55 protein-coding genes and 2 tRNA genes (2 of these 57 only partly in view) are annotated in these 55,183 nt (G+C 64.2%); 33 read left to right on the forward strand and 24 right to left on the reverse strand.

The window, feature by feature from the left end:
- The 3 genes in view from LZ536_RS06715 to LZ536_RS06725 are tightly spaced (at most 18 nt apart) and all read left to right on the forward strand, a layout consistent with a single transcriptional unit that may run on beyond the window.
- Nucleotides 1-610 carry the 3' portion of an ABC transporter ATP-binding protein gene (locus LZ536_RS06715; RefSeq protein ID WP_249847640.1) on the forward strand. The gene continues 197 nt to the left of window position 1, outside the view, so 610 of the gene's 807 nt are visible here — the last part of the coding sequence; the start codon falls outside the window, past its left edge; the stop codon is at nt 608-610.
- A gap of 18 nt (nt 611-628) precedes the next feature.
- Nucleotides 629-1,582 carry an MlaD family protein gene (locus tag LZ536_RS06720; RefSeq protein ID WP_249847642.1) on the forward strand — a complete coding sequence of 318 codons (954 nt, stop codon included), beginning with the start codon at nt 629-631 and terminating at the stop codon, nt 1,580-1,582.
- Nucleotides 1,579-2,175 carry an ABC-type transport auxiliary lipoprotein family protein gene (locus tag LZ536_RS06725; protein WP_249847643.1) on the forward strand — a complete coding sequence of 199 codons (597 nt, stop codon included), beginning with the start codon at nt 1,579-1,581 and terminating at the stop codon, nt 2,173-2,175. Before LZ536_RS06720 ends, LZ536_RS06725 begins: the two co-directional genes overlap by 4 nt.
- On the opposite strand, the gene pepN is transcribed toward LZ536_RS06725, so the two are convergent.
- Nucleotides 2,172-4,763, reverse strand: a complete 2,592-nt coding sequence (gene pepN, locus LZ536_RS06730) for an aminopeptidase N (RefSeq protein ID WP_249847644.1) — start codon at nt 4,761-4,763, stop codon at nt 2,172-2,174. The two genes, LZ536_RS06725 and pepN, sit on opposite strands and share 4 nt — an antisense overlap.
- A gap of 104 nt (nt 4,764-4,867) precedes the next feature.
- Here pepN and LZ536_RS06735 point away from each other — a divergent pair, with 104 nt between their 5' ends.
- Nucleotides 4,868-6,130 (forward strand): M48 family metallopeptidase, encoded by a 1,263-nt coding sequence (locus tag LZ536_RS06735; protein ID WP_249847645.1) that lies wholly within the window; start codon nt 4,868-4,870, stop codon nt 6,128-6,130.
- Here LZ536_RS06735 and LZ536_RS06740 read toward each other — a convergent pair.
- The 6 genes from LZ536_RS06740 to LZ536_RS06765 form a co-directional block, all read right to left on the reverse strand.
- Nucleotides 6,127-7,065: a DMT family transporter gene (locus LZ536_RS06740; protein WP_249847646.1), complete on the reverse strand. Its 939-nt coding sequence runs from the start codon at nt 7,063-7,065 to the stop codon at nt 6,127-6,129. The genes LZ536_RS06735 and LZ536_RS06740 overlap by 4 nt on opposite strands.
- Nucleotides 7,066-7,075: 10 nt before the next feature.
- On the reverse strand, nt 7,076-8,080 hold the full coding sequence (locus tag LZ536_RS06745; protein WP_249847647.1) for a threonine aldolase family protein: 1,005 nt from the start codon (nt 8,078-8,080) through the stop codon (nt 7,076-7,078).
- Between the two features lie 102 nt (nt 8,081-8,182).
- On the reverse strand, nt 8,183-8,344 hold the full coding sequence (locus LZ536_RS06750) for a Flp family type IVb pilin (protein ID WP_249847648.1): 162 nt from the start codon (nt 8,342-8,344) through the stop codon (nt 8,183-8,185).
- 177 nt (nt 8,345-8,521) lie between these two features.
- Nucleotides 8,522-8,596 (reverse strand) — tRNA-Thr (locus LZ536_RS06755).
- Nucleotides 8,597-8,779: 183 nt separating this feature from the next.
- On the reverse strand, nt 8,780-8,938 hold the full coding sequence (locus LZ536_RS06760) for a hypothetical protein (RefSeq protein ID WP_249847649.1): 159 nt from the start codon (nt 8,936-8,938) through the stop codon (nt 8,780-8,782).
- Nucleotides 8,902-10,701 (reverse strand): aminopeptidase P family protein, encoded by a 1,800-nt coding sequence (locus tag LZ536_RS06765; RefSeq protein WP_249847650.1) that lies wholly within the window; start codon nt 10,699-10,701, stop codon nt 8,902-8,904. The genes LZ536_RS06760 and LZ536_RS06765 overlap by 37 nt, the downstream gene beginning before the upstream one ends.
- A gap of 68 nt (nt 10,702-10,769) precedes the next feature.
- Here LZ536_RS06765 and LZ536_RS06770 point away from each other — a divergent pair, with 68 nt between their 5' ends.
- The 6 genes from LZ536_RS06770 (at nt 10,770) to lldD (ending at nt 17,307) form a co-directional block, all read left to right on the forward strand.
- The gene (locus LZ536_RS06770; protein ID WP_249847652.1) at nt 10,770-12,851 is read left to right on the forward strand and encodes a S9 family peptidase; all 2,082 of its coding nucleotides are present in this window, start codon (nt 10,770-10,772) and stop codon (nt 12,849-12,851) included.
- Nucleotides 12,848-14,221: a hypothetical protein gene (locus LZ536_RS06775; protein WP_249847654.1), complete on the forward strand. Its 1,374-nt coding sequence runs from the start codon at nt 12,848-12,850 to the stop codon at nt 14,219-14,221. Before LZ536_RS06770 ends, LZ536_RS06775 begins: the two co-directional genes overlap by 4 nt.
- A 14-nt stretch (nt 14,222-14,235) precedes the next feature.
- Nucleotides 14,236-14,613 (forward strand): acyl-CoA thioesterase, encoded by a 378-nt coding sequence (locus LZ536_RS06780; protein ID WP_249848575.1) that lies wholly within the window; start codon nt 14,236-14,238, stop codon nt 14,611-14,613.
- 81 nt (nt 14,614-14,694) lie between these two features.
- The gene (gene maiA, locus LZ536_RS06785; protein ID WP_249847655.1) at nt 14,695-15,345 is read left to right on the forward strand and encodes a maleylacetoacetate isomerase; all 651 of its coding nucleotides are present in this window, start codon (nt 14,695-14,697) and stop codon (nt 15,343-15,345) included.
- Between the two features lie 26 nt (nt 15,346-15,371).
- A complete protein-coding gene (locus tag LZ536_RS06790) occupies nt 15,372-16,157 on the forward strand; it encodes a class II aldolase/adducin family protein (protein ID WP_249848576.1) in 786 nt (261 codons plus the stop codon).
- A gap of 1 nt (nt 16,158) precedes the next feature.
- Nucleotides 16,159-17,307 carry an FMN-dependent L-lactate dehydrogenase LldD gene (gene lldD / locus LZ536_RS06795; protein WP_249847657.1) on the forward strand — a complete coding sequence of 383 codons (1,149 nt, stop codon included), beginning with the start codon at nt 16,159-16,161 and terminating at the stop codon, nt 17,305-17,307.
- Between the two features lies 1 nt (nt 17,308).
- Here the strand turns inward: lldD and LZ536_RS06800 are convergent.
- The 3 genes from LZ536_RS06800 to LZ536_RS06810 all read right to left on the reverse strand — a co-directional run bounded on the left by LZ536_RS06800 (nt 17,309) and on the right by LZ536_RS06810 (nt 19,164).
- A tRNA-Pro gene (locus LZ536_RS06800) sits at nt 17,309-17,385 on the reverse strand.
- An 89-nt stretch (nt 17,386-17,474) separates the two neighbouring features.
- Nucleotides 17,475-18,791, reverse strand: a complete 1,317-nt coding sequence (locus tag LZ536_RS06805; RefSeq protein ID WP_249847658.1) for an FAD-dependent oxidoreductase — start codon at nt 18,789-18,791, stop codon at nt 17,475-17,477.
- Between the two features lie 55 nt (nt 18,792-18,846).
- Nucleotides 18,847-19,164, reverse strand: a complete 318-nt coding sequence (locus LZ536_RS06810) for a polyhydroxyalkanoic acid system family protein (protein WP_249847659.1) — start codon at nt 19,162-19,164, stop codon at nt 18,847-18,849.
- A 62-nt stretch (nt 19,165-19,226) separates the two neighbouring features.
- Between LZ536_RS06810 and LZ536_RS06815 the strand changes: the two genes are divergently transcribed.
- The 6 genes from LZ536_RS06815 (at nt 19,227) to LZ536_RS06840 (ending at nt 27,447) form a co-directional block, all read left to right on the forward strand.
- Nucleotides 19,227-19,925 (forward strand): D-Ala-D-Ala carboxypeptidase family metallohydrolase, encoded by a 699-nt coding sequence (locus LZ536_RS06815; protein WP_249847660.1) that lies wholly within the window; start codon nt 19,227-19,229, stop codon nt 19,923-19,925.
- A gap of 61 nt (nt 19,926-19,986) precedes the next feature.
- Nucleotides 19,987-21,591, forward strand: a complete 1,605-nt coding sequence (locus LZ536_RS06820) for a M28 family metallopeptidase (RefSeq protein ID WP_249847661.1) — start codon at nt 19,987-19,989, stop codon at nt 21,589-21,591.
- Between the two features lie 53 nt (nt 21,592-21,644).
- Complete coding sequence (gene clpB, locus LZ536_RS06825; protein WP_249847662.1) at nt 21,645-24,224, forward strand: ATP-dependent chaperone ClpB; 2,580 nt, start codon at nt 21,645-21,647, stop codon at nt 24,222-24,224.
- 76 nt (nt 24,225-24,300) lie between these two features.
- A complete protein-coding gene (locus LZ536_RS06830; protein WP_249847663.1) occupies nt 24,301-24,837 on the forward strand; it encodes a hypothetical protein in 537 nt (178 codons plus the stop codon).
- 18 nt (nt 24,838-24,855) lie between these two features.
- Nucleotides 24,856-26,673: a putative 2OG-Fe(II) oxygenase gene (locus LZ536_RS06835; protein WP_249847664.1), complete on the forward strand. Its 1,818-nt coding sequence runs from the start codon at nt 24,856-24,858 to the stop codon at nt 26,671-26,673.
- 45 nt (nt 26,674-26,718) lie between these two features.
- Complete coding sequence (locus tag LZ536_RS06840) at nt 26,719-27,447, forward strand: 2OG-Fe(II) oxygenase (protein ID WP_249847665.1); 729 nt, start codon at nt 26,719-26,721, stop codon at nt 27,445-27,447.
- A 104-nt stretch (nt 27,448-27,551) separates the two neighbouring features.
- Here LZ536_RS06840 and LZ536_RS06845 read toward each other — a convergent pair whose 3' ends face one another.
- From LZ536_RS06845 to xseA, 3 genes are all read right to left on the reverse strand, one after another.
- A complete protein-coding gene (locus LZ536_RS06845; RefSeq protein ID WP_249847667.1) occupies nt 27,552-30,599 on the reverse strand; it encodes a TonB-dependent receptor plug domain-containing protein in 3,048 nt (1,015 codons plus the stop codon).
- A 186-nt stretch (nt 30,600-30,785) separates the two neighbouring features.
- Nucleotides 30,786-30,998: a DUF2093 domain-containing protein gene (locus LZ536_RS06850; protein ID WP_249847668.1), complete on the reverse strand. Its 213-nt coding sequence runs from the start codon at nt 30,996-30,998 to the stop codon at nt 30,786-30,788.
- Between the two features lie 13 nt (nt 30,999-31,011).
- The gene (gene xseA / locus LZ536_RS06855) at nt 31,012-32,418 is read right to left on the reverse strand and encodes an exodeoxyribonuclease VII large subunit (RefSeq protein WP_249847669.1); all 1,407 of its coding nucleotides are present in this window, start codon (nt 32,416-32,418) and stop codon (nt 31,012-31,014) included.
- Here xseA and purD point away from each other — a divergent pair.
- From purD to LZ536_RS06870, 3 genes are all read left to right on the forward strand, one after another.
- Nucleotides 32,417-33,667: a phosphoribosylamine--glycine ligase gene (gene purD / locus LZ536_RS06860; protein ID WP_249848577.1), complete on the forward strand. Its 1,251-nt coding sequence runs from the start codon at nt 32,417-32,419 to the stop codon at nt 33,665-33,667. The two genes, xseA and purD, sit on opposite strands and share 2 nt — an antisense overlap.
- Nucleotides 33,664-33,978: a hypothetical protein gene (locus LZ536_RS06865; RefSeq protein ID WP_249847670.1), complete on the forward strand. Its 315-nt coding sequence runs from the start codon at nt 33,664-33,666 to the stop codon at nt 33,976-33,978. The genes purD and LZ536_RS06865 overlap by 4 nt, the downstream gene beginning before the upstream one ends.
- A 110-nt stretch (nt 33,979-34,088) precedes the next feature.
- Nucleotides 34,089-34,553, forward strand: a complete 465-nt coding sequence (locus LZ536_RS06870; protein WP_249847671.1) for a hypothetical protein — start codon at nt 34,089-34,091, stop codon at nt 34,551-34,553.
- On the opposite strand, the gene LZ536_RS06875 is transcribed toward LZ536_RS06870, so the two are convergent.
- The 6 genes from LZ536_RS06875 to LZ536_RS06905 all read right to left on the reverse strand — a co-directional run bounded on the left by LZ536_RS06875 (nt 34,550) and on the right by LZ536_RS06905 (nt 38,814).
- Entirely contained in the window at nt 34,550-35,098 is a 549-nt protein-coding gene (locus LZ536_RS06875) for a L,D-transpeptidase family protein (RefSeq protein WP_249847672.1), read from the reverse strand. The two genes, LZ536_RS06870 and LZ536_RS06875, sit on opposite strands and share 4 nt — an antisense overlap.
- A 119-nt stretch (nt 35,099-35,217) precedes the next feature.
- Nucleotides 35,218-35,397 carry a hypothetical protein gene (locus tag LZ536_RS06880; protein ID WP_249847673.1) on the reverse strand — a complete coding sequence of 60 codons (180 nt, stop codon included), beginning with the start codon at nt 35,395-35,397 and terminating at the stop codon, nt 35,218-35,220.
- A gap of 226 nt (nt 35,398-35,623) precedes the next feature.
- Nucleotides 35,624-36,490, reverse strand: coding sequence for an outer membrane protein (locus LZ536_RS06890; RefSeq protein WP_283938392.1), 867 nt, complete (start codon nt 36,488-36,490; stop codon nt 35,624-35,626).
- Between the two features lie 135 nt (nt 36,491-36,625).
- Entirely contained in the window at nt 36,626-37,969 is a 1,344-nt protein-coding gene (locus tag LZ536_RS06895; protein ID WP_249847674.1) for a hemolysin family protein, read from the reverse strand.
- Between the two features lie 57 nt (nt 37,970-38,026).
- A complete protein-coding gene (locus LZ536_RS06900) occupies nt 38,027-38,455 on the reverse strand; it encodes a nucleoside deaminase (RefSeq protein WP_249847675.1) in 429 nt (142 codons plus the stop codon).
- 74 nt (nt 38,456-38,529) lie between these two features.
- Nucleotides 38,530-38,814 carry a hypothetical protein gene (locus LZ536_RS06905; protein WP_249847676.1) on the reverse strand — a complete coding sequence of 95 codons (285 nt, stop codon included), beginning with the start codon at nt 38,812-38,814 and terminating at the stop codon, nt 38,530-38,532.
- A gap of 159 nt (nt 38,815-38,973) precedes the next feature.
- On the opposite strand from LZ536_RS06905, the gene rpmB reads away from it, so the two are divergent.
- Nucleotides 38,974-39,267: a 50S ribosomal protein L28 gene (gene rpmB, locus LZ536_RS06910; protein WP_249847677.1), complete on the forward strand. Its 294-nt coding sequence runs from the start codon at nt 38,974-38,976 to the stop codon at nt 39,265-39,267.
- A gap of 39 nt (nt 39,268-39,306) precedes the next feature.
- Here rpmB and LZ536_RS06915 read toward each other — a convergent pair whose 3' ends face one another.
- The 4 genes from LZ536_RS06915 to LZ536_RS06930 all read right to left on the reverse strand — a co-directional run bounded on the left by LZ536_RS06915 (nt 39,307) and on the right by LZ536_RS06930 (nt 44,056).
- Nucleotides 39,307-40,143: an esterase-like activity of phytase family protein gene (locus tag LZ536_RS06915; RefSeq protein ID WP_249847678.1), complete on the reverse strand. Its 837-nt coding sequence runs from the start codon at nt 40,141-40,143 to the stop codon at nt 39,307-39,309.
- A gap of 285 nt (nt 40,144-40,428) precedes the next feature.
- Entirely contained in the window at nt 40,429-42,243 is a 1,815-nt protein-coding gene (cobT, locus tag LZ536_RS06920) for a cobaltochelatase subunit CobT (protein WP_249847679.1), read from the reverse strand.
- A gap of 126 nt (nt 42,244-42,369) precedes the next feature.
- Complete coding sequence (cobS, locus tag LZ536_RS06925) at nt 42,370-43,374, reverse strand: cobaltochelatase subunit CobS (RefSeq protein ID WP_249847680.1); 1,005 nt, start codon at nt 43,372-43,374, stop codon at nt 42,370-42,372.
- A 10-nt stretch (nt 43,375-43,384) separates the two neighbouring features.
- On the reverse strand, nt 43,385-44,056 hold the full coding sequence (locus LZ536_RS06930; protein ID WP_249847681.1) for a winged helix-turn-helix transcriptional regulator: 672 nt from the start codon (nt 44,054-44,056) through the stop codon (nt 43,385-43,387).
- 87 nt (nt 44,057-44,143) lie between these two features.
- Between LZ536_RS06930 and LZ536_RS06935 the strand changes: the two genes are divergently transcribed.
- The 7 genes from LZ536_RS06935 to LZ536_RS06965 are packed head-to-tail and all read left to right on the forward strand — an operon-like array spanning nt 44,144 to nt 48,754.
- The gene (locus tag LZ536_RS06935; protein ID WP_249847682.1) at nt 44,144-44,590 is read left to right on the forward strand and encodes a VOC family protein; all 447 of its coding nucleotides are present in this window, start codon (nt 44,144-44,146) and stop codon (nt 44,588-44,590) included.
- A 3-nt stretch (nt 44,591-44,593) separates the two neighbouring features.
- Nucleotides 44,594-45,274 (forward strand): glutathione S-transferase family protein, encoded by a 681-nt coding sequence (locus LZ536_RS06940; RefSeq protein ID WP_249847683.1) that lies wholly within the window; start codon nt 44,594-44,596, stop codon nt 45,272-45,274.
- Between the two features lie 28 nt (nt 45,275-45,302).
- Nucleotides 45,303-46,067 (forward strand): DUF1428 domain-containing protein, encoded by a 765-nt coding sequence (locus LZ536_RS06945; protein ID WP_249847684.1) that lies wholly within the window; start codon nt 45,303-45,305, stop codon nt 46,065-46,067.
- A 36-nt stretch (nt 46,068-46,103) separates the two neighbouring features.
- Nucleotides 46,104-46,940, forward strand: coding sequence for a VOC family protein (locus LZ536_RS06950; protein ID WP_249847685.1), 837 nt, complete (start codon nt 46,104-46,106; stop codon nt 46,938-46,940).
- A gap of 11 nt (nt 46,941-46,951) precedes the next feature.
- Nucleotides 46,952-47,452, forward strand: coding sequence for a VOC family protein (locus LZ536_RS06955; protein WP_249847686.1), 501 nt, complete (start codon nt 46,952-46,954; stop codon nt 47,450-47,452).
- The gene (locus tag LZ536_RS06960) at nt 47,445-48,110 is read left to right on the forward strand and encodes a dihydrofolate reductase family protein (RefSeq protein WP_249847687.1); all 666 of its coding nucleotides are present in this window, start codon (nt 47,445-47,447) and stop codon (nt 48,108-48,110) included. The genes LZ536_RS06955 and LZ536_RS06960 overlap by 8 nt, the downstream gene beginning before the upstream one ends.
- Nucleotides 48,107-48,754 carry a glutathione S-transferase family protein gene (locus LZ536_RS06965; protein ID WP_249847688.1) on the forward strand — a complete coding sequence of 216 codons (648 nt, stop codon included), beginning with the start codon at nt 48,107-48,109 and terminating at the stop codon, nt 48,752-48,754. The genes LZ536_RS06960 and LZ536_RS06965 overlap by 4 nt, the downstream gene beginning before the upstream one ends.
- Here LZ536_RS06965 and LZ536_RS06970 read toward each other — a convergent pair.
- Nucleotides 48,751-49,329, reverse strand: coding sequence for a J domain-containing protein (locus tag LZ536_RS06970; protein WP_249847689.1), 579 nt, complete (start codon nt 49,327-49,329; stop codon nt 48,751-48,753). The genes LZ536_RS06965 and LZ536_RS06970 overlap by 4 nt on opposite strands.
- Before the next feature lie 22 nt (nt 49,330-49,351).
- On the opposite strand from LZ536_RS06970, the gene LZ536_RS06975 reads away from it, so the two are divergent.
- From LZ536_RS06975 to LZ536_RS07000, 6 genes are all read left to right on the forward strand, one after another.
- The gene (locus LZ536_RS06975; protein WP_249848578.1) at nt 49,352-49,636 is read left to right on the forward strand and encodes a BolA family protein; all 285 of its coding nucleotides are present in this window, start codon (nt 49,352-49,354) and stop codon (nt 49,634-49,636) included.
- Nucleotides 49,633-50,520, forward strand: coding sequence for a pirin family protein (locus LZ536_RS06980; protein WP_249847690.1), 888 nt, complete (start codon nt 49,633-49,635; stop codon nt 50,518-50,520). The genes LZ536_RS06975 and LZ536_RS06980 overlap by 4 nt, the downstream gene beginning before the upstream one ends.
- Nucleotides 50,517-51,416 carry an alpha/beta fold hydrolase gene (locus LZ536_RS06985; protein WP_249847691.1) on the forward strand — a complete coding sequence of 300 codons (900 nt, stop codon included), beginning with the start codon at nt 50,517-50,519 and terminating at the stop codon, nt 51,414-51,416. Before LZ536_RS06980 ends, LZ536_RS06985 begins: the two co-directional genes overlap by 4 nt.
- 11 nt (nt 51,417-51,427) lie before the next feature.
- A complete protein-coding gene (nusB, locus tag LZ536_RS06990; RefSeq protein ID WP_249847692.1) occupies nt 51,428-51,877 on the forward strand; it encodes a transcription antitermination factor NusB in 450 nt (149 codons plus the stop codon).
- Between the two features lie 100 nt (nt 51,878-51,977).
- On the forward strand, nt 51,978-52,907 hold the full coding sequence (gene thiL / locus LZ536_RS06995; RefSeq protein WP_249847693.1) for a thiamine-phosphate kinase: 930 nt from the start codon (nt 51,978-51,980) through the stop codon (nt 52,905-52,907).
- Between the two features lie 187 nt (nt 52,908-53,094).
- A protein-coding gene (locus LZ536_RS07000; protein WP_249847694.1) for a sodium-translocating pyrophosphatase crosses the window boundary here: on the forward strand, nt 53,095-55,183 show its 5' portion. Its footprint extends 44 nt past the window's final position; the window shows 2,089 of its 2,133 coding nt (coding positions 1-2,089); the start codon lies at nt 53,095-53,097; its stop codon lies off the right edge, out of view.

Here is a 55,183-nt window from a genome sequence, read left to right on the forward strand (position 1 = left end):
CATCGGCCTGCAAACGCCGGAGGACGGCGAGATCGAGGTCCTTGGCGAGAATATGATTGGCCGCGAAGAGGACGAGGCGAAGAATATCCGCCGCCGTTGGGGCATCCTCTTTCAGAACGGTGCTCTGTTCTCGACGCTGACCGTCGCCGAAAATGTCGAAGTGCCCTTGCGCGAATATTTCCACTTGAGCCCGACGCTGATGGACGAAATCGCGGGCTACAAGATCGCCATGGCCGGGCTTCCGGCCGACGCGGCCCCCAAATTCCCGTCGGAACTGTCGGGCGGCATGGTGAAGCGCGCCGGCCTCGCCCGGGCGCTTGCGCTCGACCCGGAACTTCTGTTCCTCGACGAGCCGACCGCCGGCCTCGACCCGATCGCGGCGCAGAATTTCGACGAGCTCATCCTCTCGCTCCGCGACAAGCTCGACCTCACCGTTTTCCTCATCACCCACGACCTCGATACGCTCTATGCGATCTGCGACCGCGTCGCGGTGCTGGCCGACAAGAAAGTGGTCGCGGTGGGAACGATTGAACAATTGCTGGCTTTGGACCATCCTTGGATTCAAGAATATTTTAACGGACCGCGCGGGCGCGCGGCCGCGGCGGCGTAAGGGGGCCCAGGACAAGATATGGAAACCCGGTCCAACTATGTGCTGGTCGGCTCCGTCACGCTGGCCCTCTTGGCCGGCCTGGCGTTGTTCATCGTCTGGATCGCGGGCCTGAACGGCGAGAAGCGCCGGTGCTTCGACATCTATTTCGCGCAAGGCGTCGGCGGCCTCAACAAGGGCACCGGCGTCACCTTCTCCGGCGTGCCGGTCGGCCAGATCACGGAAATCTCGCTGCTCCCGGAGCGACCGGAATTCGTCTGGGTCCGCATCGAGGTCGACCAGGACACGCCGGTGCTCCAGGGCACGACCGCGCAGATCAAGGGCGTCGGCTTCACCGGCGTCTCGGAAATCCAGCTCGATGGCGCCGTCCGCGGCGCCCGGCCGCTGACCCAAATCGGCCCGCAAGGCTGCCCGGTTATCCCGGCTTCACAGGGCGGCCTTGGCGCGCTGCTCAATTCGGCGCCGGAGCTGATCGACCGCATCCAGCGCCTGACCGAGCGGCTGACGGAGCTGCTGAGCGACCGGAACCAGGATGCCGTCGCCGATATCCTCGGGAATATCGATCGCACGACCAAGGTGCTGGCCGACCGTGCGCCGGACCTTGCCGACGCCATCGGAGACGCCCGGATCGCCGCCCGCAATGCCGGCATCGCCGCCCAGCATGTCGGCGAGCTGGCCGACAGCACCAACAAGCTGGTCAACGATCAGGGCAAGCCCGCCGCGGAAGAACTCCGCAAGGCACTTGCCGGGGTGCAGCACGCAGCCGACAACCTCGATTCGATGATTTCTGATGCTCGACCTGGCGTACAGAATTTCTCGAAGAACACGCTTCCGGAAGCGAACCGCATGGTCCGCGACCTGCGCGACCTGTCTGAATCGCTGAAGTCGCTGACCGACAAGGTCGACCAGGGCGGCGTCGGCAGCGCGCTCGGGCCGCCCAAGCTTCCCGACTACAAGCCGAGGAACGGCAAATGAGGATGATGTTGCGAGTATCACTTGCCGCGGCCATGGCCATGTCCCTGGGCGGTTGCGCCCTACTCGGCGGAGGCCCCAAGCCGCCGCCCTGGCTGCTTACCCTGACGCCCAGCGCGCCGGCGCCGACGTCCGTCGTCCGCTCTGCCAATGCCGGCGAAGCCGTCACCATCGACGTGCCCGTCATCCCCAAGGAACTGCGCTCGGTCCGCGTGCCGGCGCAGGTCGGAGAAACGGCCATCGCCTATATCAAGGACCTGCAGTGGGTCGACACGCCCGACCACCTCTTCCAGGACCTGCTTCAGGAAACGGTGTTGCGGACGACCAACCGCGTCGTCATCGATCCCAAGCAGTCGACGCTCGATCCCGGCCTTGTCGTCACCGGCCAGCTCCTGAGCTTCGGCTATGAAGCCGGCCAGGGCACGGTTCTGGTCCGCTACGACGCCGCGCTATCGGCAGCCGGCGGCACCCGCGTAGAGACCCGCCGGTTCGAAGCACGCGCCCCCGCCGATGGCACCGCCGCGACGGTCGGCCCGGCCCTCAACACCGCCGCCAACCAGGTTGCTAACGACGTCGCCAAGTGGATCGGCGGCTAGGCGAGACTCTTCGAGGCCTGCTCGTAGACGTCCTTCGACAGGCCCGGCGCCTTTAAGATTCGCTCGAGTTCGCCGCGCATCAGGCTGGCGCGATCTTCGTGGAAGCGGCGCCAGCGGCCGAGCGGTGGGATGAGCCTCGCCGCAACCTGTGGGTTGATGGCGTCGATCGCCAGGATCATGTCGGCGAGGAAAGCATAGCCCTCGCCACCTGACCGGTGGAACGCCCACTGGTTGCCGGCGAAGGCGCCGATCAGCGAGCGCGCGCGGTTCGGGTTGGCAAGCGTGAAGTCGGCGTGCTCGGTCAGCGCGCGGACGGTCGCCAGCGTCTCGTCCCGCTGCGCCACTGCCTGCAGCGCAAACCATTTGTCGACGACCAAAGTATCGTCGCGGTAGCGCAGGTAGAAATCGTCGAACGCCTGCTGGCGCTCCGCCGCATCCAGAGACGAGAGAATGCCGAGCGCGCCCTGTCGGTCGGTCATATTGTCCGCCGCATCATATTGCGCCTTGGCCAGCGGTGCCGTTCCGGCCGGATCACCCGCCGCAAGCAAAGCCAGCGACACCGTCTTCAGCCGCCGCATGCCCTTGGCGTCCGGGCTGAGGTCGCTGCCCGGTGCCCCAGCCCGCTGCGCCTCGCCAAGCTCGCGCGCCAGCGACCGTCCAACCGCCGCGCGCAGGCCCTCACGAGCCGCGTGGATCGCATCAGGATCGACCTTCTCCATCCGATCGCCGATGAGCGCTTCCGACGGCATGACCAATGCCTCGCCCTTGAAGGCGGGATCGAGCGCATTGGAGGTCAAAGTGTCGCGCATGGCCGCGATCACCGGGTCCGGATCGACTGCCTCGCCATTGGCGCCCCCGATCAGCACGCGCAGCATCAGTTCCTGGATTGCCTCGTAACGGGCGAAGGGATCACCATCGCTTTGCGCCAGTCGCTCCAGCTCGCCCGGCCGCCGTTCCGCCTCGACGATGATCGGCGCCGAAAAGCCGCGGTTGATCGACAGCAACGGCGGTTCGTCCACGCCGTCGAACGTGATCCTATCCTCTGACTTATCGAGGATGATGAGCCGCTCCGTGCCAATCTCCGCGCCGCTGTTGGCACCGATGAGCGCGGTCTGGAGCGGCAGCGGCATCGGCATCTTCGTCGGCTGCTCCGGCGTCGGCGGCACCGTCTGGGTCAGCGCCAGCGTCGCCGTCCGCGCTTCGGCGTCATGTTCCAGTTTCGCCGTCACCTTCGGCGTGCCCGCCTGCTCATACCAGAGGCGGAAATGCTTCAAATCGATGCCGCTGGCATCCTCCATCGCCCTGACGAAATCCTCGCAGGTCACCGCCTGCCCGTCGTGCCGCTGGAAATAGAGATCGGTCCCGGCGCGGAATTTCTCCGGCCCCAGGATCGTCTTCATCATCCGGATGAGCTCGGCGCCCTTGTTGTAGACGGTCGCCGTGTAGAAGTTGGTGATCTCCATATAGCTGTCGGGCCGCACCGGATGCGCCAGCGGGCCGCTGTCCTCCGGGAATTGCGCGGCGCGGAGCAGGCGGACGTCGTCGATGCGCTTCACCGCTTCCGAGCCCATGTCGCCCGAGAAGCTCTGGTCGCGGAAGACGGTGAAGCCTTCCTTCAGGCTGAGCTGGAACCAGTCGCGGCAGGTGACGCGATTGCCCGACCAATTGTGAAAATATTCGTGCGCGACAACGCCAGCAACGGCATCGATGTCGGCGTCGGTCGCCGTCTCCGTGTCCGCCAGCACGTAGCGCGAGTTGAAGATGTTGAGGCCCTTGTTCTCCATCGCGCCGAAGTTGAAGTCGTCGACGGCGACGATGTTGAAGACGTCGAGGTCATATTCGCGGCCATATTGCTTTTCGTCCCAGGCCATGGCCGCCTTCAGGCTCTCCATCGCATGGGCCGTCTTCGGCAAATCCTTCTCGCGGACCCAGATGCCGAGGTCGACCTTACGGCCGCTAGCGGTGGTGAAATGGTCGCGATTGGGCTGCAAATCGCCCGCGACCATCGCGAACAAATAGCTCGGCTTGGGAAACGGATCCTCCCACTCGGCCCAGTGCGTGCCGCCTTCGCCTTCGCCCTTGGTCACTTCATTGCCATTGGCGAGCAGCACCGGATAGCGACCCTTGTCGCCGCTCATCCGCACGCGGTAGCGCGACAGGACGTCCGGGCGGTCGGGGTGGAAAGTGATGCGGCGGAAGCCCTCGCTCTCGCATTGCGTGCAGAGGATGCCGCCCGAGGCATAAAGCCCCATCAGCTTGCTGTTGGCATTGGGAGCGATTGCGACCTCGGTCTCGACGGTCGCGCTGTCGCCACCAATCGCGACAACCAGTGTCGTGCCATCCATGTGCCACTCGCCGCCGCTGACCTTCAGCAGCTCGAGATCGTCGCCAGCCAGCCGCAGTGGCCGGTCATGGTCGCCGTTGCGCTCGACTTTGAGCGTCGCCCTGACGACCGTCCGCTCGGGATCCAGCACAACGTCCAGCGCGACCTCCGGCACCAGCCAGTCGGGCGGGCGATAATCCTTGCGGAGGACGGCGACATGCTCCGGCGTGGGCGGAGCTTCGGGGTTCAAGCGGGCGTCTGACATGACCGCGACTTAGGGGGCCGCCACGCGACCGGCAAGCGAAGCGGGCTTGCGGCGTGGCGAACGCGCGCTAGGCTGCGCCCAGAGAACAGGAGGGGGGTCTTCCAATGTCTTTGATGCTGGCCGCGGCGAGTGCTGCGCAGGGATTCGACGTCGAGGCGGCGACGCGCGCCTATCTGGACACGCTGCAGGGCGCGGCGCGCGCCAAGTCCGACGCCTATTTCGAAGGCGGCTACTGGCTGCCGCTGTGGGGTGCGCTGGTTGGCATCATTAGCTACTGGATCATGCTGCGCTTCCGCTGGTCGGCAAAATGGAGCGGCTGGGCCGATCGCGTCACCAAGCGCAAATGGCTTCAGCCGATGCTCTACGCGCTGCCTTTCACCCTCATCGGCGCGCTGCTCACCTTGCCCTGGTCGCTCTACACGGATTATTTCCGCGAGCATCAATACGGCATGTCGAACCAGAACCTTGCCGAGTGGTTCAAGGAATTCGGCATCATGCTCGGCGTCGGGATCGTCACCACCGCCATCTTCCTCGCCATCATCTATGCCGTAATCCGCAAGAGCCCGAAGCGCTGGTGGTTGTGGGGAACGGTCGCAACCGCCGTGCTCAGCGCCATCATGATCCTGGTCGCGCCCGTGTTCATCGAGCCGCTGCTCAACAAATATACGCCGATGCAGGCAGGCCCGGTGCGCGACGAGATCCTGCGCATCGCCCATGAACAGAAGATCCCGACCAACGACGTCTATGTCGTCGATGCCTCGAAACAGACGAAGCGCATCTCCGCCAATGTCGCCGGCATCGGGCCGACGATCCGCATCGCGCTCAACGACAATCTCCTGAACCGCTCGAACCTTGCCGGGATCAAGGCGGTGATGGGGCATGAGATGGGTCACTACAAACTCCATCACATCCAGAAGCTGCTGGCCTACCTCACCATCCTGTCGTTGATCGGCTTCCTCATCACTTATTGGGTAGTCCCCAAGTTGCTTGCCCGTCATGGCGAACAATGGGGCGTCCGCGAGGTCTCCGACCCCGGTTCGGCGCCGGTGTTCATGATTGTGCTTGCGATCCTCGGCGTTCCGGGCGGCATCCTGTTCAACAGCGTCATTCGCCATCACGAGAGCGAGGCCGACGCCTTCGGCCTCGAAGCCGCGCGCGAGCCGGACGGCTTCGCCATGACCGCCATGCAATTGAGCGAATATCGCAAAATCGAGCCGGCGGCCTGGGAAGAGCTGCTCTTCTACGATCATCCCTCCGGCCGCACCCGCGTCCACATGGCGATGGAGTGGAAGGCGAAGCACCTCGACGAGCTGCCGCCGGAACAGCGCAAGATCATGGTGATGACGCCGGAGATGAAGGCGAACTAGGCTGCGTCGGGCGCGGGAATGACCTTCCTGCGCCCGCCCAGCGCCACCAGCATGCCGCCGAGCGCCAGCACCGCGCCGCCGCCGGCGAGCAGGCTCCAGCGATAGCCTTCGAAGACGGTCGACAGGGCCATGGCGATGATCGGCACCAGCACGCTCGAATAGGCCGCGCGCGCCGGGCCGATCTTGCGGACGACAGGGAAATAGAGGCTGAAGGCCAGGCAGGACGCAGCCAGCGCCAAATAGAGCAGGCCGAAGATGTAACCGGGGCGCGGGTCGAAGGTCGGCGGTCCAGCCATCAGCGATGCGACGGTCGCATCCAGCGCCGCGCCGATGGCCATCGACCAGAAGAGCAAGGGGCTCAACGGAAAGCGGCGGACCCTCTCAACGGCCTGGTAGACGTTGGAGGTCGATGCGCCGAACATACCGACCAGGGTCAGGGTCAGGCCGACGGTGAGGTCCACAGCGCTCGCCCGGCCCAGCTTGAACTCATGCGCGAACAGCAGTCCGATGCCGACGGTCGCGATGGCCGAGCCGACGACGAACCGCCGGTCCACCTTCTGGCCCAGGAAGAAATAAGCGAGGATGGCGTTGGGGATCAGCAGCAGCGCGAAAAAGGTCGCCACCAGTCCCGAAGTGATGTGCCGTTCGGCCAAATAGACGCTGTTGAAGTTCAGGCAGAACTGGGTGAGACCGATGATCGCCGCCGGCACGAGCCCCTTGCGGCCGAGCCATAATTTGTCGCCGCGAACCTTGGTAATGATCGCCATCCCGGCGGCGGCAAGGATGAAGCGGTAGGTAACCGACCAATGGGGTGAGACGCTGGCGCCGTCGCCGATCTGGTCGCGGATGACGATCCAGGTCGATCCCCAGATAAGCGTGAAGATCGTGAAAGGGATTGCGACGGCCGGGTCGAGCGCCCGGAAGTGTTGCCTCATGGCACGCGTATCATAGGGTTCGGATCGCGGCGGCGAGCCGCGCTACGGCGTCCATGTCCTGGTCCCAGCTGGTGACCAGCCGGATTTCGCCGGGACCCCAGTCATAAAAGTCGTAACCTTGCGAGCGCAGCGCAGCAGCCTCCGCCGCGGTCATGCGCACGAACAATTCATTGGCCTGTACCGGATAGACCAGCCGCTCCGAGCCGCAGGCCTCGGCCAGCGTCCGGGCGGCGGCATTGGCGGCGCGGGCATTGGCGAGCCAGAGGTCGCCTTCCAGCATCGCCAGGATTTGCGCGGCGGAGAAGCGGCCCTTGGACGACAAATGCCCGGCCCGCTTTTTCAGGACCAGGGCCTCGTCGGCCAATTCCTGCTTGAAGAAGATCAGGGCCTCGGCGTTCATCCCGCCGTTCTTGATGAAGCCGAAGCTCATCACCTCGACCCCGGCGCGCCAGGTCAAATCGGCCGGATGAGCGCCGGTCGAAGCGACCGCATTGGCGAAGCGGGCGCCATCGAGCTGGAAACCGAGCCCGTGGCTGCGGGCGAATTCACCCAGCGCCGCCACTTCGTCCGGCGAATAGGTCATTCCATATTCGGTGGCATTGGTGATCGACAGCGCCTTGGGCTGCACTTGGTGGACATCGGCGCGGATGCGCGCCCGCGCCTCGGCGGCGGCCTCGACCGTGACCTTGGCGCCCGGCCCGTCGAGCAGGATCAGCTTGCCGCCATGCGTGTAGAAGCCGGGCGCACCCGCTTCGTCGACCTCGATATGCGCGTCGCGGTGGCAGATGATGCCGCCATAGGGCGGGCAGAGCGTCGCGAGGCCTATGCAATTGGCCGCGGTTCCGGTCGTCACCCAGAGCGCCCGCACCTGCGTCCCGAACAGATCGGAAAAGGCGCCGTCGAGCCGCAGGCTCCATTCGTCGCCGTCATAGGCGGTGTCGAGCCGGTTGGCCTCCGCCAGGGCATCGAGCACCGCCGGGCAGCAGGGTGCGGCATTGTCCGAAAAAAAACGCATCGCGTCGGCGGCATGACGCGCCCGCGCGCCACGGTCAATTGTGCATAAGAAAAGGGCCCCGCCGACGCCGGCGAGGCCCGATCCTTACGCTTGCGGCAAACCTTAGCTCAGGTCAGACGAAACGTTGTTGAAGGTGTCGCCGAGCTTCGAGCCAACGCTCGTCATGGCGGCAATAGCGGCAACGGCGATAAGAGCGGCAATCAGGCCGTATTCGATCGCGGTCGCACCCTTGTTGTTGCGAATCAGCTTAAGAAACTTGGTCATGGTCGTACCCCTTTGAATTCGACAGGCGGAAACTGCCCTCGAAAGGTAAACAAAGGGTTTCGGATGCGGACTGACCCGATGGGCACAGGATTTGGGTGGGTTTTTGTCCCGCGTGGGGACCTCAGGCCCTTCTGATTTTCATGCTCGCCAGTCCCCCGGACTGGCTGTGCGTGAAAATGGTGCTGCCGGTGAGGATTGAACTCACGACCTCAGCCTTACCAAGGATGCGCTCTACCACTGAGCTACGGCAGCATGTCGGAAGGACGCGCGCCTATGGCCGGAGCCCCGCGCAACTGTCAACCCGCTTGGCCGGAGAAATGCCGTCAATTAAACGGGCTGCATGGCAAGACAGGACAAGGACAAGGCCGAACGCCTCGCCGCCGCGCTCCGCGAGAACCTGCGCCGGCGCAAGGCGCAAGCCCGGGTCGCGTCGGATCAGCCGAAGAAGGACCCGACCCAGCCGGCCAGCGAATAGCCGAGGTCGAGGCCGCGATTGATCGCGATCCGCGGGCCCAGGATGTAGAGTGACGCCAGCACCCAGCCGAGGGCGACCAGCCCTAGCGGCTTAGCGGCGCGCATTGCCTTTCCAGCCATGCCTTGTCCTCCCCTTCGAGCTGCGGCCCGATCAGCGCCAGCACCTCGGCATGATAATCGTTGAGCCACTTGAGCTCGCGGTCCGACAGCATCTTCGCATCGATCAGCCGCTTGTCGATCGGCACAAAGGTCAATGTCTCGAAACCGAGCGTTTCCTTGTCGGCGCCTGGCACCGGCTTCTCAACCACCAGCACCAGATTCTCGATGCGGATGCCGTATTCGTCCTGCTTGTAATAGCCGGGCTCGTTGGAAATGATCATGCCGGCCTGCAGCGGCTCGTCACCGCCCGCCTGCGAGCTTCCCACCGGCGAAATCCTCTGCGGGCCCTCATGCACCGCCAGGAAAGCGCCGACGCCATGGCCAGTGCCATGGGCGAAGTCGCATCCCGCTTCCCACAGCGGCCGCCGCGCGAAGCTATCGAGCTGCGATCCGCGTGTGCCCTTCGGGAAGATCGCCGTGGCGATGCCGATATGGCCCTGAAGCACGCGCGTGTTGCGGTCGATCATCTCCGCGGTCGGCTCGCCGATCGGCACCGTGCGGGTGATGTCGGTCGTACCGTCCTGATACTGGCCGCCGGAATCGACGAGGTAGAGCGTGCCCGTCCGAAACTGGAGGTTGGATTCCGCCGTGCCCTTGTAGTGCGGCAGCGCGCCGTTCGGCCCGAAGGCCGAGATGGTGTCGAAGCTCAAATCCTTGAGACCGCCCAGCGCCTCGCGGAAGCCAAGCAATTTGTCCTGGGCGATCATTTCGTCGATCTCGCCCTTGGGCCCTTCATCCTCGATCCATTTCAGGAACCGCGACACCGCCGCGCCGTCACGCGCCTGCGCCGCCTTGTGGCCGGCGACTTCCGCCGCATTCTTGATCGCCTTGGGCAAGACCGAGGGGTCGCGGCGGCTGAGGATACGCGCCCCGCCCGCCTCCAGCGCCTGCGTGATTGCCGCCACCGACCGCTCCGGATCGACCGCGATGAGCTTGTCCTTGAGGCCCTTGAGATAGGGTTCGAACTCATAGCGTTCATGCAGGCGGACACCGTTGCCGAGATGGGCGCGGACGTCGTCGCCGACCTTCTCGCCCGCGACGAACAGGTCCGCGGTGCCGTCGGCATTGACCAGCGCAAACGCCAGCCCAACCGGCGTATGGGTTACGTCCGTGCCGCGCACATTGAAGGTCCATGCAATCGAATCGAGCGCCGCCAAAACCGCCGCGTCGGCGCCTTCCTTGACGAGCCAGTCGGCCATGTCGTGGCGCTTCTCGGCCGATCCCTTGCCGGCGAACTCGTCCGACTGGACGGAAAGGTGCGCCTTGCTCGGCTGCGGCTGGTCGGCCCAGACCGCGTCGATCGGGTTACGCTTCACCGCCACCAGCTCGGCGCCCTTCGCGGCCAGCGAGCGTGTCGCCTGCTTCACCCAATCCGACGTATGCAGCCAGGGATCGTAGCCGATCCGCGCTCCGTTCGGCGCATTCTCCTGCAGCCATTTGGCGACGCTGGTTTCCGGCACCGACTGGTAGCTCCACTCGGTCGGGCTCACCTGCTGGCGAACCTGGATCGTGTAGCGTCCGTCGGTGAAGATCGCCGCTTCCTCCGGCAAGACCACCGCGGAACCCGCCGAGCCCTTGAAGCCCGTCAACCACTCAAGCCGCTGGGCGTAGCTGCCGACATATTCGCTCATATGCTCGTCGGTCAGGGGCACGACGAACCCGTCGAGCTTATCGGCCTTCAGCTGTTCACGCAGCGCGGCAAGGCGGTCGGCATAGGAAGACATGGCAAACTCTCGTTTCGACGCTAGAGAATGGCGGCGATACCCCTCTTTGCTTCTAGCAGGAAGACTTGATGTCCTTGGTTCAGCCCCCGGTCGCAGAACGCCGGGACCATAGCTTCACCCACCATGGCGTGACGATCCACGACCCTTACGCCTGGCTCCGCGACGCCGGTTACCCGAATGTCACCGACGAGGAGGTGTTGGGCTACCTCAAGGCCGAGAACGCTTTTTTCGAAGCCGCTTTCGAAGAGCCGAACAAGGCGCTGATCGACACTGTGTTCGAGGAGATGAAGGGCCGCATCAAGGAGGACCTGTCGAGCGTCCCCATGGCCAATGGACCCTATGAATATTGGTGGGCCTTCCAGCCCGGCGCGCAATACCGCCAGTGGTTCCGCCGCAAGCTTGTCCTGAGCCAAGCCGAAGGGCTCGACGGCACGGGCGAAGAACTGATCTTCGACGAGGTCGCGGCCGCCGCCGGCCTCGACTATTTCCGCTTGGGGGCGATCGTCGCTTCGCCCGACCACAAATTGCTCGCCACCCTAGTCGATGACGACGGCTCGGAGCGCTTCAAGCTCCGCATCCGCGACATCGCGACGGCCAAGGACATCGAGACCGTGACGGAGGTCGGCATCGGCTCGCCCGTCTGGACCAGCGACAGCAAGGCCATCGTCTTCACCGAGGTTAACGAGCATTGGCGCAGCGACAAGGCCAAGCTCCACCGCCTCGGCGACGATCCGGCGAAGGCGCAAATTCTCTACGAAGAGCATGAGGACAAGGGCTTCTCGGTCGGCGTCGACCGCTCGCACGACAAGAGCCTCATCTTCATCTCCACGGGCGACAACACCTCCAACGAAGTGCGCTTCGTACCCGCCGACAATCCCGCCGCGGAGCAGGTGCTGGTCGCCCCCCGCCGCCCGAACTTCGAATATCAGTGCGACGCCGCCCACGGCCGCCTGTGGATCGTCACCAACGACGAACACATCAATTTCCGGCTGGTTTCGGCACCCGTCGACAATCCCGGTAACTGGCGCGAGGAGATTGCCGGCTCCGACCGCACTTACCTGCGCGGCGCCACTGCTTACCGCGACCATCTCGCATTGACGACGCGGGTCGACGGCCTCGACCAGCTAATCCTCCGCACCTACGAAGGAGCCGAGAAGCGTCTGCCGTTCAAGGAGGCCGCCTACAGCGCCTATTTCGGCGGCAATCCCGAGTTTGCTCCCCAGACCTACCGCATCGGTTACAGCTCGATGGTTACGCCGCCGACGGTCTACGATTATCATCCGGATGAAGATCGGCTGGAGGTTCGCCGGGTTCTCGAAATCCCGTCGGGCTACGACCCCGGCCTCTACGTCACCGAGCGCCGCATGATCGCCGCCCGCGACGGCGCCCAGGTCCCGGTGTCGATCCTCCGCCGCAAGGACTTCCCGCAGGACGGCTCGGGCAAGCTCTTTCTCTACGGCTATGGCGCCTATGCCATCGCCATCCCGCCAAGCTTCAACACCAATCATTTCAGCTTGGTCGACCGCGGCTTCGCCTTCGCCATCGCCCATATCCGCGGCGGCGACGACCTCGGCCACGGCTGGTACCAGGACGGCAAGCTGGCGAAGCGCATCAACGCCTTCAACGATTTCGTCGACGTCGCCCGCGGCCTCGTCGAGCTCGGCTATGCCAAGGCCGGGAATATCGCCGCCGAAGGCCGTTCCGCCGGCGGCGAGCTGATGGGTGCGGTCGCCAACCAGGCGCCCGAGCTATGGGGCGCGATCATTGCAGGTGTGCCGTTCGTCGACGTCCTCAACACCATGCTCGACGATGAGCTGCCGCTGACCCCGGGCGAGTGGCCGGAATGGGGTAATCCCATTACCGACAAGGCCGCGTTCGACCTGATCCGCAGCTACAGCCCTTACGACAATGTCGAGGCCAAGCCTTATCCGGCGATGCTGATCATGGGCGGCCTCCACGACCCGCGCGTCACTTATTGGGAACCGGCGAAATGGGCCGCGAAGCTCCGCGCCACCAAGACCGATGACAATCTCCTGCTCCTAAAGACCGAGATGGGCGCGGGCCACGGCGGCAAGTCGGGCCGCTGGGACGCGCTGAAAGAAGACGCCGAGGCCTACACCTTCGTCCTCACCCAGTTGGGCGCTGCGTGAGGGCATTCCTCGCCCTCCTCGCCTTGCTGATCGCCGCCCCGGCGGCCGCCGAGCCGGTGCGGGTCACGGTGACGCGCGAAGGCGATGCCTTCATCGCCGATTATCGCCTGCCGATCGACGCATCCGGCTGGGGATTCTGGCGCTCGTCTCCCGCCGCCAGCGACAATCAGAGCTGGCGCCTCAAAAGCTGGAAGGTCCTGACCCCCGGCGTCACCCTTGAACGCCGCGGCCAGCAGGACGCCTTCGTCGGCATCGGCGGCCGGCCGGTGCCGCGCCGAGTCCGTGTTCGCCTGACGCCCTACACCGGCGAGGTGACCTCCAATTACGTGCCTGCCCTGCGACTTGGCGGCGACAGCATTGCCTTGTTCGACGGCCATTTCGCCTTGTTCGCGGTCGGCCGCGCCAACCAGCTCGACCGGCTTCCGGCAGGATTCGACCCGCAGGCCGCGAAAGTCGGCGACTATGGCACCGCGATCGAGTTTCGTGGCCGCAACCTGCGCATCGCCGGCGATGCGGACGGCTATCGCAAGGGCGAGAGCGCCGGCGCCTACGGCCTGTTCGGCGTCCCTCGCGCCAGTGTCGCCAACGGCATCGCCACCGTCATCGACAGCGAGCTTCCGAAATGGATCGCCGACGACCTGACCAGCTTCACGCCCCGGGTGATGGGCGCCATGACGGCGCGGCTCGGCCCGGCCGGCATCGGCCAGCCGACCGTGCTTGCCGCCTGGGAAGGCGGCGACCGCCAGGGCGCCAGCATGAATGGCGGCACCTTGAAAGGCCTCATCCTGATGCGCTTCGAGGGCCAGGCAGCGCTCCACGAGTTGCCCGCGCTGCGCAGCATGGCGCGCTGGTTCATCGCCCATGAAAGCTCGCACTTCTGGCTTGGCCAGGCGGTGGATTACGAAAGCGCCCGCGACAGCTGGATCATGGAGGGCGGCGCCGACTTGCTGGCGGTGCGCACGGTTGCCGCCTTGGACCCGACGTTCGACCGCACCAAGGTGTTGAACGAAGCACTGGCCGACTGCTCGAAGCTCGCCGTGAAGCCTGTGGGAACGGCGATCGAACGCGGTGAGCCGCGCGCCAATTACGCCTGCGGCGCGATCTTCTCGCTGGTCGCCGAAAAAGCCAGCAAGGGGGATTTCTACGGCTTCGTTCGCAACCTCATCGCCGCCGGCCGCGCTACGCATACAGTCAACAGCGACCAATGGCTGACGGCGCTCGACGCCACGGCCAGCAATCTCAGCCTGTCGCCGCCGATCCGCAAGCTGATCGAGCAGGGTTCCGCCAGGCCTGCTGACGATATCGCAGCGCTGCTCAAATCGGCTGGAATCCTCTACAAAGTCGACGCCAAGGGGTTGCCGCAGCTGTGAGGCCGATCTTCGAGATGAAGCTGCTGGCCGAACCCCAGCACATCGACGAGCTTGGCCACGTCAACAATGCCGTCTGGGTGCAATGGATGGAAACGGTCGCGGTCGCTCACTGGCGCAGCGTTGCCGACCCCAACCACCAGGACGATTATGTCTGGGTCGTCGTCCGGCACGAGATCGATTACCTCCGCGCCGCTTTGGAAGGCGAGACGATCACCGCCCGCACCTGGGTCGGCGACGCCCCCAAAGGCGCGCGCTTCGAGCGGAACATGGAATTCGTCGGCGAAGACGGAAAGATCAGGGTCCGCGCCCGCACCGACTGGGCAATCATCGACAAGGCCTCCGGCCGCCCGATCCGCGTTCCCGCGGATGTTGTCGCCCCCTTCATGGCCTAGCCCTGCGCTCGTCCTGAGCGAAGTCGAAGGGCGCTGGCAGAACGCATTTCAGATTCGAACCGACCGCGCTACACTCCCCCCATGGGCCAAACCGTCCTCTACGATTACTTCCGCTCCTCCGCCGCCTATCGCGTGCGGATCGCGCTCAACCTCAAGGGTGTCGATTATGAGCGGCGGCCGGTCAGCCTGGTCGATGGCGCGCAAAAATCCGATGAATATCGTGCGCTCAACCCGCAAGGCCTGGTGCCGATGCTGGAGATCGACGGCCTCAAGCTGACCCAGACCCTTTCGATCATGGTCTATCTCGACCAGACGCGGCCCGAGCCGCTCCTGATGCCGCGCGACCCCGCCGACGGCGCCCATGTCCGCGGCATGGCGCTCGCCATCGCCTGCGACATCCATCCTTTGAATAACCTGCGCGTCCTCAAGTATTTGAAGGGCGAGCTCGGACAGGAGCAGGAAGCGATCGATCGTTGGTACGCCCATTGGGTGAACGAGGGCCTCGCCGCTTTGGAAGCCATCGCCGCGCCGCGTGCCGGCGCATTCCTTTTCGGCGACACGCCGACCATCGCCGACGTCTGCCTGGTGCCGCAGCTCTACAATGCGCGGCGCTTCAACATTCCGATCACGCCCTACCCGACCCTGCGCCGCGCCGATGAAACGGCGAGCGCCCTCCCCGCCTTCGCCGCGGCCCATCCGGACCGCGTCGCCCAAGAGGAAGCCGTCCAATGAACCGAGTCGACGCCATCAACCGTGGCATGGATGATTTGAAGACTCTCGAAGAGGTCGAAATCCCGTCGCTGAAGGGTAAGGTCAGCGAGGAGGAGTGGAAGATCCGCGTCGATCTCGCCGCCGCCTACCGGCTTGTCGCGCATTATGGCTGGGACGACCTCATTTTCACGCACCTCTCGGCGCGCATCCCGGGACCGGAACATCACTTCCTCTTGAACCCGTACAACCTAATGTTCGAGGAAGTGACGGCGAGCTCGCTGGTCAAGGTCGACACGAATGGCAATGCCGTCGAGCCTACGCCGTTCATCACCAATCCGGCCGGCTTCACCATCCATTCCGCCATTCACATGGCCCGCGAAGACGCCCATGCGGTCATGCACCTCCACACACCGCACGGGCAGGCGGTCAGCGCCCATGCCGACGGCCTGCTGCCGCTCACCCAGACCGCCATGCTGATCCGCGAGGACACGGCCTTCCACGATTATGAGGGAGTCGCCGTCGACCTCGACGAGCGGGAGCGGCTGGTCGAGCATCTCGGCACCAAGAACCTGATGATTCTGCGTAACCACGGCACTTTGGCGGTCGGGCCCAGCGTCGGCGAATGCTTCGTCCGCCTCTATTATATGGAGCGGGCCTGCCAGGCGCAGATCATGGCGCTGTCGGCCGGCGAGAACGTCAACAACCCACCTCAAGGCGCTCCCGAAGTCGCCGCCGAGCAGGGCGCCGTCGGCATCACCCTCGCCGCGAAATTCCTCGCCTGGCCGGCCCTGCTCCGCAAAGCCTACCGCCTCGACCCCAGCTTCGCGAGCTGAGTTGGCGAAGGGGGCGGCATCGGTCAGCGACTTTCGTGCGCTCGCGAAAGCGCGGCTGCCGCATTTCCTGTTCGAATATATCGACGGCGGTTCCTACGACGAGGTGACGCTTGACCGGAACGTCGAGGATTTGCGTGCGATTGCCTTGAAGCAGCGCGTCATGCGGGACGTCTCCGAACTTGATCTGTCGACGTTATTGTTCGGCCACACATGGGATTTGCCCGTGGGGCTTGGGCCGGTCGGCATGTCCGGCATGTACGCCCGGCGAGGTGAAGTACAGGCGGCGAGGGCCGCCACCGCCGCCGGCGTTCCATTTTCCTTGTCGACCTTGAGCGTCTGCTCGATCCGCGAAGTCGCGCGGGAGCTGGCGCGGCCCTTCTGGCTGCAGCTCTACATGGTCAAGGACCGCGCCTTCCTCGAGGACTTACTGCAGATCGGACGTGACTCCGGTTGCTCGGCGCTGCTCCTGACCGTCGACCTGCCGGTGTCCGGCAGCCGCTACCGCGACGTCCGCTCCGGCCTCGCCGTCCCTGCCAGCGGCGGCGCTTCGTTCCGTCGCTTCTGCCAGTCGGCACTGCGGCCGGGATGGGCGTGGGACGTCGGGCTGAACGGCCGCCCGCACGGCCTCGGCAACCTCGAGCCGGTGCTCGGCAAGAATAGCGGGCTTGAGGATTATTTCGGCTGGATCGCGAAGAACTTCGATCCGTCCATCACCTGGGCCGACCTCGCCTGGGTGCGCCAGCGCTGGGAAGGTCCGATCATCATCAAGGGCATTCTCGACCCGGAGGACGCCCATGCCGCGGTCAGCCATGGCGCCGACGGCATTGTCGTTTCCAACCACGGCGGCCGCCAGCTCGACGGTGCCCTATCCAGTGCCAAAGCGCTGCCGCGAATCGCCGATGCGGTTGCGGGCCGGATCCCGATCCTCGTCGATGGCGGCGTCCGCTCCGGTCTCGACGTCGTCCGAATGCTGGCGCTCGGCGCAGATTTCGTCCTGATGGGCCGTGCCTGGGCCTATGCCCTCGCCGCTGACGGCGAACGCGGCGTCGCCCACATGCTGAAGCTGGTCGAAGCGGAAATACGCGCGGCGATGGCCCTCACCGGATGCCGAAGCATCCGGGAGATCGATCGCGCCATTTTGGCAGAATGAATGGTCGGGGAGAGAGGATTCGAACCTCCGGCCCCTGCCTCCCGAAGACAGTGCTCTACCAGGCTGAGCTACTCCCCGACCGGAACCCGCGGGTGCGACGGATGGTCGCAGCGGGAGCCAAGGCGCGGGCTACATAGATTGGGGTTTCAGATAGCGCAACCCAAGGATCAGCTTGGGCGGCCAAGCACTTTCATCCAGTCGCCATGGCGCACGAATTTCTCGCGCGGGCTGCCCGGTCGCGCCTGCGCCTCCTCGGCCCGTTCGATGGCGCGCCAGTCCTCGAAGCTCGTTGCTTCCACGCCGCGCTCCTGAAGCAGCGCGTCGAGCCCTTCACCGCCCGGCTTGTCGCCGTCCGACCCGGCCGGCATCGCCGCCGCGACCTGCTCCGCGACTTCATAGCCATCAGGCCGGTTGGTCCCGATCGTCCCGGTCGGCCCCCGCCGCGCCCAGCCGACGCAATAAAGCCCGTCGCTGATCTGGCCGTGGTCGTTCAAGTAATGGCCGTGCTTGTCGTCATGGGGCACGCCGGCCAGCGGCGGCGTCGAATAGCCGATGGCGGTGATGATAAGGCTCGCCGGCACCTCGTAGGTTTCGCCGGTTCCTACAGCCCGCCCCTCCTCGTCCAGCCGGGTCCGCTCGACGATAATCCGCTCCGCACTTTCGTCGCCCTCGATCCGTAAGGGTTTGGCAAAAAAGTCAAAAATCATGCGTTTGGGCTTTTTGGAATCCACTGCAGTGCCCGCGAACTCCCTGAGAATCGTGATCGATTTGCGATGCCCCGGCTCCAGCGCCTCGTCGGCTTCGACGGGGGGGAAGTCGGCCGCATCGACCTCGGGCGAAGCCTCCTCGAGATGCCCCAGCTCGCCCAATTCCTTCGGCGTCATCGCAATCTGGTGCGGCCCACGCCGGCCGAGGATGGTGATGGTCCGGATCAACGATCTGCCCAGCGCATCGAGCGCATGACCGACGATGTCGGAGCCTTCGAACTCGTGGCCGGTCTTCGACAGGATGCGAGCGCAGTCGAGGGCCACATTGCCGTTGCCGATCACCGCTGCATGGGTGCCGCCAAGCGGCGGGTCGAGGTCGACGAAATCGGGATGGCCGTTATACCAGCCGACAAACTCGGCCGAGCCTACGACGCCAGGCAATTCCTCGCCCGGAATGCCGAGCTTGCGGTCGCGCGGAGCGCCGGTCGCGAGAATGACGGCGTCGTACAGTTTCGTCAGATCATCAATGGCAAGGTCGTTGCCGATGGTGACGTTGCCGACGAAGCGGACGGTGTCGGTCTCGGCAACCTTGTCGTAACGCTTGGAAACGGCCTTCAACGACTGGTGGTCCGGTGCGACTCCGAAGCGGATCAGCCCATAGGGAACGGCGTAGCGATCGAGGATGTCGATGCGGGCCTGATCGCCATAGGCCTTGGCCAAGGCCTCCGCGGTATAGAACCCGGCCGGCCCCGAGCCGACAATCGCGAAATGCCGCATGCACGCCTCCGCCTGTTGTTCGGCGGAACCTATAGCCAAAGCGGCCCCGCGCAAGTCAGGCCTTGGTTTTGTCCTCTAGGAGGTCAGGCGCCTTCGACTTGATGGCGGCTGCGATCGGCGCGGCGAGCATTCCCAGCATGCCGGCCAGCTCGACATGAACCCGGGCGGCCGTGTCCTCGACGGTGATCGACGCGTCGACCGCCTGCCCGAGCGCGCTGATGCCGAGGTCGAGGCGGTCGCCGACCCAGTTCGAAGTCACTGCGGCACCGCCCGGAATGTGCCTCTGCAGCGAACCGATGTTGGCAGCGATGCGGCGCCGGGCCTCTTCACGGCCGAGCTTGTGGGGGACGGAAACGTCGATGGGCTGAGTCATAAGCGAGACGTGCGATGCGATCCGCGGTTTTTCAAGCGGCGCGGCACTGATATCGTCACGCGATGCGCGCGCTGCTTGCTTTGTTGATGTTGGTCCTGGCCGTGCCGTCGGCCGCCCAAGCACCGGTCTTCAACCCCGCCGCCAACTACATCACGCCCGGCCAGGACGAGCCCGGCTACCGCGCCTGGGTCGCGGCGAATCCTTATCGGGCGCTCTATGTGAAGGCCTTCGATACGTATCTAACGACCTATGGCGCAGGCGGCGTGGTTCCGACTTGGCAGCTCTTGCGGACTGCGACCGACTGGTCGCGGTGCAGCGCCCAGCCCTTCGAGGTACCGCCGACCCAGGCCTGGCCGAACATTGTCGCAGCGTTGCGCTATGTCGGCGCTTACGTCGTGCCAAAGCTAGGCCCGGTCGAGGCGGTCTCGGTCTACCGCAACCCGGCACTCAACGCCTGCGCCGGCGGAGCATACGAGAGCACTCATAAGACCATGGGCGCGATCGACATGGTGCCGCTTACGCCGATCACACGGGAAGCACTGATGACACGGCTGTGCGGCATCCATGAGAAAAGCGGTGAGCGCTTCTTGATCGGCCTCGGACTCTACAAGGGCCTGCGCTTCCACATCGACGCCAAGAAGTTTCGCGAGTGGGGCATGGAAGGCACCCAAGGCCATTTTGGCTGCGGCGCGGTACTGGCCGAAGGGCCGATGCCGTACGTCGAAAGCTCAGCCGTGGTGACGACCCCCCAACAGCCGTAGGCCTTGCGGCGAGCCCGCTTCCCGACCATCGTGCCGCCCGAATTTAGTTTGGGGAGGCTCCATGTCCTTGCGTTTCGCCGCCGCGCTGTCCGCTCTGTTGCTCGCCGGCTCGGCCAGCGCCCAGACCTTCTCTCCCGACCGCATCAAGTCTGACGTGTCCTTTCTCGCCGATGACCTCCTGGAAGGGCGCGGCACGGGCACTCGCGGATACGATATCGCGGCACGCTTCGTCGCCGAGCGTTACGAAGCGCTGGGCCTGAAGCCCGGGGGCAACAAGGGTTGGTTCCAGGACATCAATTTCGTTAGCGCTGCTCCCGATCCGACCCATGTCTCGGCGGTGACCCTCAATGGCGTCCGCTTCGAACATGGCGGCCATGCTATCATGAGCCCCGCCGCCAATGACTCGGCGATCGACCAGAGTGCGCCGGCCGTCTTCGTCGGGTGGGGCCTCGAGAACAAACAGTACGGCCTCGACGATTATCGAGGACTCGACGTCAAAGGAAAGATTGTCGTGCTGATGCGCGGCACGCCAGACGGGCTGCCCGGAGACATCGCTGCCACGCTTAACGAGAAGAAGAGTGAGCTTGCGGTTTCAAAGGGCGCGATCGGGGTCGTCACCATTGCCACGCAGGAAACGCTCAAGGCATTCCCCTGGGCAAAGATCCTCGCCAACAGCGCGGTGCCGCGCATGCGTTACGTCCATCCCGACGGCCAGATCGAGGACGTCACCGGGCCGCTGAAGCTGAGCGGCTTCATCGATCCAACGGCGGCAGAGCAACTGTTCAAGGGCTCCTCGCTCGACGGGAAAGTGGCCGCGATGCTCGGCGACAAGAAGGCCCGGCCGAAAGGTTTCGCGCTGACGTCGCCGATCCGTGTTGAGCGCTTTGGCAAGATCAACCGCGTCCGCAGCGCCAATGTGCTCGGCCTGCTCGAGGGCGTGGATCCTACGCTCAAGAACGAGGTCGTGATGCTGACCGCGCATCTCGATCATCTGGGGATCATTCCAGGGCGCACCGGCGACGCCATCGCCAATGGCGCGATGGACAATGCCGCTGGCATTGCCACGATGTTGGAAGCCGCACGCGCGTTCGTCGACAGTGGCAAGAGGCCGAAGCGGTCAATCCTGTTCGTCGCCTTGACCGGTGAGGAAAAGGGCCTCCTCGGTTCGGAGTACCTGTCCAAATATTCTGAGCCTGCCGGCAAGAATCTGGTTGCCGACGTCAATCTCGACGAGCCGTTGATGACCTATGATTTCACTGACGTCATCGCGTTTGGGGCCGAGCATTCCACCATCGGGGCTACGGTTGAGCGGGCCGGCGCGCAGCTAGGCGTCAAGCTCTCGCCGGACCCGCAGCCGGAGCAGAACATCTTCGTTCGCTCGGATCACTACAAGTTCGTCCAGCAGGGCGTCCCTGCTGTCATGCTCTCAACCGGTATGGCGAACGGCGGCGAGGCGGCGTGGAAGGTCTACGAAGAAAAGCATTATCACGACCCCAGCGATGACTTGAGCCAGCCCATCGACTGGGCGGCGGGGGCCAAGTTCGCGAAGATCAACTATCTGATCGCACGCGACCTTGCGGACGCTCCGACCGATCCGCTCTGGTATGCGAACGACTTCTTCGGCGACAAGTTCGCGCCGAACGCGCCAAAAGCGCCTAAGCGGTGAGGGTTGTGCTAGCGGGATAACACACCACATCGTCTCAAAATCGAGGGATAAGCATGGATTTTGAGAAACTGACGGACCGGGCGCGCGGCTTCCTGCAGGCGGCACAGACGATTGCGGTCCGCGAACATCATCAGCGCATCGCACCGGCGCACCTGGTGAAGGCGCTGCTCGACGATGAGCAAGGCATGGCCGCCGGACTGATCCAGGCGGCTGGCGGCGATGCGCAGGCTGCGCGTCGCGAGGTCGATGCCTTGGTGGCCAAGGTACCTGCCGTCACGGGATCGGGGGCGACCTCCGCTCCGGGCATGGACGGCGACACCATCCGCCTGCTCGACCAGGCCGAGCAAATCGCGAAGAAAGCCGGCGACCAATATGTGACCGTTGAACGCATCCTGCTTGCGGCAGCGCTCGCCAAGGGAACAGACGTCGGCGACGCACTCGCCAGGGCGGGACTAACCCCGCAAAATCTTAACGCCGCCATCGACAAGTTGCGCGGCGGACGAACCGCCGACACCCAAGCGTCCGAAGATCGCTATGATGCGCTTAAACGCTACACGCGCGACCTGACGGAAGCGGCGCGGTCAGGCAAGCTCGACCCCGTCATCGGTCGCGACGAGGAAATCCGCCGGACGGTCCAGGTGCTGGCCCGCCGCACCAAGAACAACCCTGTCCTCATCGGTGAGCCGGGCGTCGGCAAGACCGCAATTGCGGAAGGCCTGGCGCTGCGCATCGCCAACGGCGACGTGCCGGACACACTGAAGGACCGTCGGTTGTTGTCGCTGGACATGGGATCGCTGATCGCCGGCGCCAAATATCGCGGCGAGTTCGAGGAACGTCTCAAAGGTGTCCTCGACGAAGTGAAACAGGCCGCGGGCGAGATCATCCTGTTCATCGACGAGATGCACACTCTGGTCGGTGCGGGGAAATCCGAAGGTGCGATGGATGCGTCCAACCTGCTGAAGCCCGCGCTGGCCCGGGGCGAGCTTCACTGCATCGGTGCGACGACGCTCGATGAATATCGCAAGCACGTCGAAAAAGACGCGGCGCTGGAGCGGCGCTTCCAGCCGGTGTTCGTCGGCGAGCCGACGGTGCCCGACACGATCTCGATCCTCCGTGGGCTAAAAGAGAAGTACGAGTTGCACCACGGGGTGCGCATCACGGACGCCGCAATCGTTGCCGCAGCGACCCTGTCGAACCGCTACATTTCCGACCGCTTCCTGCCGGACAAGGCCATCGACCTGATGGATGAGGCGGCGAGCCGCATCCGGATGGAGGTCGAGTCAAAACCGGAGGAAATCGAGAATCTCGACCGACGCATCATCCAGCTGAAGATCGAGCGCGAGGCGCTGAAAAAGGAACCCGACAAGGCCTCCCAGGAGCGGCTGGCGAAGCTCGAAGAGGAACTCGCCAATCTCGAGCAGCAGTCGAGCGAGTTGACCCAGCGCTGGCAGGCCGAAAAGGACAAAATCGCCGGCGAAGCCAAGGTCAAGGAGCAACTCGACCAGGCGCGCCTGGAACTGGAACAGGCGCAACGCTCAGGCGACCTCGCCAAGGCCGGTGAACTGCAATACGGCCGCATCCCGGAGCTGGAGAAACAGCTTTCCGAAGCCAGCCAGCAGACCAAGGGGGCGATGCTGCGCGAGGAGGTGACCGACCAGGACATTGCCGCCGTCGTCAGCCGCTGGACCGGAGTCCCTGTCGAACGGATGATGGAAGGTGAGCGCGAGAAGCTCATCCACATGGAAGAGGCGATCGGCCGGCGAGTGATCGGCCAGGCCGATGCCGTGAAAGCCGTGTCCGCCGCCGTCCGCCGTGCCCGCGCGGGCCTGCAGGATCCGAACCGCCCGCTGGGCTCATTCTTGTTCCTGGGTCCGACGGGCGTCGGCAAGACCGAGCTTACCAAGGCGCTCGCTGAATTCCTGTTCGACGACTCGACCGCAATGGTCCGCATCGACATGAGCGAGTTCATGGAGAAGCACGCGGTCGCCCGCCTGATCGGCGCCCCTCCGGGCTATGTCGGTTACGAAGAGGGCGGGGTCCTGACCGAAGCCGTCCGTCGCCGGCCCTACCAGGTTGTGCTGTTCGACGAGGTTGAGAAGGCCCACGGTGATGTCTTCAATGTGCTGCTGCAGGTGCTGGACGACGGTCGCCTGACCGACGGCCAGGGCCGCACGGTCGACTTCACCAACACGCTCATCATCCTGACCTCGAATCTTGGCAGCCAATATCTCGCCAACCTCGGCGAGGACGAAGATGTCGAGAAGGTCGAGCCGCAGGTGATGGAGGTCGTCCGCGGACATTTCCGGCCGGAGTTCCTGAACAGGCTGGACGAGATCATCCTCTTCCATCGCCTGGGCCAGGCCCACATGGGTCCGATCGTTGACATCCAGGTTGCAAGGCTTCAGCAACTGCTCGATGACAGGAAGATCCGTCTGGAAATGACGGATGCAGCGAGGGCATGGCTTGGCCGCGTCGGGTACGACCCGATTTACGGCGCCCGGCCGCTGAAGCGTGCGGTGCAGAAATACCTGCAGGACCCACTCGCCGACGCCATCCTGGCCGGCAAAATCCACGACGGCCAGACGGTCAAGGTCGATGAAGGCGACGGCGGCCTGAAGATCGAGCCTGCCTGAGCCTCAGCGAAGCCTTTGACGGCGCTTGGCAATCGCGGCATGGTCTCGCCCATGCTTTGAACCAAAGGGTGGGACTATGTCGCGCGTTGCACATTCGCTGATTGGAGCCGCAATTCTGGGAGTCGTTGTTGCCGCACCGGCTCCGGCCAGAGACCTCCCGAAGACTTCGACACCGAAGCTTTTTGAAGAGGTTGTCAGTTGCCGGACGATTCAGGATTCGGCGGAGCGGCTGGCCTGTTACGACCGTAATGTTGCAGCGCTCGAAACCGCACAAAAGACGAATGAGCTCTACGTCGCCGACAAGGCGGCCATGAAAGAGGCGCGGAAGGGCTTGTTTGGCTTTGCGCTACCCAATCTGAAGATCTTCGGGGACGAGGATCTGGGTGACCTCAAGGAGCTCGAAACGACGATCGCCGCGGTCAGCACCGGCTCCAGGGGCTATATCATCACCCTGCCGGACGGCGCTCGCTGGGCGCAGACAGATAAGCGCTACATGGATCAGCCGAAGGTTGGGGCGAAGATCAAGATCGAGAAGGCGGCTCTCGGCAGCTATATGGCGAGCATTAACAAGAAGCCCGGCTTCCGCGTCGAGCGCATCAACACTGACCGCTGAGGGCGGGCGGAAAAAGTGGTGATCGCGCTTTCGTCCGTCATGACGCAATTGCAGCGGGCGCAGATGCTGCAACAGCAAGGGCGGGTCGGCGAAGCATGGGCGTTACTGGCAACACTACGATCCGCGATCAACGGCAATGGCCAGGCGCTGCGCCTTTACGCGCTGGTTGCTCACTCTGTTGGTCGGATCGACGAAGCGGCGGAGGCACTGGAGCAGATTATCACGCTCGAGCGCGAGCCCCCGGAAATCGTCGGCGCACTGGCCGACATGCTCAGCAGTGCCGGGCGGCACGAGGAGGCACTGCGCAATTGGGATCGGCTGGTCGCTCAGCATCCTAAGGTCGCGGACGCGCACCTCAACCGGGCAGTGACCGCCGCCAACGCCGGCAGGCATGATTTGGCCGTCGAAGCGGCCGCCGCCGGACTCCAGCACTTTCCCGGCCACGCGCGACTGATCGCGACGAAAGCGATGGCGCTTAAGAATATCGGCCGAATCGAAGAAGCGGTCTCGCTGTTCGAAATCGCCGTTGCCGCTGACCCGGAGCGGGCACTGACTCGCCACAACCAGGCCGTGACGTTGCGCGCCGCCTGCCGATACGACGAAGCCTGCGAAGCTTACGCGGAAGCCGAGCGGCTCGGAATGCACGGGGCCCAGTTCCATGCCAATTGGGCTGCCGCGGCGCTGGAGGCTGGGTGCGTCGAGGAAGCCACCGATTTGTATAAGAAGGCCTTGGCAGAAGACCCCGCCCACAAGGAGTCCCGCAAGGCGCTCACCCGGTTGGAAATCGAATACCGTGGAGGGGGGGATGCCTTTGCTCATTACGAAGCTGAGGTAAGAGCGAGGGGCTTTGCGGCGGAACCCTATCTCGATTGGATTGACGCATTGATGCGCAACAACCGACCGGTCGAAGCGGCAGAGGTCGCAAGCGAGGCGCTGTCTCGGCATCCAGATCAGCCGACGTTGCGGACGATAGCGCCCTACCTCAAAGGCATGACGGGAAAGCCGGGACCTTGGCTCGACGCGCTTGAGGAGGAGGCCGTCCGCCGGCCAGGCGACACCCATTTGGCAGATTCGATTCAGATGTTGTCTATTCGCGCGGGCCGATGGGATCGTGCCGAAGAATTGTTGCGGCAGCAACTCGCCCGGGACCCGGACAATCAGCTCGTCTGGGCCAAACTCTCCATTGTCTGGCGAATGCTGGACGATCCGCGCGAGCATTGGCTGTGTGATTATGACCGCCTGGTGATGGTGACCGAGGTACCTTCCCCTGATGGGCTCCTCGACCCTGCGCAATATGCGCGGATCATGGCCACCGCCCTCGACCCTCTACATCAGACGCGGCACGCACCTGGCGATCAGACATTACGGGGCGGAACCCAATCCAGTGGCGATCTGTTCGCTCGCCTGGATCCGAAAATCCAGGGGTTCCGGAAGGCCATTCTGCTGGCCGCCGGCGACATGGTCGCAGCATTGCCGGCCGATCCGGCCCACCCGTTTCTGCGTCGCACGTCCGACCGGCTCGGCTTTTCCGGGAGCTGGTCGGTGCGACTGCAAAGCGGGGGCCATCACGTCTCCCACGTGCACTCCGAAGGCTGGATGAGCTCAGCCTACTACGCAAGATTGCCCGAGACCACGGAGCAAGCCCCCAACCCGCATGAGGGATGGATCCAATTTGGCGTTCCTCCGGACAATTTCGGCATGGACCTTGAACCACGCCTGATCATTGAGCCAAAGCCTGGCCGCCTGGTTCTGTTCCCGTCCTACATGTGGCACGGGACGATCCCATTCCAGTCGGGCGATCGACTCACCGCCGCTTTCGATTATCTGCCCCTCTAGAGACGCGGTTGCGCATCATGGCTGGTTGCGGCACGTGGGTGCGCCATGAGCAGCTTGCTTCAATTGAATCCGGAGCTCGACCGGGAGTCGCTGGCCCAAGAATTCGAGCGCAAGGGTCGATTGCAGATTCGCGACGTGTTGACGTTCGAAAGCGCGAGGCAACTACGCGACATTTTGACTGAACGCACGCCGTGGAGCTTGGCAATCCAGTCGGGGTCGAGCGCGCCGACGAAAATCATCCCCAGCCATGAGCTGGCGGCAATGACGCCCGGCCAGCGGCGCGAATTGGTCAAGGACATTGGGGTGGCCGGACAACCCGATTACGCGTTTGCCTACGAGATGTATCCGCTCGTGACGGCTTACTTGGAACGCTGGCGGCCGGGCTCCCTCCATGAACGGTTACTTGAAGACCTGAACAGCGCTGAGATGCTGACCTTCATGAAGGACGTCAGCGGCATGGAGGACATCGTCAAGATGGATGGCCAGGCAACGCTCTATGGACCGGGGCATTTTCTTTGGCCGCATAGCGACGCCGAGAGCGAACGCGGGCGCCGCGTTGCCTATGTGCTGAACTTGACCCTTGGCGACTGGAAGGCTGAGTGGGGCGGCTACCTCAACTTCTACGATTCCGACTGGGATATTGAGCAGGCTTTCCGACCCAGATTCAACTGCCTCAATCTGTTCCGCGTGCCGCAATGGCATGACGTTTCGATCGTTACGGCCGGCGCTGCCTTGGCACGCTACGCAATCACGGGCTGGGCCCGGAACCGCTGAACCTGCGCGCCAGGCGCATCGACCTTTCGAATTTGGCGCTTCGAAAAAAAACGGCGGGAGATTGCTCTCCCGCCGCCCTAATAGTTTGATCTTGTGATCGAAGCTTAGAGTTTCACCTTGCCCTGGATCGTGAAGTAACGGCCCAGGATGACCGGGTTGTAGTAAGCCGCGTTCACACGGAAGCCCGAGTCTCCGGCAGGCGTCTGCTTCGGCTTTGCATCGAACAGATTCTGGATGATGCCAGTCAACTCGAAGTTGTTGCCGATCGACTTGCGCAGAGACAGGTCGAAGTAGCTCAGCGCCGGAAGCCTCGGATCATGTTCGTCGCCGAAGGCTTCCACCGTCTCGGACAGGTAGTTCCAGCGCATCTGAGCGGTGAAATCGTCGCTGTCATAAGCAACGGTCAGCGTCGACTTCCACTCGGGGAAGGTTCCGCCGATACCGCCACCGGTCTTGCCAGCGAAGTCACCTGTGCCGAAGTCGATCTCATTGAGCCAGGAGAGCAACTCCTGGACCCGCAAGCGACCACCGATACCAAGACCAATGTCGTTGAACGGAACGCTGTAGTTCAGTCCGACGTCGATACCGCTGGTCTTGAAGGTGCCTTGGTTGCCGGTCGCCGAGTTGACGGCCGTAAGCTGGCCGGTCGCCGGATCACGGGTCACCCGAGCGCAAGAAGCCGCATTAAGATTCAGGTAGCAGTCGTTGATGAAGAACTGCGCGCCGAATGCACTGATGATGTCGTCGATCTTGATGTTGTAATAATCGACCGTCGCCGAGAAGCGGCCCAGGCCAAGATTCGGCGTCAGCACCGCACCGATGGTAAAGGTCTTCGCGGTTTCCTCACTCAGGCCCGGGTTACCGAATGCGAAAGTCTGGACCTGGTCGTTGTTCTGGTGGAACGACGCCGGATCACTGGACGGTAGGCTGAAGTTGATCAACGGAGCGAACGCGTTGCACTGCGCGATCGTCGCACCCGTCGGGGTTTCCGTCGCGTTGCACGGATCGGTGTAGGACGGGAAGCCCTGGTCGCCGTTCTGGAACAACTCGACGATCGACGGGGCACGTGCCGCCTTGTTGTAGATGCCGCGGAACTTCAGCCAGTCGGTCGGAGCCCACTGCAGGCCGGCCTTCCAGTTAAAGAGGCCGCCGGCCGACGAGTAGTCCGAATAACGGGCGCCGGCTTCGAACGACAGTTCATGAACGAACGGCAGGTCGGCAAGGATCGGGATACGGACTTCGCCGTACACTTCCTTAACGTTGACCTTGCCCTTCTGGTTCTGGACGGCGTTGAAACCGTAGATATCGCCGTTGCGCTGCGCGTCATCGACGATGATCTCACCCTTGTCCGTCCGTGCTTCCGCACCGACGGCGACGCCGACCGGCCCGGCCGGCAGGTCGACCAGGTTGCCGGTGATGTTGCCGGCAATCCGGACCTGATCGAACGTGCGAGTTTCCTGGGTGTCGATCCGGACAAAGCTCAACATGTCGGCATCGATCGTATTGGCACCGAAGATGTCGAGCGGCACGCAGTTTGGCAGGACACCCGGACCGGTGCAGCCGGCGAGGCCCTGCGCCACGGCGGTGTTGTTGATATTGCCGATGGCGCGGATGCTATCCGCCGTCTTACCGTAACTGGCCGTCTCGTCCCAGTTGAAACCGTGCGCCAGCGGGCCCGACAGGGTGCCGCGAAGGGTCTGCGTCTTGGCGTTGAAGAGGCCGATACGCGGACCAGTTTCAGAGAAGCGACGATCGATGGTGAACGGCGCGTCTGGGTTCGCACGCGTCTGAAGTGCCGCCAGCAGGTCCGGGTGACAGGACTGCACGCCGCACGCCCCGTTCGCAACGATGAACGGATTGAGGGTCGGGTCGACGACGATGCCAGTAGCTGGCGTCGGCGCCAAGTTCACTTCCTGCGTCGAGTCGGTGTAATTGCCGACGACTTTCAGCCGGATGGCGTCACTGATGTCATAGCGAGCCGTGGCGGCAAAGTTATACCGCTTGTACGGCGTCACCAGATAGTTGACCGGGTTGAAATTGTACCGGCTGGAACCCGTCGAACGATCGGCGAAATTGCAAAGCCCCGACGTATTGCGCGGCGACAGCAAGCCGTTCTGGTCAAACGAGATGTTCCCCGTGTTGACGTTGGCGGCGTTTGCAACGCCGTCGCAGTTCGTGTCGGCGACACCGGCGTCGAAATTGTTGTTCGTGACACCACCGGGGCCCGTGGTGACGGCCGTCGACAGGTTCGCAAACGGATTGGCGGCGTCATTGGCGATCCAGCCCCAAGGCGGGGTACCGGAACCGCCGGCGCCAGTGACAATATCACCCGGCTCCAGGACGAGGTGATCGGCCACCACGCGATGGTCGCCCCTAAAGACAACAACTGCGGCATTGCGGAACAGGTCACGGTCGCCCTGGCCGACCGGGTCACGAGTATAGTAGCTCGCGAACAGGGTCATGTTGCCACGGTCGTCACCGAAGTTGCCACCGAGGAGGCCCTGGACGTTGAAGCTCGCGCCGTCGCCGTGATCGGAAATGCCGTACTGCGACGAAAGCTCGAGACCTTCGTAATTGTCCTTGAGGATGAAGTTCACGACGCCCGCGATGGCGTCCGAACCGTACACCGCCGAGGCGCCGCCGGTGACGACGTCCACGCGCTCGATGAGGCCGGCCGGAATGGTGCCGATGTCGACGACGCCCGAGCTCGATGAAGCCGGAACACGCTCGCCGTCGACGAGGATCAGGGTGCGGTTCGGGCCGAGACCGCGAAGGTCGAGGGTCGAAAAGTCTTCACCGCCCTGGTTGTTCGAAACGCGGGTGTTGCCCGGAATGATCTGCGGCAGTTCGTTCAGCAGCGATTCGACGGTGACCGTACCGGTCAGGTCGAAGGTTTCCGAATCAACCGTGGTGACGGGGCTCGGTGCGTCGAGCTCCGGACGGATCAGGCGCGAACCGGTGACGACGATTGCTTCGTCGCTGGCCTCGGCCTTGCCCTTGTCGCTCAGAGCAGGCTGCTCTTCGGCCGGAGGCGAAGTCTCGCCCGAGGCCGGAGGCGCGTCTTGCGCCATCGCCGGTGTAGCGAGAACGCCTGCGCCAAGAAGCGCGAGAGCCTGCCAAGCGGCAGTCGCACGCAAATTGGATTTCCTCATTTCTATCTCCCGAATCGGACGCCCCTTGCGGTGCGCCACCAGTTCGCGGGCGCAATCCACCCCCACGTAGGATGAGGTTTAGCGTCGAAAGGGGCCGCCCTGTCCAGCGTCGAGAGGCGCTCTGTCAGCTTTTGTTAAGCCACTGTGACAGCGGGGACACAGTGGCGTAACGAGCCGAAATATTCCTCAGGCGCGCCTTTTTGCGCGCTTTTCCGCGGCGAGGCTGGCGGCCGCGTCGATATAGGGTTCCTGCCGTTCGACGCTCCAGTAGCGAAGCTCGTCTAGCGGGATGGTCACGCCCGTTTCCGCGCAACGCACGTGGTCGCCGTCGCTGAGCAGCCGGAAGGTTCCGGCCATATACCGGATCTTCGCTTCGCGACCGCGTCCGCTCATCAGCATTGCAACCCTGCCTTCAATCTTCGTCGAACAGCCCGGGCTGTCCAGTCGTTCCCGGCTTCCTGGGGCGATAGGACCGCGGGGCCGCGCGCTCAAGTCGCGCAACACTTCCCTCGACGATCGCTTCCACCGTCCCGTCGGCAAAGCGAAGGCTCAGCAGGCCAGCGGACCGGGCGGCAGCGGCGTGGACCAAAGTTTGCCCTTCCCTGTCGGTCACGCGCACAAATCCGCGCTGCAAGGGGCGCTCGGGATGGGCCAGCCCCGCAAGGCGCCAGAGCGACGCCAGCCTTTCCGATGCCTGCTCGATCCGTTGGCTGATCAATTCATGCCTCAAACGCGGCGCGACGGCGCTGAGGTCGGCGCGCGCGTGGGCGGCCCGGGCGGCCAGTGCTCGGGGCAGACGGTCCCCGACGTCGTCGAGCCTTTGGCCCGCCGGCGCCAGAAGGCCGGCGGCCTCGGGCCAGCGATTGGTCGTAAGCTCCAGCCGCTCGCCAGCCCGCTTTGCCGCTCGCACGAGGCATGCCCTCGAGCGCTGTCCCAAGTCGGCAATTGCAGAGGCGAGTTCGGCGCGGACCGGCACCGCCATCTCCGCTGCCGCGGTGGGCGTCGGAGCACGCCGGTCGGACGCGAAGTCGATCAGGGTCGTATCCGTCTCATGGCCAACGGCACTGATAAGAGGGATCGGACATTCAGCGGCTGCGCGCACGACCTCCTCCTCATTGAAGGCCCACAAATCCTCGATCGCCCCCCCGCCTCGCGCCACGATCAGGACATCGGGCCGCGGCTCGATCGCCGCCATGCCGCGGATCGCTGAAGCGATCTTGGTTGCGGCGCCCTCGCCCTGGACCGGGACAGGCCACAGCACAACGTGGGTTGGGCAACGGTCATCAAGCCGGTGAAGGATGTCGCGAATTACGGCGCCTGTCGGCGAAGTCACGATTCCGATGACCTGCGGCAGAAAAGGAAGCGGCCGCTTGCGGGCGGGGTCGAAAAGCCCTTCGGCGGCTAACGCACGCTTGCGCTGCTCGAGCAACGCCATGAGCGCGCCTTCGCCGGCGAGCTCAAGCCGATCGACGATGATCTGATATTTCGAGCGGCCGGCGTAGGTGGTGAGTTTCCCAGTGCCGATGACGTCGAGCCCGTCCTGGGGCTGGAAAGCGATGCCCGACGACTGTCCACGCCAGATGACCGCATCGATACAGGCACTCTCGTCCTTCAAAGTGAAATAGCAGTGGCCCGAGGCATGCCGCTTCCAGCCCGATATCTCCCCTCGCACCCGGACAAAGCCGAACGCCGCCTCGACGGTTCGCTTCAATGCGCCGGACAATTCGGTAACGGTCAGCGGAGGCGAATTGTCCGACGGCGACACCTTCGCTAACAGGCCGGGACGGTCGTTGTCGGAAGCGGGGTCGGTGAGGTTCATGAACATCCTGCTGCTGGGTTCTGGCGGACGCGAGGATGCGCTTGCCTGGCGACTGAAGCAATCACCCTCATGCGACCGGCTGGTGGCGGCACCGGGCAATCCAGGGATCGCTCGCTGGGCAGAATGTCTTCCGGTCGACCCATGCAATGCCGGCGCGGTCCTGGATTTGGCAACAACGATTGGTGCCGACTTGGTCGTGGTTGGTCCGGAGGCGCCACTTGTCGCTGGCGTCGCAGACGCGCTCCGAGCGCAGGGTTTTCTAGTCTTCGGCCCGGATGCCGCCGCCGCTCAGCTCGAAGGGTCCAAGGGCTTCACCAAGGATCTGTGCGCCCGCGTGGGCATTCCAACGGCCCGTTACGTAAGGATCGAAACCGAGGGGGACGCGCTGGCCGCGCTGGACGGCTTTGCGATCCCGGTCGTCATCAAGGCCGACGGCCTGGCCGCGGGCAAGGGCGTAACCGTGGCAATGAGCCGCAACGAGGCGGAATCGGCGATCCGTGCAGCCGGCGATGGCCCCATGGTGATAGAGGAATTCCTGGAAGGCGAGGAGGCCAGCCTGTTCGCGCTGGTCGACGGCGAGCGTGCCGTCGTCCTGGCTTCGGCCCAGGACCACAAGAGGGTCGGTGAAGGAGACACCGGTCCCAACACCGGCGGCATGGGGGCCTATTCGCCTGCGCCGGTCCTGACACGGGGACTTGAGCAGCGCGCGATGGATGAGATCATCCTGCCGACGGCCCGCGCGATGGCTGCTGCCGGCACACCATTTTCGGGCGTTCTATACGCCGGCCTGATGCTTACGCCCGAAGGGCCGAAGCTCATTGAATACAATGTGCGCTTCGGCGACCCCGAATGCGAGGCCATCATGCCCCGCATCATCGGTGATTTTGCAGGCTTGCTTCGGGACGTTGCATCTGGCCATGACTTTGAGCCGCCTGTCTTGTCGACCGAGGCAAGTATGACGGTGGTAATTGCGGCGCGCGGATACCCGGGCGATCCAGCTGCAGGCGGCGAAATCGCGGGGATCGAAGAGGCAGAGGCGGTCGACGGAGTAACCGTCTTCCAAGCGGGCACCCGATCGGATCTTGGGCGGCTGGTCGCCAATGGCGGCCGGGTGTTGGCGGTGACCGCGGTTGGAGCCAACTTGGCGACAGCTCGCGAGCGGGTCTATCGAGCAGTCGATCGGATATCGTTTGCCGACGGTTTCTGCCGCCGGGACATCGGCTGGAGAGAGCTGGAGCGCCAGGCATGAGATGGACCTATTTCCTGCTGCTTGGCATCGTCGCGGTGGCCGCTGCAACCTGGATTTGGCACGGCCCGCTGGGCGCCGGCGACCAGTTTGCCCGGGCAGTCGATGCTCGCGCTCGAGCGATGCTCGACCATTACGAAATGTACCACGTGGAGGCGCGGATGGAGCGGACCCCCCTGCGGCGCCGAGTCATTCTTTCGGGACCGGCGGACGATTTCCAGCGCAGCGAAATAAAGCGGATGGTGGAGGCGCAGCCGGGGGTTGCCGAGGCTGTCTGGAGCACTGCATCGAAGCCGGTGGAGAGCACGCAATGATGCCGCTGTTCGTGGAATCTTTTTTGATGGCGTTGGTGGGTTTCGGTGTGGGCTTCCTTTTCGCCTATTTGGTCGCCCTACGGCGTCACTGGATCCGATAAGGGGAAGACATGGTCGAACTGTTTTATGCGTATTGGCCCGTTGTACTGATTGCTGTCGCGATCGGAATCATCGTCGGCTTTCTCATCTTTCGCCCGCGGCAAAGGGTCCGGCTGACGGACAGCGCGCCAGTCCGCCCGCACATGACAATTCATCCGGGAGAAACCGTGCTGGAGCACGAGGCCGAAGTAACGACCAGGCATGTCATCGGCAGCGAGGGTTCCCTACCGGCGCAACCTTCAGACGAACTCGAGAGACTGAAGGGCGTCGGTCCGAAGCTTGCCTCCCTGCTCAAGGCACATGGGCTTACGCGATACGAACATCTGGCGAAGCTTTCAGACGAAGAACTGGAGCGGCTCGATGCCGACCTCGGCGCATTTCGAGGTCGGTTGCAGCGCGACCGGGTCGTCGAACAGGCTGACTATCTCGCCCGCGGCGACATTGACGGCTTCGAACAGAGGTTCGGCAAACTCTAGGCGCCGATATAGACGGGAGTCCCGACCTCCGTGACGCGGAACAGCTTGGCCGCGAACTCACCTGGCAAGCGCACACAGCCATGACTGGCCGGCACGCCCGGCAAATGACCGGCATGTAGCGCAATCCCATATTTATCGATGCGCTGCATGAAGGGCATCGGTGCATTCTCGTACTTCAGCGACTTATGGAACCTCTGCTTCTCCAGAATGGGGAACACGCCTGTGGGCGTGTCCTTGCCTGGCTTGCCACTGGAAATGGTGGAGACCGCCACGAGCGTGCTGCCCTTGTAAAGGAAGGCCAGCTGGTCCGAGAGGCTGATTACCACTCGTGGGTCGCCATCGCCTGGCTCGTCGCGCCAAAGATACTGCCCTGCCTTGAGCGATTTATCGCCGAAGGCCTCCAGCATATCCTGGTTGGCAAGAGCAGCCGCGTCGGTGGCAGCCTCCTTGGCTTCAACGGATTCAAATGAAGCGGCTACGGGAGCGAACGGTACGCAGAGCGCGAGCGCGCCCGAAGCCGCCAGCACAAGAGCTAGCTTCTTCATAACAGTCTCTTTTTTCTTGCTTTTTCTAATCTGCGATAATGCACAAGGTGCGACTCGGTTCCCGCGCGACGCGGTGAACCAGGCGCGAGCCCGCTGGCACTGCGGGGTTTATTAGTGTGCTAGGCTGCGACTTCGGAGAAGGCCGGACGACTACTCGGCGCTTCCACAGCCGAAGCCTCGCGCTCGTAACGCTGCGCAATCTCGAAAAGGATGGACCGACCTTCGTCGGTCATGGCGGTGTCCGCAAGCTCGCGGCACTTTTGCGCCCTGTCCTGCAATTGCTGTGCCCGTGTCAGCATTGGCCAGTCTCCGCGTCCCCACCGAGTCGCAGCGCCTTTTTACCCTATCCCAAATCAATATGCAGGCCCCCGTCGAGGCCCTGGCCAGACGGGCGAAGCGCGGGATGCACGCCTCGACGCATTTCGCCGGGCCCAAAACAAAGCCCGCCGGATCCGGAGATCCGACGGGCCGAGTTCCTCATTGGCTTGCGGCGTTTAGTCCGCCTGCCTCCGAGAAGGCTTACGCTTAGCCACGCTCCGGCTCAGGCGGAGGCGGAGGCGGAGGCGGCGGCGGCGGGCACGCGTCGGTCGCCAGGATCACCGTTCCGTCCGGGCAGGTCTGCGTCGCCGGAGGCGGCGGCGGCGGCGGCGGGGGCGGCGGCGGCGGAGGCGGCGGCGGCGGCGGCGTGTAGAAGTTATACAGCAGGCTCAGCATCAAGCTGTGCGAGCGGAAACGGCCGTCGAGCGACTCTACGTCGTTGCCAAACGGCTGATCGAAGTCGACGCCGCTGACGTTAAAGAAGCGATACTTCAGGCCGAGGTCGATATTCGGCGTAATCGACTTGCGGATGCCGGCGAGGATCTGCCAAGCGATCCCGCCGTCTTTGTCCGAGAGGCTGCTGTCGCCGTTGATGTTAACGTTGGCGAGGTCGATGTCATAATCGACGGTGGCATAGCCCAGACCTGCGCCGAGGAAACCGCTCCAGCCGTCTTCGTCACCGAAGTCGAACAGGACGTTTGCCATCGCCGACCAGACGTGGACGTCGCCGTCGGCGTCGAACGGTTCGGTCGGATTGACAGAACCGGTCAGTTGCGTGTCAATCTGAACCTCGTCGACCGAGGCACGCTTGTAGCCGAGCTCAAACTCACCCCGGACTAGGCCGAAGTCGTAGCCCGCGACCAGGTCGACGTCGAAACCAAGCTTGTGATCGATGGTAAACGCGTCATCGACGTCGTATCTGAAATTGGCGTCGTAATCGTAGTTGAAGTCGAGATTCGTATCCTCGACGAGCATGACGCCGGCATCGACGCCAACATACACTGACTTGTCACGGGCCATTGCCGGTGTCGCCAGCGCAGCGGCCGCCACTGCGGCGAGCAGATAATTACGCATGCGGACTCCCCTTTTGTGCACCTGAACGGTGCGGATCCAGCTCTTCCTATACCGCAAAGTTCCGGCAGGGGAACGTCCACTTTGCGTTTTCGCTGCATTCCGTTGCAGCGCGGACACACATGGCCGATTGCCCGATTACGCTTCCGTGACTCCGCCGTCGTCTCTTCGTACCCGTTTGGGCCGTGTTGCCAGCAACTTGTCGATTTTCCGCCCGTCCATGTCGAGGACCTCGAACTTCCAGCCATCGCTCGTGAAGGTCTCGCCGGTCTCGGGAATGTGCTTGAGGATCGACAATGCGAAGCCGGCGACGGTCGAGAAGTCACGGTCCCCAAGCATGCGCATGCCCAACCGATCTTGCAAGAGGTCGGCGCTCGCAGCGCCGGACAGCAGCCAGCTGCCGTCCTCGCGTTCGACGCAGGGCGGGTCATGGTCGACGTCGAGGTCGTGGTGGAATGCGCCTGCTAGCGCCGAAAGCAGAGAGCCGGGTGTAACGATGCCGTCGAGATGGCCATATTCGTCATGGACAAGGGCAAGGGGCACGTCCGCGGCCCGGAGCACGGCCAGGGCATCCATCGCGTCCATCAGGTCCGGGATAACCGGCGCCGTTTTCATCAGCGCGGACAAATTGAGGTCACGGCCATCGAGTAAAGCGATCAGCAGGTCGCGCGACGAAACCACCCCGAGAATGTCGTCGACCGAGCCGCGGGCCACGGGGATTCGACTGTGGGGTGTGGCGGCCAGTGCGGAGCGTATTTCATCTCGGCCGCACTCCAGGTCGATCCAGTCGATTTCCGTGCGTGGTGTCATCACCTCGCGCACGGGGCGGTCGGCCAGCCTGACAATGCCGGAGATCATTGCCCGTTCGTCTTCTTCGAGAACGCCGGCGCTTTGCGCTTCCGCCACCACGAGGTGCAGCTCTTCGGCCGTCACCTGGTTCTTCGATTCACGGTCGAGCCGCAAAAGCTTGAAGATAAGGGCGCTCGATCGATCGAGTACCCAAACGAACGGAGCCGTTATCTTCGAGAGCCAGCCCATCGGCCGGGCCATGACGACAGCGATCGGCTCGGGCGACCTTAAAGCGATCTGCTTCGGAACAATTTCACCGACGACGAGCGAAAAATAGGTCGTCAAGAAGATGACTATCCCGAAGCCGATGGTGTGAGCGGTTTCGGGATCCACGCCCAGCATCTGCACGCGCTGTGTCGCCGGCTCCCCTAGGCTGGCGCCCGAGTAAGCGCCTGAGAATATCGCGATCAATGTGATCCCGCTTTGAACTGTCGACAGGAATCGCCCGGGATCGGCTGCAAGGTCCAAAGCCGCCTGCGCCCCCTTGCTCCCTGATCGCGCCATCGCTTTCAACCGGGCTTCGCGGGACGACACAATGGAAAGCTCGCCCATCGCCAGGACTCCGTTGAGGATGATCAAGGCGAGGATGATGAAGACATCGATCCAGGGAATGGGCAGCAACTGATCGCTCATTGAGGCGCCATTCCTAGCCGGAGACCCCGGACTCCGGCAAGCGAGGCTCCTCCGACGCTATCGTCGGGCTGCAAAGAAGGCCTTCAACTGCTCCGCCGCTTCGCCTTCGCCGATGCCGGAAAAGACTTCGGGACGATGATGGCAGGTAGGCTGGTTAAAGACCCTTGCGCCGTGAACTACGCCGCCGCCTTTCGGGTCCTCGGCTGCGAACGTCACCTTGGAAATGCGCGCCAGCGACATGGCCGCGGCGCACATAGCGCAAGGCTCAAGCGTCACCCAAAGCTCGCAACCGTCCAGGCGATCGCGTCCCAACCGCGTCGCCGCGTGACGAATGGCGACGATCTCCGCATGCGCGGTGGGATCGAGCTGGCCGCGCATGGCATTGCGGGCCTCGGCGACAATCTCACCGTCACAGGTGATCACCGCGCCGACCGGCACTTCGCCGCTGTCGGCAGCGACGGCGGCGAGATCGAGAGCCCGCCGCATTGGAGGGGGCAACGGAAAACTGCGATTCATCGCCGCCGCGCTAGCGCGCAGCAAAGCAATTGTCATCGCACTGCTTAGCGCGTGGCGTTGTCGGTCGTTGCGTTCGTCTCCACCGGGCGCTCGACCTTGATTGCGGGGACCTTGACGGTGACGTTCTTTGATTCGGTACCAACCGCTATCTTCCCGGTCTCGACATCGAACGCTGGCGCCTGCCCGCCAGAAGCGGTGACGCCGGCCGCATTTGCCTCGACCGCAGGTGCTTCCGCACTGCGCGTCTGCCTGATGTTGATCAGGCCAGAGGCAACCGCGACGATCAGGGCGACGACCGCCAGAATCAGGATTAATATGACCGCGCGCATCGCAACCCCTTTTAACCTATGTCAGCAGCCAAACGCGCCGCGTCGCCTTCCGTTGCCTTCAATTCGCGCGCGGAGCGGTTGACGCCAGAGCCGTGCACGGCTATCGGGCGGCGCTTTCCGGGACCTCTGCGGCCCCGCCCATAAAATCAGGATTTGAACATGTCGCGCGTTTGCGAACTGACCGGCAAGGGTCGGCAGGTGGGTAACAACGTTTCCCACGCCAACAACAAGACCAAGCGGACGTTCCTGCCCAACCTGCAGAACGTGACGCTGATCTCCGATGCGCTGGGCCAGAGCGTCAAGCTGCGCGTTTCGACCCACGGCCTGCGTTCGGTCGAGCATGTCGGCGGCCTGGACAATTGGCTGCTGAAGACGAGCGACGACAAGCTGAGCACCAAGGTGCGCAAGCTGAAGCGCGAGATCGTCAAGAAGAACGCGGAGCAAGCTGCCTGAGGCAGTTTGCGGTAGCGGTCTGGCCGAAGCCGCCGCTGCCTAGGGCAGGTCGAGCGCCACCAACAGGGTTGGCGCCCGCGGTCTGAAGTCATTATCAGTCACCAGCCAGAGCCGCGTTCCGCCACCGGGACGCGGCTCTGCTGTTATGCCCTCGACATTGGCGGTTGGGGCCAAGGGAAGGCTGGCGACCTTCCTTAACTCCAGGCCGCCATTCTGCGCGCGCACCGCCTCCGCGAGGCCCTTTTCCAGGCCGGTTGCTGACACAGCGCGCGTGACCACAAGAAGCCGGCCGTCCGGTAATTTCAGGGCGTCGGAGACGTAGCCCGAGCTGTAGCCCAACGGATGGCGGGCAGTCTGGCCATTGCGGACCTCCAGCCATTCTCCGCCGAGTTCCGGAAACAGGATCAGACCATCCTTGTCGGAGTCGAGGCCCTCAATCCCCCGATTGTCCGGCCAGCGATCGACGCCGAAGTCGAGCTTGTCGATTGGTCGGCGAAACCCCTCATCGTAGAGCCAGAGTTGGTTCCAGCGTTCGAACGCCACCCACCAGCCACGACCTTTGGGATCGCGAGCTACGGCTTCGCTGTCGCGATTGCTCTTGAAGGAGGAGGTGCCAGGACCGGCCGGCAGGTCGCGGATTTCCGCCTCACCAAGGGTGCCTGGCCTGGGAAGCCAGATCACCGACCCCGAATCGGTGACTGCCATCAGCTTGTCCCGGTCAATGGCCAAGGCCGACAGGCCGCCAAAGCGAGGGTCGGTGACCTCGACCTGCCATGCCCCGGCGAGGCGGAGCGGCGCGAAGCCGGCGGGGTCGAGCTGGATCGGGGTGAAATGGGCCGCGGCGGAGCGCCGCGGGCCGTCACTGCGGTTCGGCATTAGCTGGAACCAGCAGTGGATTGCTAAAAGTAATAATGCGATTGCTAAGTAGCTGAAAAGACTAGCTTTGCTGAACAATTGCTGCACGCCGCGTTCAGCCTGTTGGAAGCGCGAATCAGGCATATGTATCGGCACTGACGAGGTTTCCCCCTTTTCCTCGTCCGTTGGGGGCAAGCGCGGGCGACTGCGCGAACCTCCGGACCGGCCACGGTCGAACAGATCCCTCGCGTCGCGTATCGAGGGGGGCCCGGAGTGCGTAATCGCTCCGGGCCCAATCTGTTCTCATCAATTTTTCTCGAAAAGCGCGGCGAGCTGCTCGATCAGCGCGCCGCCAAGCTGCTCGGCATCCATGATCGTCACCGCCCGCGAATAATAGCGGGTGACGTCGTGGCCGATGCCGATCGCCGCGAGCTCGACATTCGAGCGTTCCTCGATCCAGCCGATGACCTGCCGCAAATGGCGCTCAAGATAGGTGCCGCCATTGGCCGACGCGGTCGAATCGTCGACCGGCGCACCGTCGGAAATCACCATCAGGATGCGCCGTTCCTCCGGCCGCGCCAGCAGCCGGCGATGGGCCCAGAGCAGGGCCTCGCCGTCGATATTTTCCTTGAGCAGCCCCTCACGCATCATCAGGCCGAGATTGCGGCGGGAATGGCGGTACGGCTCGTCGGCGCGCTTGTAGACGATGTGGCGAAGGTCATTGAGCCGGCCGGGAAGCGCCGGGCGCCCGTCCGACAGCCATTGCTCGCGGCTTTGCCCGCCCTTCCAGGCGCGGGTGGTGAAACCGAGGATCTCGCTGGCCACCCCGCAACGCTCAAGCGTCCGGGCGAGGATGTCGGCGCACATGGCGGCAATCGAAATCGGACGGCCGCGCATCGATCCCGAATTGTCGATCAGCAAGGATACGATCGTGTCCTTGAAATCGGTTTCCTTTTCGACCTTGTAGCTCAATGAATGGCCCGGCGAGACGATCACACGGGCGAGCCGCGCGGCGTCGAGCAGGCCTTCTTCCTGGTCGAATTCCCAGCTGCGCGCCTGCTGCGCCATCAGCCGCCGCTGCAGGCGGTTGGCGAGGCGGGTGACGACGCCCTGAATCTGGCCCATCTGCTGGTCGAGATAGGCGCGCAGACGGCCAAGCTCGTCGGAATCGCACAGCTCTTCGGCCTCGACCATCTCGTCGAACTTTGTCGTGAAGGCTTTGTATTCTGTCGCCGGCTCGTCGGCCCAGTTGCGGCGCCCGGCGCGTGGCTGGGCGCTGTCGCTGCCTTCCTCGCCCGCCGACGTCTCCTCGCCCTCTGCTTCCTCTTCGCCGGACTGGGTCTCCTGTTCGCCCTCGCGCTCTTCCTGGCGCATTTCCATCTCGCCATCGGACGAGCTGCCGGCTTCCTCGCTGTCTTCGCCCTCGTCGGAACCGGGCTCTTCGCCCTCGCCCTCCTCGCCGCCCTCTTCGAATTCCTCGTCGGCGGGCTCGGCCGCGGATTCGAGTTCGAGGTCTTCGAGCAGGCGGCGCGACAGGGTCGCATAGGCCTGCTGGTCGTCGATGGTCAGCGCCAGCGCGTCGAGTTCGGCACCGGCTTTCTCCTCGATCCAGTCCGACACGAGCTTGAGGCCTTCGCGCGCGGGGGCGGGCGGCTCGGCTCCTGTGAGGCGCTGGCGCGCGAGCAGGCCGACCGCAGTCGCTAGCGGTACTTCCTCCGCAGTGCGGGCGCGGAGGATGGCGTCGGAGCGGACGCGGGCTTCGGCCAGCATGTCGAGATTGCTGCGCACACCGTCCATTGCACGGGCGCCGAGCGCCTCGACCCGGGCGACTTCCAGCGCTTCGAAGACCTCGGCGGCTTCCGGGTCGGCTGGCACGGAGGTCCGATGGATGGAAGCGTCGTGATAGCGGACGCGCAACGCCGCCGCATCGGCCGCGCCTCGCGCCTCCGCGACAAGCGTGGGTTCGAGCGATGGTCCCGGCGAAGGCACGCGCACGGTCTTGCCGCCGGCGGGCCCCGGCTCGGCCGCGAAGGCGATGTCGACTTCGCGGTCCCTGGCGATCGAGCGCGACGCGCCGGCGAGGACGCGGCGGAATTCGTCGAGGGGAGCGGGTTTGGTCACGGGAAGACCATCCCGTTCGTCCTGAGCGAAGTCGAAGGGCGCAGGCTCGACAGTCGTGCCAACCGCCCTTCGACTACAGGCTTCGCCTTCCGCTCAGGACGAACGGGAGAAGGCAATGCGCGCATTTTATACGTGCCCGACAACGCTCTCGGGGAGATCGGTCCCGAACACACGCTGGTAATATTCGGCGATCAGCGGGCGCTCGGATTCGTCACACTTGTTCATGAACGAGACCCGGAAGGCGTAGCCGACGTCGCCAAAGATCAGCGCATTCTGCGCCCAACTGATGACCGTGCGCGGGCTCATCACAGTCGAGATATCTCCGTTGATGAAGCCCTGTCGCGAGAGGTCCGCGACCTTGATCATTTGCTCGACCTGCTGCTTGCCGTCCGGGCTGTCATATTCGCCCGACTTGGCGAGGACGATTTGCGCCTCGACCGCGGCAGGCAAATAGTTGAGCGTCGTGACGATGTTCCAGCGATCCATCTGCCCCTGATTGATCGCCTGCGTACCGTGGTAGAGGCCGGTCGTGTCGCCGAGGCCGATGGTGTTGGTCGTCGCGAACAGCCGGAACCACGGATTGGGGCGAATGACGCGGTTCTGGTCGAGGAGGGTCAGCTTGCCCTCCGTCTCCAGCACGCGCTGGATGACGAACATCACGTCGGGGCGGCCGGCGTCATATTCGTCGAACACCAAAGCGACGGGATGCTGCAGCGCCCAGGGCAGCAGGCCTTCGCGGAATTCGGTGACTTGCTGGCCGTCCTTGAGGACGATGGCGTCGCGGCCGACGAGGTCGATGCGGCTGATATGCGCATCGAGGTTGATGCGGATCAGCGGCCAGTTGAGGCGCGCCGCCACCTGCTCGATATGGGTCGACTTGCCGGTGCCGTGATAGCCCTGGACCATGACGCGGCGATTGCGGCCGAAGCCGGCACAAATCGCCATCGTCGTGTCGGGATCGAAGACATAGGCCGGATCGAGGTCGGGGACGCGCTCGTCGGCCTCGCTGAACGACGGCACCTCCATGTCGCTGTCGATGCCAAAGGCTTCGCGCACCTTCACCATCTGGTCGGGCGCGGCCATCACCGTGTCGCTGCGGCTGTCGAGATTTACGTTGGGAATATCGGCCATAGGCCAGCCATTAAGCGAGCGCGGGCGTCGCCTCAACCTTTGCGGGCAGGACGAAGAGGTCGATGAAACGCCGCGCAAGGTCGAGATCGCCTTCAATATCGATCGTATCGAACGGTGCGCCGCCATGGATGACGCCGGCGATTGCTGTCGGCGACCCGGTGAAGACAAGATCGCAGCCTGCGGGTTCGGTTCGCTCGACATCGAGACGGCCGTCGTGGACGGTCGTGAAGTAATCGGCGTCGCCGAGCCGAAAGCCGACGCGCATGGCAACGCCCGCCGCGCGCTCGGGCGAAATCAGGGTCTGCATCGACATGATGATCGAGACGTGGCTCATCGGCAGGGTCGGGTCGTGCAGCGGGCTGCGCGCCGCCCAGCGGCCGAGATTGGCGATCACGGGAATGGCCTCCAAACCCCAATCGGTGGCCTCATAGACCTGGACCGAAGCGGGCGGGGGCAGCTTCGATTTGCGGACGAGGCCGCGGGCTTCGAGCTCGGTCAGGCGCTGCGTCAGGACGTTGGCGCTGATGCCGGTGAGATCGCGCTTCAGGCCGGAGAAGCGCCGCGGACCATAGGCAAGTTCGCGCAGGACCAGCATCGCCCAGCGTTCGCCGATCAGGTCCATCGCATGCGCAAGACCGCAGGCATCCTCAAAACGCTTCTTGTCTTCACTGCGGCGACTCATAGTTACTTTTTCTAACTCCTTGGTTGCTTTTTAGGACTGCCGGGTTCAAAAGGCAAGCGAATCGAGTCGCAGAAGAGGGGCTTTTCGATGTCACGGATGATTTTTGTGAACCTGCCGGTGGCCGACCTCGGCCGGTCGCGCACGTTCCTAGAGGCATTGGGCGCGGTCAACGAACCCAAGTTCACCGACGACACCGCCGCCTGCATGCAATTCAGCGACAGCATCTTCGTCATGATCCTGACGCATGAGAAGTTCAGCGGGTTCACGCCGCGGCCGATCGCCGATGCGCGGACGGGCAGTGAAGTGTTGATCTGCCTTTCGGCGGACAGCCGCGAACAGGTCGACTCGTTCATTGAACGGGGCGTAGCGGCCGGCGGGACTGCTGACCCGTCGCCGAAACAGGACTATGGGGTGATGTACGGGCGAAGCGTGGCCAATCCTGACGGACACATCTGGGAAGTGATGTGGATGGACGCGGCCGCCGCCAATGAGGGCGCGAGCGCCATCGACACGAACGCAACGCAGGAGGCCTGAGCAATGCCGCTCAAATCCGATGCGCCGACAGAAATTACCGCCTTCCGCTGGGTGCCCGACTTCGCCCAGGGGCTGGTCCGCGACCTGAGGCTGCGCTGGGCGATGGAGGAAATCGGGCGCGATTACCGCGTTCGCCTCCTCAACGCATTGAAGCCGCGCCCTGAAGAATATTTCCACGAACAGCCTTTCGGGCAGGTCCCGTTTTACAAGGACGATGAGGTCGAGCTTTTCGAAAGCGGCGCGATCCTCATCCATCTCGGGCTGCAGGACGAACGGTTGCTTCCGACCGATCATGCGCCGAGGATGCGGGCCATTGCATGGACCATCGCCGCGCTGAACAGCATTGAGCCGGTATTGCTCATGCTGATCTCGCTCGACGTGTTCATCAAGGACAAGGAAGCGGCCAAAAGGATCCGACCGGAAGTGGTCGAGCGGCTGGCGGGGCGGTTGAAAAATCTGTCCGAAGCGCTCGGCGACAGGGATTGGCTGGAGGGGCGCTTCACCATCGCCGATTTGATGATGATCGCGGTCCTGCGCCAGTTGCGCGGCAAGAGCACCATCGCCCAATTCCCGAATTTGATGGCCTATGTCGAACGCGGAGAAGCCCGCCCGGCATTCCGGCAGGCGCTCGCCGACCAGTTGCAGACCTTCAAGGAGAATGAGCCGGAGCCAGAGCCGGCCTGAAAACCAACTCGAAAGAAGGAGAGGGATTATGACCTATTTCGAAGGTTTCATCGTGCCCGTGCCCGAGGCCAACCGGGACAAATATCGCCAAACGGCCAACGACTTCGCCTCGCTGGTCCAGGGACTGGGCGTGCAGCGGCAGGTCGAGGCTTGGGACAATGACGTGCCGGAAGGCAAGGTCACGGACTTCCGCAAGGCGGTCGACGCCCAACCGGACGAGAAGGTCGTCTTCTCCTGGTTCGAATATCCCGACCGTGCGACCCGCGATTCCACCAATGAGAAGTTCCGGTCCGACCCAAGGATGGAAGAGCTCGGCGCCAACATGCCGTTCGACGGCAAGAGGATGGTCATGGGCGGCTTCGACGCGATCGTCGATGAAGGCCAGGGCGGCGGCGGCAATTATACCGACGGCTATGTCGTGCCGGTGATCAAGGGCAAGGAAGAGGATTATCGCCAGCTGGCGCAGAAGATGGCCGGCAAGTTCCGCGAACATGGTGCGCTGAGGGTCGTCGAGGCCCTGGCCGACGACGTCGACCATGGGAAGCACACGGACTTCTATCGCGCCGTGAAGGCCGAGGACAATGAGACCATCGCCTTTGCCTTCGTCGAATGGCCGGACAAGCAGAGCCGCGATGAGGCCTGGGCCAAGATCATGGCCGACGAGAGCCTGAAACCGACGGGCGAGCTGCCGTTCAACGGGCAGCGCATGTTCTGGGGCGGCTTCGACAAGATCGTCGATACGGCCGGCCAGGAACAGCCGGCGCCGAAGGCGGAAAGTCCGGTCACCGCCTGAACGCGGCACCATCACTGAGACATAAGGAGGCGACGTATGAGCGACGTTCGCACGGAAGCCGGGCCTGCGCCCGCGACACAAAGGCCCAGCGAAGACCAGGGCGCGATGATCTGGTACGAGCTGATGACGACGGACCCTGCCGGTGCCGGCGCATTCTATGAAGCCGTCGTCCCCGGCTGGAAATTCAGCCAGTCCATGCCAGGGCCGGTCGAATATCGGATGATCGGACGCAGCGACGGCGGCAATGCCGGCGGCGTGCTGAAGATCGACCAGGCGATGATCGACCATGGCGCGAAACCGATTTGGCTAGGCTATGTCTGCGTCGACGATGTCGATGCCATTGTCAGCGAAATCCTGCGGCGCGGCGGCAAGGCGCTGATGGCTGGCGCCGACATCCCCAATGTCGGGCGCATCACGATGGTCACCGACCCGCAGGGCTATCCCTTCTACGTGATGAAGCCGACCCCGCCTGCGAGCGATCCCAATGCCAAGAGCGACGTCTTCTCACCCGATGCCGAGCAGCGGGTGTCGTGGAATGAGCTCAGTACCTCCGACCCGGCGGCCGCCCGCAAATTCTATGGCGAGCTGTTCGGCTGGGGCAGCGACGAGTTCATGGATATGGGCGAATATGGCGAATATCGCTTCTTCAACCGTGGCGAGACCCGGATCGGCGCCCTTTGCGGCATAATGCCCGGCGGCGAAGGCGGTTGGCGCTATTATGTCCGCGTCCCGTCCATCTCGGCCTCCATCGAGGCGGTGAAGGCGAACGGCGGTACGGTCTCCATCGGACCGCACCAGGTTCCGACCGGTGACCACATCATCATCGGCAGCGATCCCCAGGGCGCCACCTTCGCGCTCGTCGGCAAGCTTTAAGGAGAGATTGGATGACCCCGAAAGCCAAGTTCACGACCTGCCTCTGGTTCGACAAAGGCGAGGCGCGCAAGGCCGCAGAATTCTATGCGTCCATCCTCCCCGACACGCATTTAGGCCCCCCACACAAGGCCGTCAGCGACTATCCCGGCGGCCATGAGGGAGACGAACTGACCGTCGAATTCACCTTGCTCGGCCAGTCCTTCCTCGGCCTCAACGGCGGCCCGAACTTCAAGCCGAACGAAGCGGTCAGCTTCGTCGTCCTGACCGATGACCAGGAAGAGACCGACCGCCTTTGGGACGCCATCACCAAGAATGGCGGCGAAGAGAGCATGTGCGGCTGGTGCAAGGACCGATGGGGCTTTTCCTGGCAGATCACGCCGCGCGTTCTCATCGACCTCACGACCGAAGGCGGCGAGCGAGCGAAGCGGGCCTTCCAGGCGATGATGACGATGAAGAAGATCGACATCGCCAAGATCGAAGCCGCGGCCAAGGGCGAGACCGCCGATGCGTAAGCTGACGGGAGCAGTCTTCGTCTCGCTCGACGGGATCATGCAGGCGCCGGGCGGGCCCGACGAGGACCCGACCAGCGGATTCCGCTTCGGCGGCTGGACGGCGCCCTTCTGGAGCGAGGACATGGGCCCGTTCGAAAAGGTCATCAACGGCGAATACGACCTGCTGCTGGGCAAGCGGACCTACGACATTTTTGCCGCTTACTGGCCGCACAATACGGACAATCCGATCGGGGCCACGTTCCAGCGCATCAACAAATATGTGCTGACCCATCGGCAAGAGCCGCTGAGCTGGGAAAATAGCGAGAAGATCGAAGGCGGCTCGACGGCGGACGCGGTGTCAAAGCTCAAGCAGACCGAAGGCCGCGACCTGCTCATTCAGGGGAGCAGCACGCTCTACCCGCAGCTGCTGTCGGCCGAGCTGATCGACCGGTTGGTGCTGATGACCTTCCCGGTGTTGCTCGGAAAGGGGAAGAGCATCTTCAGCGAAGCCCAGACGCCTCATGGCCTCAAGCTGGTCGAGAGCTTCACGTCGTCGTCGGGCGTCGTGACGACGATCTACGAACCGGCCGGGGAAGTGAAGACCGGTACGTTCGCGACCAAGGAGCCGAGCGAGGACGAGCTGAAGCTGCGCGAGAACATCGCGGAGGGCAGCTGGTGACCATCCAGTTTTTCGGTCACCCGTTCAGCAGCTACACCCAGAAGGCCCTGATCGCGCTTTGGGCGGACGAGACGCCATTCGATTACCGGATGATCGAGGATCCGGAAAACATGGCGGAGCTGAAGCGGCACTCGCCCTTCGGCATGTTCCCGCTGATCGTGGATGGCGACCGCGCCGTGTTCGAGAGCTCGATCATCATCGAATATCTGCAGGATAATCATCCCGGCCCGAACCGCTGGATCCCCGACGGCGACGAGGGGCTTCGGGTGCGCCTCTTCGACCGGTTCTTCGATCTTTACATCATGAACACGATGCAGGTTGGCGTCGCCAATGCGCTACGGCCGGAAGGCAAGCAGGATGCCTATGGCGAGGAACGGGCACGCGAGAGGCTTCACGTCGCCTACAACTGGCTGGAGGAGAATCTCGGCGAGACCTGGGCGGTGGGTGAGCGGTTCACCATGGCCGATTGCGCGGCCGCGCCGTCGCTATTCTACGCCGACTGGGTTGAGCCGATTCCGGATAGCAGGCGGCGGCTAAAGGCTTATCGCGCGCGGTTGCTGGCGCATCCCGTTGTTGCCCGCGCGGTGGACGGCGGCCGGCCGTACCGCCACTATTTCCCGCTGGGAGCGCCCGACCGCGATTAGGCGAAGGCGCGGGCGACCTTCAGCTTCTGCCAGGCGACAATGACCTCGCCGAGCTTGCGCTCATGGCTGCGGTCGCCGCCGTTGCGGTCGGGATGGTAGCGGCGGACCAGTTCCGAATAGCGCTTGCGGACTTTGTGAAGGTCTGTGTCTTCGCGGAGACCGAGAATGCCGAGCGCGTGCCGTTCCTCTCCCGAAAACCGCGACATTTCGCGGCGAGGGATCCCAGGCCGGAACCGCGCCGAAATGGCATCGAGCGGATCCTTGAAGTCCGACCAGGCCGGGCCGGGATCGGCGCCGGGCGCGGTGAATACGCGGGTCTGGCGATCGCGGTCCCAACCGGGAATCGGCGATTGCGCCGCCTCGATCTCGTCAGGCGTCATGCCGGCGAAGAAGTTGTACTTCGCATTGTGCTCGCGGACATGGTCGAGGCAGAGCCAGCGCCAGCTTCCCGGACCGTCGAAATCGCCGGGCGTCAGCGGGGCGCGAAACTCGCCGGCCGCGCGGCAGCCGCGCACGGCGCAGCGCTTCGCCGCCCCTTCGACCCGCCCGTGCATCTTTGATTGCTTCGTCGCCATGGAACACCCCTATATAGAGGCGATGACGGACATTGAGCAGGGGCCGGTCGCGGGCGAAATGCGTCGAAGGCTCGAAGCGGCGCTTCATCCCACCATTCTGGCGCTGCGCGACGACAGCGAGCAGCATCGCGGACATGGCGGATATAATCCCGCCGGCGAATCTCACTTCAGCCTGACCATCGAAAGCGCCGCCTTCATCGGCAAGTCGCGTGTCGAGCGGCAGCGGCTGGTCCATGCCGCGCTCGGCGACTTGCTGAAGGAACGGGTACATGCTCTGTCCATCACCGCCCGGGAGCCGCAAACATGATCGAACAGGTCGTCACACCCGTCACCCATGACCTTGGCGCCTTCAAGGTGCGCCGCGCTCTTCCCGCCCGCGAGCGGACGATGGTCGGGCCATTCATCTTCGTCGACCAGTTCGGGCCGGCGCAGATGGTGCCGGGCGAAGGGATGGATGTACGCCCGCACCCGCACATCAATTTGGCGACGGTCACCTATCTTTTCGACGGCGCGATCCAGCACAAGGACAGCCTGGGCAACGACCAGCGCATCGAGCCTGGCGCGATCAACCTGATGACGGCCGGCAAAGGCATCGTCCATTCCGAACGATCACCGAACGACACGCGCCGCGTTGGCCCGAGCTTCTATGGGATGCAGACCTGGCTCGCCCTCCCCGACGGCAAGGAAGAGATCGACCCGGCGTTCGAGCATGTGCCGACCGAAGGTCTGCCGCTGGTTGAAGGCGACGGCGTGTCGGCGCGTGTGCTGATGGGGTCATTGTGGGGCGCGACGGCCGGCACGACCTGTCATTCACCGACCATTTATGCCGACCTCATCCTGGACGCCGGGGCCAGCGTTTCGATTGAGGCCGAAGCTGACGAGCGCGCGATCATGGTGACGGAAGGCGAGGCGGCGCTGGACGGCGAGCAGCTCGAGCCATTCGCGCTCTACGTCATCGCGCCGGGGCATCAGTCGATTCTCAAGGCATCAATCCCGACGCGGGCGATGCTGCTCGGCGGCGGTGCGTTCGCGACCCCGCGCTTCGTCCACTGGAACTTCGTCAGCTCCAGGCGCGAACGGATCACGGAGGCGAAGAACGACTGGATCGAGCGGCGCTTCCCGCTGGTGCCCGGCGATGAGGAGGAGTTCATCCCCTACCCGCCCGTGGTCAAGACGGTGAGCTATCCATGACCGAGATGCGCAAGGTCCCGCTGAAGACGGGCGTGACATTGAACGTTGCGCTGGCGGGGCGCGCGGATGCGCCGGCGGTGATCCTGCTACACGGCTTTCCGGAATCGCACCGGACCTGGCGCGGGGTGGCGCCGCTGCTGGAGGATGAGTTCCGGCTGGTCATGCCCGACCAGCGCGGCTTCGCTGCGTCGGACCGGCCGACTGACGTCGAACAATATCAAGCCGACAAGCTGATCGACGACATTTACGCCCTTGCCGAGGCGCTGGAGATCGAGAGCTTCGCGCTCGTGGGACATGACTGGGGCGGGGCTATCAGCTGGCCGGCGGCGCTGCGCGGCGACAAGCGCCTGACGCGGCTGGCGATCATCAATGCGCCGCACCCGGTCGTCTTCCAGAAGAGCCTGATCGAGGACGCGGACCAGCGCGCGGCGTCGCAATATATCTCCGCCTTCCGTTCGAAGATGTTCGAGAAGGGCGTCGAGAGCATGGGTTACGAGGCGCTGTTCGAGAAGAGCTTCTCGCGCCATGTCGACCTTGGCCTGATCCCGCCGGAAGAACGCGCGCAATATATCGCCGACTGGTCCGAGCCCGGCGGGCTGACGGCCATGCTCAACTGGTACCGCGGATCGAAGGTGATGGTGCCGCCGCCGGGCGTCACTTTGCCGCTACCCGACTGGGTGACGGGTGCCTTTCCGAAAGTCGAAGTGCCGACGCTCGTCATCTGGGGGATGCAGGACAAGGCGCTGCTGCCGATCCAGCTGGAAGGGCTCGACCGGCTGGTCGACGATCTGGAGATCGTGCGCATCGCGGATGCCGGCCATTTCGTCCCGTGGGAGAAGCCGGAGGCCGTGGCCGCCGCGCTCAAGCCTTTCCTTCAAGGCCAACGCGCGGCATAGGGCCGCACTTCATGTCCGCCACCCGATCCCGTTCGCGCTCCGCAGCGCGCCTCGCCGCCGTCCAGGCTCTCTACCAGATGGAGATGGAAGGCACGCCGCTGGCCAAGCTGCTGCATGAATTCCACCAGCACCGACTGGGCGCGACGATCGAGGACGAGACCTATGCCGACGCCGAAGTCGACTTTTTCGACGACATCGTCAGCGGTGCCGACGCGCGGCGCGAGGAGATCGACGGACTGATCGGCCAGAGGCTTGCAGAAGGCTGGAGCCTGGAACGGCTCGACCGGCCGATGCGGGCGATCCTGCGCGCCGGCGCCTATGAATTGGTCGCGCGCGCCGACGTGCCGGTGGCGACCGTCATCAGCGAATATGTCGATGTTGCTCACGCCTTCTACGACAAGCGCGAAACGGGCTTCGTCAACGGGCTGCTCGACGCGATTGCGAAATCCGCTCGAAACTGACCGTCATTCCCGCGAAGGCGGGAATCCCGCTTTTCCCAGTTTGGGTTAAGAAGGCAGCGGGACCCCCGCTTTCGCGAGGGTGACGAACCGAGAGAGTGCGTTGAACGAATCCGAAGTCATCAACCGCCTGAAGCGCATTGCCACCGACCCGGCGGCGCGCGGGCTGGCGGACGATGCGGCGGTGCTCGACGGGCTCGTCATCACCCACGACACGATTGCCGAAGGGGTGCATTTCCTGCCGACCGACCCGCCGGCGAGCGTCGGATGGAAGCTGGTCGCAGTGAATTTGAGCGACCTCGCCGCCAAGGGCGCGGCGCCACGCGCGGCCCTGCTCAGCTTGTGTATCGGCGATGAGGATTGGGACGAGGCATTCCTGGGCGGCATCGAAGCGGCCTGCGAGAGCTATGGCCTCAATCTCATCGGCGGCGACACGATTGCGCTGCCGGAAGGCGCGCCGCGGGTGCTTGGGCTGACCGCCATCGGCAAGGCAGGCGAGCGTGTGCCGTCGCGCTCCGGCGGGCGCGCGGGCGACATTCTCTGGGTCGTCGGCACGTTGGGCGACGGTGCGGCCGGGTTGAACCTGCTGCAGGAGGATGCCGAAGCCACCGGACCCCTTATCGACCAATATCGCCGGCCGGTGCCGCTGCTCGCGGCCGGACAGGTGCTGGCGCGCAAAGCCAATGCGACGATGGACATCTCGGACGGACTGCTGATCGACCTTCAGCGCCTCGCCGAAGCGAGCGGCTGCGCTGCGGAGGTCGATCTTGACGCCCTTCCCTTGTCGCGTGCCTTCATTGCCGAGCGCGGGCAGGACCGGCGAGCGCGGCTGTTCGCGGCGACCGGCGGCGACGATTATGCCTTGCTGGCGGCGCTCCCCGAAGGTTTCGACCCGTTAGGACTTCCTTTACCATCGGACTCGACAATCGCGGCGGTCGGACGACTGACAGAAGGCAGCGGAATTACGCTGCGCGACGCAGCCGGGCCGGTCGGGTTGCCGGAGAGGATGGGCTATGAACATCGCCGCGATTAGCGCCCGCCAGTGGGTCATCGCCCTCATCGGCCTGGCATCGGGAATGGCGACGGCCCTGTTGTTAAACTAGGGTTTTTGGCCAACTAGACAGCCGCTTAACGACCCCCTAAACCTCCGCCCGGTTTTCATCCGCGGCGGCCATTCCGGACACGCCGCAAGCTCCGGTCCTACAGGGGAAAGTCTACTCATGAACCCGGTTCTCATTGCGATCGCCTGCGGCGCTCTCGCTGTCCTCTACGGTATTTTCACCAGCCAGCAGGTCCTGCGCTCCAGCCAGGGCAACCAGCGCATGATCGAGGTCGCCGGCGCGATCCAGGAAGGCGCTGCCGCCTACCTGAAGCGCCAGTACACCGCAATCGCCATCGTCGGCGTTATCGTCGCGGGCCTGGTGTTCTTCTTCCTCGGCGGGCTCAGCGCCGTCGGCTTCGTTACCGGCGCCATCCTCTCGGGCGTCGCCGGCTTTATCGGCATGAACATCTCGGTCCGCTCCAACGTCCGCACGGCGGAAGCGGCGCGCTCCAGCCTGCAGAAGGGCCTGACCGTCGCCTTCCGCGCCGGCGCCATCACCGGCATGCTTGTCGCCGGCCTGGCGCTGCTCGCGATCGCGGTCTTCTTCTGGTACCTAACCGGGCCTGCCGGCTACGCCCCGGACGCCCGTGAGGTCGTGACCGCGCTCACCGCGCTCGCGCTCGGCGCCTCGCTCGTGTCGATCTTCGCCCGTCTTGGCGGCGGCATCTTCACCAAGGCCGCGGACGTCGGCGCCGATTTGGTCGGCAAGGTCGAAGCCGGAATCCCCGAGGACGACCCCCGCAACCCGGCCGTCATCGCCGATAACGTCGGTGACAACGTCGGCGACTGCGCCGGCATGGCCGCCGATTTGTTCGAGACCTATGTCGTCACCGTCGGCATCACCATGGTCAGCATCGCGCTGGCGCTGAAGGGCTCGCCCCTGCTGCTGCCGTTGATGAGCCTGCCGCTGCTGATCGGCGGCGTCTGCATCATCACGTCGATCATTGGCACCTACATGGTGAAGCTGGGCAAGAAGGAGTCGATCATGGGCGCCCTCTACAAGGGCTTCTGGACCTCGACGATCCTCGCCATCCCGGCGATCTACCTCGCTGCTCAATATGCCCTCGGCGATCTCAGCCAGACCGTCACCACCTCGACCCAGAGCTTCCCGGCGATCAACCTCGTCTGGACCAGCTTCGTCGGCCTGGCGGTGACCGGCCTCATCGTCTGGATCACCGAATATTACACCGGCACCCACTATCGTCCGGTCCAGTCGATCGCCAAGGCCTCGCAGACCGGCCACGGCACCAACATCATCCAGGGCCTGGCGATCAGCCTTGAATCGACGGCCCTGCCGACGCTCGTCATCGTCGGCGGCGTCATTGTCAGCTTCCAGCTGGCGGGCCCGCTCGGCGTTGCCTTCGCGGCTTCGGCGATGCTGGCGCTGGCCGGCATGGTCGTTGCCCTCGACGCTTACGGTCCGGTCACCGACAATGCCGGCGGCATCGCCGAAATGTCGGGCCTCGAGGAAGACGTGCGCACCCGCACCGACGCCCTCGACGCGGTCGGCAACACCACCAAGGCGGTGACCAAGGGCTATGCCATCGGTTCGGCCGGGCTCGCCGCGCTGGTGCTGTTCGGCGCCTATACGGCGGACTTGAAGGAGTTCGGCGCGCAGATCGGCGTTTCGGCAAACCTCGATGCGCTGTTCAGCCTGTCGAACCCGTACGTCATCGTCGGCCTGCTGCTGGGCGCACTGCTGCCGTATCTGTTCGGCGCGATGGGCATGACCGCTGTCGGCCGCGCCGGTGGCGCGGTGGTCGAGGAAGTCCGCGGCCAGTTCCGCGACAACCCCGGCATCATGGATGGATCGGTCCGCCCGAACTACGCACGCACGGTCGATCTCGTCACCAAGGCCGCGATCCGGGAGATGATCCTGCCGTCGCTCCTGCCGGTGCTGGCGCCGATCGTCGTCTTCTTCGGCATTAGCCTCGTGTCCGGGGACCGCAGCCAGGGCCTTGCCGCGGTCGGCGCGCTCCTGCTCGGCGTGATCGTCTCCGGCCTGTTCGTTGCCATCTCGATGACCTCGGGCGGCGGCGCCTGGGACAATGCCAAAAAGTATATCGAAGACGGCAATTACGGCGGCAAGGGCAGTGAAGCCCACAAGGCCGCGGTGACCGGTGATACGGTCGGCGATCCCTACAAGGACACCGCCGGCCCGGCGGTCAATCCGATGATCAAGATTACCAACATCGTCGCCTTGCTGC

Source organism: Sphingomonas alba, from assembly GCF_023516555.1.
GTDB classification, from domain to species: domain Bacteria; phylum Pseudomonadota; class Alphaproteobacteria; order Sphingomonadales; family Sphingomonadaceae; genus Sphingomicrobium; species Sphingomicrobium album.

Excerpts from the sequence above, each read along its gene's own strand:
- LZ536_RS06720 (WP_249847642.1), top strand. The coding sequence starts at position 629 with ATGGAAACCCGGTCCAACTATGTGCTGGTCGGCTCCGTCACGCTGGCC.
- LZ536_RS06725 (WP_249847643.1), top strand. The coding sequence starts at position 1,579 with ATGAGGATGATGTTGCGAGTATCACTTGCCGCGGCCATGGCCATGTCC.
- pepN (WP_249847644.1), bottom strand. The coding sequence starts at position 4,763 with ATGTCAGACGCCCGCTTGAACCCCGAAGCTCCGCCCACGCCGGAGCAT.
- LZ536_RS06735 (WP_249847645.1), top strand. The coding sequence starts at position 4,868 with ATGTCTTTGATGCTGGCCGCGGCGAGTGCTGCGCAGGGATTCGACGTC.
- LZ536_RS06740 (WP_249847646.1), bottom strand. The coding sequence starts at position 7,065 with ATGAGGCAACACTTCCGGGCGCTCGACCCGGCCGTCGCAATCCCTTTC.
- LZ536_RS06745 (WP_249847647.1), bottom strand. The coding sequence starts at position 8,080 with ATGCGTTTTTTTTCGGACAATGCCGCACCCTGCTGCCCGGCGGTGCTC.
- LZ536_RS06750 (WP_249847648.1), bottom strand. The coding sequence starts at position 8,344 with ATGACCAAGTTTCTTAAGCTGATTCGCAACAACAAGGGTGCGACCGCG.
- LZ536_RS06760 (WP_249847649.1), bottom strand. The coding sequence starts at position 8,938 with ATGGCTGGAAAGGCAATGCGCGCCGCTAAGCCGCTAGGGCTGGTCGCC.
- LZ536_RS06765 (WP_249847650.1), bottom strand. The coding sequence starts at position 10,701 with ATGTCTTCCTATGCCGACCGCCTTGCCGCGCTGCGTGAACAGCTGAAG.
- LZ536_RS06770 (WP_249847652.1), top strand. The coding sequence starts at position 10,770 with ATGTCCTTGGTTCAGCCCCCGGTCGCAGAACGCCGGGACCATAGCTTC.
- LZ536_RS06780 (WP_249848575.1), top strand. The coding sequence starts at position 14,236 with ATGAAGCTGCTGGCCGAACCCCAGCACATCGACGAGCTTGGCCACGTC.
- maiA (WP_249847655.1), top strand. The coding sequence starts at position 14,695 with ATGGGCCAAACCGTCCTCTACGATTACTTCCGCTCCTCCGCCGCCTAT.
- LZ536_RS06790 (WP_249848576.1), top strand. The coding sequence starts at position 15,372 with ATGGATGATTTGAAGACTCTCGAAGAGGTCGAAATCCCGTCGCTGAAG.
- LZ536_RS06805 (WP_249847658.1), bottom strand. The coding sequence starts at position 18,791 with ATGCGGCATTTCGCGATTGTCGGCTCGGGGCCGGCCGGGTTCTATACC.
- LZ536_RS06810 (WP_249847659.1), bottom strand. The coding sequence starts at position 19,164 with ATGACTCAGCCCATCGACGTTTCCGTCCCCCACAAGCTCGGCCGTGAA.
- LZ536_RS06815 (WP_249847660.1), top strand. The coding sequence starts at position 19,227 with ATGCGCGCGCTGCTTGCTTTGTTGATGTTGGTCCTGGCCGTGCCGTCG.
- LZ536_RS06820 (WP_249847661.1), top strand. The coding sequence starts at position 19,987 with ATGTCCTTGCGTTTCGCCGCCGCGCTGTCCGCTCTGTTGCTCGCCGGC.
- clpB (WP_249847662.1), top strand. The coding sequence starts at position 21,645 with ATGGATTTTGAGAAACTGACGGACCGGGCGCGCGGCTTCCTGCAGGCG.
- LZ536_RS06830 (WP_249847663.1), top strand. The coding sequence starts at position 24,301 with ATGTCGCGCGTTGCACATTCGCTGATTGGAGCCGCAATTCTGGGAGTC.
- LZ536_RS06840 (WP_249847665.1), top strand. The coding sequence starts at position 26,719 with ATGAGCAGCTTGCTTCAATTGAATCCGGAGCTCGACCGGGAGTCGCTG.
- LZ536_RS06845 (WP_249847667.1), bottom strand. The coding sequence starts at position 30,599 with ATGAGGAAATCCAATTTGCGTGCGACTGCCGCTTGGCAGGCTCTCGCG.
- LZ536_RS06850 (WP_249847668.1), bottom strand. The coding sequence starts at position 30,998 with ATGCTGATGAGCGGACGCGGTCGCGAAGCGAAGATCCGGTATATGGCC.
- purD (WP_249848577.1), top strand. The coding sequence starts at position 32,417 with ATGAACATCCTGCTGCTGGGTTCTGGCGGACGCGAGGATGCGCTTGCC.
- xseA (WP_249847669.1), bottom strand. The coding sequence starts at position 32,418 with ATGAACCTCACCGACCCCGCTTCCGACAACGACCGTCCCGGCCTGTTA.
- LZ536_RS06865 (WP_249847670.1), top strand. The coding sequence starts at position 33,664 with ATGAGATGGACCTATTTCCTGCTGCTTGGCATCGTCGCGGTGGCCGCT.
- LZ536_RS06870 (WP_249847671.1), top strand. The coding sequence starts at position 34,089 with ATGGTCGAACTGTTTTATGCGTATTGGCCCGTTGTACTGATTGCTGTC.
- LZ536_RS06875 (WP_249847672.1), bottom strand. The coding sequence starts at position 35,098 with ATGAAGAAGCTAGCTCTTGTGCTGGCGGCTTCGGGCGCGCTCGCGCTC.
- LZ536_RS06880 (WP_249847673.1), bottom strand. The coding sequence starts at position 35,397 with ATGCTGACACGGGCACAGCAATTGCAGGACAGGGCGCAAAAGTGCCGC.
- LZ536_RS06890 (WP_283938392.1), bottom strand. The coding sequence starts at position 36,490 with ATGCGTAATTATCTGCTCGCCGCAGTGGCGGCCGCTGCGCTGGCGACA.
- LZ536_RS06895 (WP_249847674.1), bottom strand. The coding sequence starts at position 37,969 with ATGAGCGATCAGTTGCTGCCCATTCCCTGGATCGATGTCTTCATCATC.
- LZ536_RS06900 (WP_249847675.1), bottom strand. The coding sequence starts at position 38,455 with ATGCGGCGGGCTCTCGATCTCGCCGCCGTCGCTGCCGACAGCGGCGAA.
- LZ536_RS06905 (WP_249847676.1), bottom strand. The coding sequence starts at position 38,814 with ATGCGCGCGGTCATATTAATCCTGATTCTGGCGGTCGTCGCCCTGATC.
- rpmB (WP_249847677.1), top strand. The coding sequence starts at position 38,974 with ATGTCGCGCGTTTGCGAACTGACCGGCAAGGGTCGGCAGGTGGGTAAC.
- LZ536_RS06915 (WP_249847678.1), bottom strand. The coding sequence starts at position 40,143 with ATGCCGAACCGCAGTGACGGCCCGCGGCGCTCCGCCGCGGCCCATTTC.
- cobS (WP_249847680.1), bottom strand. The coding sequence starts at position 43,374 with ATGGCCGATATTCCCAACGTAAATCTCGACAGCCGCAGCGACACGGTG.
- LZ536_RS06930 (WP_249847681.1), bottom strand. The coding sequence starts at position 44,056 with ATGAGTCGCCGCAGTGAAGACAAGAAGCGTTTTGAGGATGCCTGCGGT.
- LZ536_RS06935 (WP_249847682.1), top strand. The coding sequence starts at position 44,144 with ATGTCACGGATGATTTTTGTGAACCTGCCGGTGGCCGACCTCGGCCGG.
- LZ536_RS06940 (WP_249847683.1), top strand. The coding sequence starts at position 44,594 with ATGCCGCTCAAATCCGATGCGCCGACAGAAATTACCGCCTTCCGCTGG.
- LZ536_RS06945 (WP_249847684.1), top strand. The coding sequence starts at position 45,303 with ATGACCTATTTCGAAGGTTTCATCGTGCCCGTGCCCGAGGCCAACCGG.
- LZ536_RS06950 (WP_249847685.1), top strand. The coding sequence starts at position 46,104 with ATGAGCGACGTTCGCACGGAAGCCGGGCCTGCGCCCGCGACACAAAGG.
- LZ536_RS06955 (WP_249847686.1), top strand. The coding sequence starts at position 46,952 with ATGACCCCGAAAGCCAAGTTCACGACCTGCCTCTGGTTCGACAAAGGC.
- LZ536_RS06960 (WP_249847687.1), top strand. The coding sequence starts at position 47,445 with ATGCGTAAGCTGACGGGAGCAGTCTTCGTCTCGCTCGACGGGATCATG.
- LZ536_RS06970 (WP_249847689.1), bottom strand. The coding sequence starts at position 49,329 with ATGGCGACGAAGCAATCAAAGATGCACGGGCGGGTCGAAGGGGCGGCG.
- LZ536_RS06975 (WP_249848578.1), top strand. The coding sequence starts at position 49,352 with ATGACGGACATTGAGCAGGGGCCGGTCGCGGGCGAAATGCGTCGAAGG.
- LZ536_RS06980 (WP_249847690.1), top strand. The coding sequence starts at position 49,633 with ATGATCGAACAGGTCGTCACACCCGTCACCCATGACCTTGGCGCCTTC.
- LZ536_RS06985 (WP_249847691.1), top strand. The coding sequence starts at position 50,517 with ATGACCGAGATGCGCAAGGTCCCGCTGAAGACGGGCGTGACATTGAAC.
- nusB (WP_249847692.1), top strand. The coding sequence starts at position 51,428 with ATGTCCGCCACCCGATCCCGTTCGCGCTCCGCAGCGCGCCTCGCCGCC.